48 protein-coding genes are annotated in these 52,017 nt (G+C 73.0%); 17 read left to right on the top strand and 31 right to left on the bottom strand.

What is annotated here, in order from left to right; translation table 11 throughout:
• Nucleotides 1–104 precede the first annotated feature (104 nt).
• A complete protein-coding gene (locus ACFTWP_RS37315; protein ID WP_380269556.1) occupies nucleotides 105–788 on the top strand; it encodes a winged helix-turn-helix transcriptional regulator in 684 nt (227 codons plus the stop codon).
• A gap of 104 nt (nucleotides 789–892) precedes the next feature.
• Here ACFTWP_RS37315 and ACFTWP_RS37310 read toward each other — a convergent pair whose 3' ends face one another.
• The 6 genes from ACFTWP_RS37310 to ACFTWP_RS37285 all read right to left on the bottom strand — a co-directional run bounded on the left by ACFTWP_RS37310 (nucleotide 893) and on the right by ACFTWP_RS37285 (nucleotide 7,213).
• On the bottom strand, nucleotides 893–2,077 hold the full coding sequence (locus tag ACFTWP_RS37310) for a hypothetical protein (protein ID WP_380269555.1): 1,185 nt from the start codon (nucleotides 2,075–2,077) through the stop codon (nucleotides 893–895).
• Between the two features lie 325 nt (nucleotides 2,078–2,402).
• Complete coding sequence (locus ACFTWP_RS37305; RefSeq protein ID WP_380269554.1) at nucleotides 2,403–3,482, bottom strand: SDR family oxidoreductase; 1,080 nt, start codon at nucleotides 3,480–3,482, stop codon at nucleotides 2,403–2,405.
• Between the two features lie 121 nt (nucleotides 3,483–3,603).
• Nucleotides 3,604–4,197 carry a TetR/AcrR family transcriptional regulator gene (locus ACFTWP_RS37300; RefSeq protein WP_380269553.1) on the bottom strand — a complete coding sequence of 198 codons (594 nt, stop codon included), beginning with the start codon at nucleotides 4,195–4,197 and terminating at the stop codon, nucleotides 3,604–3,606.
• Nucleotides 4,198–4,337: 140 nt separating this feature from the next.
• On the bottom strand, nucleotides 4,338–5,549 hold the full coding sequence (locus ACFTWP_RS37295) for a hypothetical protein (protein WP_380269552.1): 1,212 nt from the start codon (nucleotides 5,547–5,549) through the stop codon (nucleotides 4,338–4,340).
• A gap of 322 nt (nucleotides 5,550–5,871) precedes the next feature.
• Nucleotides 5,872–6,723, bottom strand: coding sequence for a MerR family transcriptional regulator (locus ACFTWP_RS37290; protein ID WP_380269551.1), 852 nt, complete (start codon nucleotides 6,721–6,723; stop codon nucleotides 5,872–5,874).
• A gap of 190 nt (nucleotides 6,724–6,913) precedes the next feature.
• Nucleotides 6,914–7,213 (bottom strand): hypothetical protein, encoded by a 300-nt coding sequence (locus ACFTWP_RS37285; RefSeq protein WP_380269550.1) that lies wholly within the window; start codon nucleotides 7,211–7,213, stop codon nucleotides 6,914–6,916.
• Between the two features lie 303 nt (nucleotides 7,214–7,516).
• Between ACFTWP_RS37285 and ACFTWP_RS37280 the strand changes: the two genes are divergently transcribed.
• Nucleotides 7,517–9,247, top strand: coding sequence for an AIPR family protein (locus tag ACFTWP_RS37280; protein WP_380269549.1), 1,731 nt, complete (start codon nucleotides 7,517–7,519; stop codon nucleotides 9,245–9,247).
• Nucleotides 9,248–9,403: 156 nt separating this feature from the next.
• A complete protein-coding gene (locus ACFTWP_RS37275) occupies nucleotides 9,404–9,916 on the top strand; it encodes a DinB family protein (RefSeq protein WP_380269548.1) in 513 nt (170 codons plus the stop codon).
• A gap of 114 nt (nucleotides 9,917–10,030) precedes the next feature.
• Here the strand turns inward: ACFTWP_RS37275 and ACFTWP_RS37270 are convergent, their stop codons facing one another.
• Nucleotides 10,031–10,231, bottom strand: a complete 201-nt coding sequence (locus tag ACFTWP_RS37270) for a hypothetical protein (RefSeq protein WP_380269546.1) — start codon at nucleotides 10,229–10,231, stop codon at nucleotides 10,031–10,033.
• Nucleotides 10,232–10,378: 147 nt separating this feature from the next.
• Here ACFTWP_RS37270 and ACFTWP_RS37265 point away from each other — a divergent pair, with 147 nt between their 5' ends.
• Nucleotides 10,379–13,135, top strand: a complete 2,757-nt coding sequence (locus ACFTWP_RS37265) for a hypothetical protein (protein ID WP_380269545.1) — start codon at nucleotides 10,379–10,381, stop codon at nucleotides 13,133–13,135.
• 126 nt (nucleotides 13,136–13,261) lie between these two features.
• Here ACFTWP_RS37265 and ACFTWP_RS37260 read toward each other — a convergent pair whose 3' ends face one another.
• Nucleotides 13,262–14,494 (bottom strand): serine hydrolase domain-containing protein, encoded by a 1,233-nt coding sequence (locus ACFTWP_RS37260; protein ID WP_380269544.1) that lies wholly within the window; start codon nucleotides 14,492–14,494, stop codon nucleotides 13,262–13,264.
• 245 nt (nucleotides 14,495–14,739) lie between these two features.
• Complete coding sequence (locus ACFTWP_RS37255; protein ID WP_380269543.1) at nucleotides 14,740–15,687, bottom strand: zinc-binding alcohol dehydrogenase family protein; 948 nt, start codon at nucleotides 15,685–15,687, stop codon at nucleotides 14,740–14,742.
• Between the two features lie 89 nt (nucleotides 15,688–15,776).
• On the opposite strand from ACFTWP_RS37255, the gene ACFTWP_RS37250 reads away from it, so the two are divergent.
• The 5 genes from ACFTWP_RS37250 (at nucleotide 15,777) to ACFTWP_RS37230 (ending at nucleotide 18,910) form a co-directional block, all read left to right on the top strand.
• Nucleotides 15,777–16,232: a MarR family winged helix-turn-helix transcriptional regulator gene (locus ACFTWP_RS37250; protein ID WP_380269541.1), complete on the top strand. Its 456-nt coding sequence runs from the start codon at nucleotides 15,777–15,779 to the stop codon at nucleotides 16,230–16,232.
• Nucleotides 16,233–16,315: 83 nt separating this feature from the next.
• Complete coding sequence (locus tag ACFTWP_RS37245) at nucleotides 16,316–16,543, top strand: hypothetical protein (RefSeq protein ID WP_380269540.1); 228 nt, start codon at nucleotides 16,316–16,318, stop codon at nucleotides 16,541–16,543.
• 270 nt (nucleotides 16,544–16,813) lie between these two features.
• Nucleotides 16,814–17,446: a hypothetical protein gene (locus ACFTWP_RS37240; protein ID WP_380269538.1), complete on the top strand. Its 633-nt coding sequence runs from the start codon at nucleotides 16,814–16,816 to the stop codon at nucleotides 17,444–17,446.
• Between the two features lie 309 nt (nucleotides 17,447–17,755).
• Nucleotides 17,756–18,526: a DUF3152 domain-containing protein gene (locus ACFTWP_RS37235; RefSeq protein WP_380269537.1), complete on the top strand. Its 771-nt coding sequence runs from the start codon at nucleotides 17,756–17,758 to the stop codon at nucleotides 18,524–18,526.
• A gap of 81 nt (nucleotides 18,527–18,607) precedes the next feature.
• A complete protein-coding gene (locus ACFTWP_RS37230; protein ID WP_380269535.1) occupies nucleotides 18,608–18,910 on the top strand; it encodes a putative quinol monooxygenase in 303 nt (100 codons plus the stop codon).
• A gap of 67 nt (nucleotides 18,911–18,977) precedes the next feature.
• Here the strand turns inward: ACFTWP_RS37230 and ACFTWP_RS37225 are convergent, their stop codons facing one another.
• Complete coding sequence (locus ACFTWP_RS37225) at nucleotides 18,978–19,355, bottom strand: winged helix-turn-helix transcriptional regulator (protein ID WP_380269533.1); 378 nt, start codon at nucleotides 19,353–19,355, stop codon at nucleotides 18,978–18,980.
• Between the two features lie 105 nt (nucleotides 19,356–19,460).
• On the opposite strand from ACFTWP_RS37225, the gene ACFTWP_RS37220 reads away from it, so the two are divergent.
• Together ACFTWP_RS37220 and ACFTWP_RS37215 are read left to right on the top strand one after the other, a co-directional pair.
• Nucleotides 19,461–19,823: a DoxX family protein gene (locus ACFTWP_RS37220; RefSeq protein WP_380269532.1), complete on the top strand. Its 363-nt coding sequence runs from the start codon at nucleotides 19,461–19,463 to the stop codon at nucleotides 19,821–19,823.
• Between the two features lie 330 nt (nucleotides 19,824–20,153).
• The gene (locus ACFTWP_RS37215) at nucleotides 20,154–21,356 is read left to right on the top strand and encodes an RICIN domain-containing protein (protein ID WP_380269531.1); all 1,203 of its coding nucleotides are present in this window, start codon (nucleotides 20,154–20,156) and stop codon (nucleotides 21,354–21,356) included.
• Nucleotides 21,357–21,528: 172 nt separating this feature from the next.
• Here ACFTWP_RS37215 and ACFTWP_RS37210 read toward each other — a convergent pair whose 3' ends face one another.
• Entirely contained in the window at nucleotides 21,529–21,915 is a 387-nt protein-coding gene (locus tag ACFTWP_RS37210) for a hypothetical protein (protein WP_380269530.1), read from the bottom strand.
• 178 nt (nucleotides 21,916–22,093) lie between these two features.
• A complete protein-coding gene (locus ACFTWP_RS37205) occupies nucleotides 22,094–22,462 on the bottom strand; it encodes an ester cyclase (RefSeq protein ID WP_380269528.1) in 369 nt (122 codons plus the stop codon).
• Nucleotides 22,463–22,555: 93 nt separating this feature from the next.
• On the opposite strand from ACFTWP_RS37205, the gene ACFTWP_RS37200 reads away from it, so the two are divergent.
• Entirely contained in the window at nucleotides 22,556–23,140 is a 585-nt protein-coding gene (locus tag ACFTWP_RS37200; RefSeq protein WP_380269527.1) for a TetR/AcrR family transcriptional regulator, read from the top strand.
• On the opposite strand, the gene ACFTWP_RS37195 is transcribed toward ACFTWP_RS37200, so the two are convergent.
• From ACFTWP_RS37195 to ACFTWP_RS37160, 8 genes are all read right to left on the bottom strand, one after another.
• On the bottom strand, nucleotides 23,137–23,427 hold the full coding sequence (locus tag ACFTWP_RS37195; RefSeq protein ID WP_380269526.1) for a hypothetical protein: 291 nt from the start codon (nucleotides 23,425–23,427) through the stop codon (nucleotides 23,137–23,139). The genes ACFTWP_RS37200 and ACFTWP_RS37195 overlap by 4 nt on opposite strands.
• Nucleotides 23,428–23,622: 195 nt before the next feature.
• Nucleotides 23,623–24,702: a hypothetical protein gene (locus ACFTWP_RS37190; RefSeq protein ID WP_380269525.1), complete on the bottom strand. Its 1,080-nt coding sequence runs from the start codon at nucleotides 24,700–24,702 to the stop codon at nucleotides 23,623–23,625.
• Nucleotides 24,703–24,719: 17 nt separating this feature from the next.
• The gene (locus ACFTWP_RS37185; RefSeq protein ID WP_380269524.1) at nucleotides 24,720–26,870 is read right to left on the bottom strand and encodes a DUF6571 family protein; all 2,151 of its coding nucleotides are present in this window, start codon (nucleotides 26,868–26,870) and stop codon (nucleotides 24,720–24,722) included.
• Nucleotides 26,871–26,893: 23 nt separating this feature from the next.
• Nucleotides 26,894–27,352, bottom strand: a complete 459-nt coding sequence (locus ACFTWP_RS37180) for a hypothetical protein (RefSeq protein ID WP_380269523.1) — start codon at nucleotides 27,350–27,352, stop codon at nucleotides 26,894–26,896.
• Between the two features lie 393 nt (nucleotides 27,353–27,745).
• Nucleotides 27,746–28,096 carry a VOC family protein gene (locus ACFTWP_RS37175; protein WP_380269522.1) on the bottom strand — a complete coding sequence of 117 codons (351 nt, stop codon included), beginning with the start codon at nucleotides 28,094–28,096 and terminating at the stop codon, nucleotides 27,746–27,748.
• Between the two features lie 219 nt (nucleotides 28,097–28,315).
• Complete coding sequence (locus ACFTWP_RS37170) at nucleotides 28,316–30,718, bottom strand: glycoside hydrolase family 2 protein (protein WP_380269521.1); 2,403 nt, start codon at nucleotides 30,716–30,718, stop codon at nucleotides 28,316–28,318.
• A 324-nt stretch (nucleotides 30,719–31,042) separates the two neighbouring features.
• Nucleotides 31,043–32,335 (bottom strand): ABC transporter substrate-binding protein, encoded by a 1,293-nt coding sequence (locus ACFTWP_RS37165; protein WP_380269520.1) that lies wholly within the window; start codon nucleotides 32,333–32,335, stop codon nucleotides 31,043–31,045.
• A 312-nt stretch (nucleotides 32,336–32,647) separates the two neighbouring features.
• Nucleotides 32,648–34,321 carry a cellulose binding domain-containing protein gene (locus ACFTWP_RS37160; protein ID WP_380269518.1) on the bottom strand — a complete coding sequence of 558 codons (1,674 nt, stop codon included), beginning with the start codon at nucleotides 34,319–34,321 and terminating at the stop codon, nucleotides 32,648–32,650.
• A gap of 538 nt (nucleotides 34,322–34,859) precedes the next feature.
• On the opposite strand from ACFTWP_RS37160, the gene ACFTWP_RS37155 reads away from it, so the two are divergent.
• Entirely contained in the window at nucleotides 34,860–35,900 is a 1,041-nt protein-coding gene (locus ACFTWP_RS37155; RefSeq protein ID WP_380269557.1) for a LacI family DNA-binding transcriptional regulator, read from the top strand.
• A gap of 21 nt (nucleotides 35,901–35,921) precedes the next feature.
• Here ACFTWP_RS37155 and ACFTWP_RS37150 read toward each other — a convergent pair whose 3' ends face one another.
• From ACFTWP_RS37150 to ACFTWP_RS37110, 9 genes are all read right to left on the bottom strand, one after another.
• On the bottom strand, nucleotides 35,922–36,950 hold the full coding sequence (locus ACFTWP_RS37150; protein WP_380269517.1) for a LacI family DNA-binding transcriptional regulator: 1,029 nt from the start codon (nucleotides 36,948–36,950) through the stop codon (nucleotides 35,922–35,924).
• A gap of 147 nt (nucleotides 36,951–37,097) precedes the next feature.
• Entirely contained in the window at nucleotides 37,098–38,117 is a 1,020-nt protein-coding gene (locus tag ACFTWP_RS37145; RefSeq protein ID WP_380269516.1) for a LacI family DNA-binding transcriptional regulator, read from the bottom strand.
• 31 nt (nucleotides 38,118–38,148) lie between these two features.
• Nucleotides 38,149–38,778: an SGNH/GDSL hydrolase family protein gene (locus tag ACFTWP_RS37140; RefSeq protein ID WP_380269515.1), complete on the bottom strand. Its 630-nt coding sequence runs from the start codon at nucleotides 38,776–38,778 to the stop codon at nucleotides 38,149–38,151.
• A gap of 161 nt (nucleotides 38,779–38,939) precedes the next feature.
• On the bottom strand, nucleotides 38,940–40,247 hold the full coding sequence (locus tag ACFTWP_RS37135) for a cellulase family glycosylhydrolase (RefSeq protein ID WP_380269514.1): 1,308 nt from the start codon (nucleotides 40,245–40,247) through the stop codon (nucleotides 38,940–38,942).
• A gap of 141 nt (nucleotides 40,248–40,388) precedes the next feature.
• Complete coding sequence (gene manA, locus ACFTWP_RS37130; protein ID WP_380269513.1) at nucleotides 40,389–41,615, bottom strand: mannose-6-phosphate isomerase, class I; 1,227 nt, start codon at nucleotides 41,613–41,615, stop codon at nucleotides 40,389–40,391.
• 151 nt (nucleotides 41,616–41,766) lie between these two features.
• Complete coding sequence (locus ACFTWP_RS37125) at nucleotides 41,767–42,801, bottom strand: LacI family DNA-binding transcriptional regulator (protein ID WP_380269512.1); 1,035 nt, start codon at nucleotides 42,799–42,801, stop codon at nucleotides 41,767–41,769.
• Nucleotides 42,802–42,922: 121 nt separating this feature from the next.
• Complete coding sequence (locus ACFTWP_RS37120; RefSeq protein ID WP_380269511.1) at nucleotides 42,923–43,798, bottom strand: carbohydrate ABC transporter permease; 876 nt, start codon at nucleotides 43,796–43,798, stop codon at nucleotides 42,923–42,925.
• Nucleotides 43,795–44,766, bottom strand: coding sequence for a carbohydrate ABC transporter permease (locus ACFTWP_RS37115; RefSeq protein WP_380269509.1), 972 nt, complete (start codon nucleotides 44,764–44,766; stop codon nucleotides 43,795–43,797). The genes ACFTWP_RS37120 and ACFTWP_RS37115 overlap by 4 nt, the downstream gene beginning before the upstream one ends.
• A 97-nt stretch (nucleotides 44,767–44,863) precedes the next feature.
• Entirely contained in the window at nucleotides 44,864–46,180 is a 1,317-nt protein-coding gene (locus tag ACFTWP_RS37110; protein WP_380269508.1) for an ABC transporter substrate-binding protein, read from the bottom strand.
• Nucleotides 46,181–46,515: 335 nt separating this feature from the next.
• Between ACFTWP_RS37110 and ACFTWP_RS37105 the strand changes: the two genes are divergently transcribed.
• The gene (locus ACFTWP_RS37105) at nucleotides 46,516–47,526 is read left to right on the top strand and encodes an ROK family protein (RefSeq protein ID WP_380269507.1); all 1,011 of its coding nucleotides are present in this window, start codon (nucleotides 46,516–46,518) and stop codon (nucleotides 47,524–47,526) included.
• A 268-nt stretch (nucleotides 47,527–47,794) separates the two neighbouring features.
• Here the strand turns inward: ACFTWP_RS37105 and ACFTWP_RS37100 are convergent, their stop codons facing one another.
• Nucleotides 47,795–48,235: a nuclear transport factor 2 family protein gene (locus ACFTWP_RS37100; protein WP_380269506.1), complete on the bottom strand. Its 441-nt coding sequence runs from the start codon at nucleotides 48,233–48,235 to the stop codon at nucleotides 47,795–47,797.
• A 118-nt stretch (nucleotides 48,236–48,353) separates the two neighbouring features.
• Between ACFTWP_RS37100 and ACFTWP_RS37095 the strand changes: the two genes are divergently transcribed.
• The 3 genes from ACFTWP_RS37095 to ACFTWP_RS37085 all read left to right on the top strand — a co-directional run bounded on the left by ACFTWP_RS37095 (nucleotide 48,354) and on the right by ACFTWP_RS37085 (nucleotide 49,694).
• Nucleotides 48,354–48,926, top strand: coding sequence for a TetR/AcrR family transcriptional regulator (locus tag ACFTWP_RS37095; RefSeq protein WP_380269505.1), 573 nt, complete (start codon nucleotides 48,354–48,356; stop codon nucleotides 48,924–48,926).
• Between the two features lie 272 nt (nucleotides 48,927–49,198).
• On the top strand, nucleotides 49,199–49,474 hold the full coding sequence (locus ACFTWP_RS37090) for a DUF6400 family protein (protein ID WP_380269504.1): 276 nt from the start codon (nucleotides 49,199–49,201) through the stop codon (nucleotides 49,472–49,474).
• Nucleotides 49,461–49,694: a hypothetical protein gene (locus ACFTWP_RS37085; RefSeq protein WP_380269503.1), complete on the top strand. Its 234-nt coding sequence runs from the start codon at nucleotides 49,461–49,463 to the stop codon at nucleotides 49,692–49,694. Before ACFTWP_RS37090 ends, ACFTWP_RS37085 begins: the two co-directional genes overlap by 14 nt.
• Before the next feature lie 103 nt (nucleotides 49,695–49,797).
• Here ACFTWP_RS37085 and ACFTWP_RS37080 read toward each other — a convergent pair whose 3' ends face one another.
• Complete coding sequence (locus ACFTWP_RS37080) at nucleotides 49,798–51,765, bottom strand: DUF5107 domain-containing protein (RefSeq protein ID WP_380269502.1); 1,968 nt, start codon at nucleotides 51,763–51,765, stop codon at nucleotides 49,798–49,800.
• Between the last annotated feature and the right edge of the window lie 252 nt (nucleotides 51,766–52,017).

Genomic DNA, 52,017 nt, shown 5'->3' with positions numbered 1-52,017 from the left:
CGTCAGACAGCGCGATCGACACAGCGGAGGGCCCAGGATGCGACACCATAAAAGGGTATCAACTTACCCTCGTGATTTGTGGCGCGTCACACTAGGATGGTGAAGTGGACCAGCGAACGTACAACCAGTACTGCGCGACCGCGCGCACCCTCGACCTCGTCGGCGAGCGCTGGACGCTGCTCCTGATCCGCGAACTCCTGACCGGCCCCAAGCGGTACGGCGACCTCCAGGCCAGCCTGCGCGGCCTCGGCACCGGACTGCTCGCCGCCCGCCTGAAGCACCTCGAACGCGAGGGGCTCGCGCACCGGGTCGTGCTGCCCCCGCCCGCCCGAACCCCCGCCTACGCCCTCACCGAGGCGGGCCGGGAACTCGGACCGGCGATCCTGCAGCTCGCCCGCTGGGGCCTGAAGTGGGCCCTGGGCGAACGACGCCAGGACGAGACGTTCCACCCCGGCTGGGCCGTGCTCGGCCTACAGGCCTGCTTCGACCCCGAGGCCGCCGCCGGACTCCGCGCGGTCTACGAGTTCCGCGTCGACGACGAGGTGTTCCACGCCCGAATCGACGGCGGGGCCGTCGAGGCACTGCACGGACCGGCACAGCAACCGGACGCGACCGTCACCATCGGTCAGGAGGCGTTCCTCCGACTGACCGACCAGAGCCTCACCCTCGCGCAGGCGATCGAGACCGGTACCGCATCCGCATCCGGCGACCCGGAGGCCCTCCGCCGACTGAGCGGCCTGTTCCGCCTTCCGTCCCCGCACAACCGTACGGCGCACCAGACGAGTTGAACCGAGAGCGGGGTGCCCGCGCGGACACCCCGCCACGGCGCACGGGAGAAGCCATGCTCCCCCGGCGTCGTTCGCGCGGGACCGGCCGGCAGCCGACGAGCCCGCTACACCAAGGTGCCGGGCGCGACCACCTGGAAGGCCCGGGCCCGCACCGCGAAGTCCGACGGGTCGCCGTCCGCGCCGCCCTCGTCCGCCCAGGCGAGGAGGACTCCCGCGCCGTCGCCACCGCCGAACGCCGCCGCGCCGGCCAGCTGGAACCGGTCCGTCGCCGTGGAGTTGCTCGCCTCCGCCTCCGCCCCGACCGAGCCCTGGAGCGTGGAGAAGACCTTGGCCCGCACGCTCGTGACCGTGTGGACGGTCTCGGCGCTCCGCTGGAGCCAGGCCAGCAGGAAGCGCCGGCCGGGCAGCCCCACCAGCACCGGGGCCGAGGACTGGATCCCGTCGGCGTCCGTCGCGGAGACGATGACGTTCGCGTCGGCGCCCTCGGCGGTGAACACCCGGGCCTCCACGACGCTCCTGGTGACCCCGATCGGGGACTCGCCGACATTGCGGGAGTGGGCGAGGACGAACCGGCCGTCGTCGAGCACCGCCATCGCCTTCGGGCCGTGGAAGCCGGAGATGTCCGCCCTGATCTCGTCGGTCACCGGCGCTCCCTCGAAGTCGAGGATCCGGAACGTGAGGGCGCCGCCGCCGGGCGGTGACGGGTCGCTGCGCCAGGCCACCACCTGGTTCCCGGAGATCCGGGTGGCGATCGGGCTCTCGTGGAACCCCTCGGTGGTGTTGACGGTGAACTCGGCGCCCTTCCTCACCCCGTCCGGCCCGAAGCGCTGGGCGCGGATGCGGCTGTCCCGCCGCTGGTCCGCCCAGACGACCACGCAGCCACCGTCGATCGAGCCGATGACGTCGGGCTGCTGGTCCGCGGCGACATCATCGGTGCTGACCTGGATCTCGGGGCCCGCCTTGTGCCCGTCCAGGTCGAATCGCTGCATCTTCACCTGCGGGCGCGGGCCGGGCGGGTTGACGGCCGCCTCGATCCACACCACGACCGGACCGCTGCCGGTACCGGTGGCCGCCGGTCGCAGGCGGTCCGTGTTCGCCTGGGCAGGCTGGGGCGAGTTGACCACGAACTCGGCACCGCTGCGCTGGCCGTCCGCCTGGAGGACCTGCCCCTTGACCGTGAGGTCGCGTCGGTCGGCCCAGGCGACCAGGTAGTGCGTGCCGCGGAAGTCGGCCACGGCGGGCTGGTGTTGGATACCCGCGGTCGTCGTGTTGACCAGGATGTCGCTCATGAACCCTCGCACTCGGTCGCGGCGGGAAGTCCTTCGTGCACGGTAGCAATCGCCGGCTCCGGCCGCGGACATTGGCGGCGCGGCGGGCCCGATGTCGGCACGGAGTCCCACCGAAATCCCACCGGAGGTGAACCCCGATGCGCGCGACCCGCCCTGTCCGAACGACCCCGACCCCGACCCCGGCCCTCGATGCGGCGGGCACCCGAGGCGAGTCCGGCTCGCCGGAGCCCCCGCCACCCCGGGGGAGCCACAATGGAAATGACGGGCCGACGCCCCGAGCGGTCCCGCACCTCACGCGTCGCCCGGCGAGGTGGCAGCGCGGGCCTCAGTCCCCGGACGGTCGCGGGCCGCCGAAACCGTCCGCGACGAGACGGGTGGCCCAGTGCCGGAGGGCGGGCGCGAGCGGGGGGCGGACGAGGCCGGCGGCGGTGGCGAGGCGGTCGGCGGACGCCGTGTCGTAGCGGTCCTCGGAGAGGAAGGTGAGCGTCTCCGGATCGGCGCCGGTCAGGGCGCGGGGCAGGCGCCGGACGAACCCGACCGGAATCAGGGCGCGCGGGGGGCGGACACCGAGGTGGTCGGCGAGCAGCGCGATGAGCTCGGGGAGCAGCGGCGTGTCCGGGTCGAGGACGGTGTGCACCTGGACGGGCGCGTCGTCGTGGGCGGGCACGGCCGCGAGGAAGCGGGCGAGGTGGTCGACGGTGACGACGGGCAGGAAGGTGCTGCGGGTGCCGGGGAGCAGGGGGAGGCGCCCGCGGTGGAGCTGACGGACCAACTCCGCGAGGCCGAGGTACTGACCGGCCTCGCCGGTCTGCGAGTGGCCGATGACGCTGCTGGGGTTGACGGTCGTCAGCGGGACGCCGAGGCCGGGCGCCGTCACCCGGACGGCGGCGTCGCCGAGCTGCTTCGAGGCCTCGTACCCGCCGAGGCGGCCGTAGAGCTCGTCGGTGGCTCGGGGGGTGAGCGGGTAGCGGGGTTCGGGGTCGCTGCCGACGCGGTAGCCGGAGAGGTGGACGAGGCGACGCAGGTGGGGGCGGGTGGCGCACCACTGGAGGGCGTTCAGGGCGCCGTCCACGTTGGCGGGGTGGGCCTGGGCGCGGGTCAGGCCGAACCGGTAGCGGGCGGCGAGGTTGTGGACGTCGCGGATTGCGCCGAGGCGGTCGTCGTCGGTGGCGGAGAGGCCAAGCCCGGGCCGGGTGAGGTCGGCGGTGACGGTGGCGAGGGCGGCCTCGTCGGCGCCGTGTGCGCGCAGCCAGTGGCGGAGCTCGGTGTCGTTGCCGCCGCGGACGGCGGCGGCCACGGGCTCGCCGCGGGTGAGGAGTTCCAGGACCAGCCAGCGGCCGAGGAAGCCGGTGGCGCCCAGGACGAGCGTGCGGGGCGCGGGCGGTGTGGACTGCGTACCGTTCACGGAGGTTCATCCAATTCTGTAGACCGGTCTGTATATTTTTTGCCCAGGCGAAGGGCTTTGGCTGTGCAGGATCGGGCGCGGTTCGCACTGCACCACTGCACCACCCCGCCGAACCTCGGACCTACGAGGTACGGGAGGGCTTCCGGCTGCCGATCAGGTGGAGGACGGCGTACTCGGCGTGCTCCAACGGCTCGCGGCTGCGCCGGACCGACGCGAGCAGGACTGCACCCTCCAGCAGGGCGAGCGCCTGCCCGGCGGCGACCACCGCCTCGGCGGGGCGGAAACCCTCCGCCTCGAACCGCCCGGCCAGGACGCGCTGCCAGCTCTCGTACACCCCGGCACAGACGGCCCGCAGTGGCTCGTTGGTGCCGGCGACCTCCAGGGCGACGGTCGCGATCGGGCAGCCCTTGGCGTAGTCGGAGCCCTGCAGCCGGTCGGCGAAGACCCGGACCAGTCGGTGGGTGATCGCCCCGCTGTCGGCCCCCTCGGCGACCAGGGACGTGAGCAGGTCCTCGACCTCCCGACCGGCGTCGACCAGGGCGGCGGCGACCAACTGGTCCTTGCCTTCGGGGAAGTGGAAGTAGAGCGAACCGCGCGGGGCACCGCTCTCGGCCACGATCTGGTTGAGTCCGGTGCCGAAGTACCCGTGTGCCTCGATCAGCACCCGAGTGCCGGCGATCAGCCGGGCCCGGGTCTCCTCACCCTTGACTCCCATACGGAAACAATAGACCGGTCTGCATATTCCTGTCGAGCGCCCGCACCCGCACACCCCGCACCCGCCCACGCCCCCGCCCGAGTCGGCCCGTGCCGTACGGCACCCTCCCCGCGCCGCCGGGCACGGGCCGACGGAGCACGTCAGAGACGGGTGGTCAGCAGCATCGGCTGCGGAAACGACTGCCTCGGGTAGCGGAGCGTGCCGCTGACCGCCACCTCACGCCCGGCCGTGGAGACCTTCCACGGCGAGTACGTCGTCCCCTCCGCCGCCGGGAAGTCCAGCGACGTGACCCGCCCGCCGGACACCCGCAGCGCGTAGCCACCCTCGCCGCGAACCGTCCGCCCGACGGCGACGATGCCGTCCGCGGTGACCGCCGCGCCCGTCAGCGCGCCGGCGTCGGCGGGCCCGTCCGTGCGGGTCCACGTCCGCCCGTTCCAGTGCATGATCAGCGCGTGACCGCGGTCCTTCTCGTCCAGGAGCGTGCGTCCCACCGCCCACACGTCCCGCGGTCCGTTGGCGACGACCTCGTTGAACTCGCCGTACAAACCGCCGTACGGCGGCGTCGGCAGCACGGTCCAGGAACGGCCGTCGTAGTGCAGGACGACCGGCTGGTCGTCGTCCCCGAACCCGCTGCCGACCGCCCAGACGTCCTTCGGGCCGGACGCCGAGATCCCGTTGAGGGCCCAGTTCGCGTACGGCTCCGGCAGGTCGACGCGGTGCCAGGCGTGTCCGTCCCAGTGCTGGACCAGCCCCTCCTGGTGGTCGACGATCTGGGACGGCCCGCCGTCCGGATCGGGGATCCGCTCGTCCAGGACCTGCGCCCAGCCCACCGCCCACGCGTCGTCCGGTGCGAGGGCGGCGATGCCCAACAGGCCGCCGCCGATCGAGTTCGCCGGCATGGCCGCCGGCTTGACCCGCCACGAACGCCCGTCCCAGTGCTCCGTCATGACCGGCTCGCCCTCGCCGCCGGCGTCACCGACCAGCCAGGCGTCGCGGGCCGAGGTCGCCGCGAGGGCGTTGATCCGACCGACCGCCCCGGGCGCGGTCGGCACCTCGGTCCACGGCCCGTCGCGGCGGTCGTCGTGGGTGTAGAGGACGGGCAGGAAGGAGATCCCGTCACCCTCGTCGACGATCCGGAAACCGGCCGTCCACGTGGTGTGCGCGTCGGGCCGCACCGAACCGCTCAGCACGGTGTCGCCGCCGGGCAGCTTGGCGGCGCTCCAACGCGGCGCGGACGCGTCGGCCCCGGAGGCCGCGGAGGCCGCCGAGGCGGTTGCGGGCAGGCCCCCGCCGATCACCAGCGCGGACACCGTGCCTAACAGCAACAACCGGGTGCGTACTGCGACAGCCATGTCGCATCTCCAGTCTCGGGGCGGGGCCGCCCCGTCCCCCCGTACGACGCCTGACTGCTCGCTCGGGGTTGCCTCCTCCGCCGACTCGGGGAATCGGGTGACGTCTTGGCGAGGCGACGAGGGGGCCGGCGACGGGACGGACGAGAACGGGGGCCTCGTCGCGCGCACCACGACCGCCGAGGAGGCCGTCGCCCTCGTCTTGGCCGCCCTGCCGGCGGACATCGGCCCGGCCTACCGAACCCGGACCCCCGGCCGGCGCGGGACGGCCGGCGGTCGGGCCGGCCTCCGGAGGGGCTGGGGCCGGCCGGCCTGTTCGGGACGGTCACCAGAAGCGCGGCTGGGCGGGGACGGCCTCCAGGTCGACGAGAACCAGTTCGCGGTCCTCGTCCTGGGCGATGTCCTCGCAGGCGGCGAGGGCCTGTTCGGTCCAACTGCGGGCCTGTTCCCGGTCCCCGGCCACCGCGTGGGCACGGGCCAGGGACTCGTAGGCGTAGGCCAGGTCCCAGTCCCCCATTCCGTGGGCCCGGCAGATCTCCAGGCCGCGCCGGGCGTGGTAGAGCGCGGGCTCGGCCCGGCCGAGCACGGAGTAGACGCGGGAGCACTGCCACTCGCCGCGGCTCAGGTTCACCGGGGCGCCGACCTGGCCCCAGTGGTAGCGCGAGGCGTGCGCCATGTGCAGCATCCGGTCGTCGTCCTCCGCACTGCGGTCCTCCTTCTCCAGCAGCCGCCAGACGCCGTTGAACAGGTCGACGGCCGTTCTGCGCTCGCCCCCCTCCGTCCCGGGGGCGGGCTTCTCGGTGTCCTGGTCCGTCATCGCCGTCGTGGCTCCGTCCTCGATGAGATGGTCGGTCCGGTGCAGGTCCGCGCGGACCCGGTCCAGACGTGCCTGGAGCCGGCGCCGGTGCCGGATCAGGACCTGCTGGATCGCGTCCCGGTCCGCCGGCTCGACCAGGCAGGCACGAACCTGTTCCAGCGGGACGTCGACCGAACGCAGCAGGTGCACCAGCCGCGCGAGCGCGACCTGGTCCCGGCCGTAGCGCCGGTAGCCCGTGCCGGGGTCGACCACGGCGGGGACCAGCAGGCCCACCCGGTCGTAGTGCCGAAGGGCCTTGGCCGTCAGGCCGACACGACGTGCCAGCTGACCGACCGTGATCAGCTCAGGTCCGTCCTCCATGCCCCGACCCTAGAACCTTGCCCCGCGGGAACCTCAAGCGCGGTACCCGGAGCCGATGCCGAGCCGGCTGGCACGCCCGTCAATGTGCGCCCGACACGGCCATCCGCCGGCGAGCGGCCTTTGCCGACCGCCCCCGGGTTTCACGGACCGCCCCGCCCGGTTTCGGAGGTCCGTCGGGTGGTGCGGCCGATCACGGTCCTGGGTCCGGCCCGGGCTGCTGCTGGCGGTGCAGAGCGTCCAACTCCATCTGCTCCAGGCGCTCCAGGGCCGCCAGGCGCCCGCCCGCGAGGCCTGCCGCGAGCTCGACCAGATGGGTGGTCAGCAGGCGCAGTCCCCGCTCGCCGACCCGCTCCTCGAAGCGGTCGAGGAGCTCGGAGCACGGCCTGGCCGCCGCCGTCGCCGAACCGGCCACGAGGCGGGCCTTCAGCAGCGCGACGGCGAACAGCTCGGCGTCGTCGCTCGACCGCTTGGGCCCGTCGTCCGTGGTCACCGGGCCATCATCGGTCACCGCGCCGGCATCCGCCGGGACTTCGGCGACTCCGGCCGCCCCGGACTCCGCGATCGTCCCGGCGCGGCAGCGTGGTGGCGTGCCGGAGCGGTCGAGGAACAGTGCGACCACACCGGTGCGCCCCGGCGCACGTCGGCGCGCCCCCGGCGCACCTTCACTCCACAACGCAGATCAAATCAGCTGGAAGAGAAGGAAGTTATCCCGATTCGGCGGGCACCCGGGGGTCCGCACTGGAAGGATGGCGCTTCTCGCGCGTGTACTGACCAGGGGGACACATTGGCACCCGTGCAGAGCAACGACCAGCGCCTGTTGGACCGCATCCTCGACGACCAGCACCGGCGGCTGGCACCGGACAAGAGCCGGGAGGACTTCTTCACCTTCTTCACCGCCGACAAGGCCCTGCAGGAATGGGACCTCGACAACGACGAGATCTCGGACGGGATCGTCGACGGCGCCCACGACTGCGGTGTCGACGGCATCTGGTCGTTCGTCGACGGCCGTTACGTGACGGCCGACGCCTACCAGTACCTCACCAGCCGTGCGAGCAGGATCGATCTCGTCGTGCTGCAGTCGAAGACCTCCCCCGGCTACCAGGAGACGGTGTTCGAGAAGCTGCACTTCCACCTGCCGACCCTGCTGGACATGGGCCGTGTCGAGGAGGAACTGACGGCCCACACCAACGCCAAGCTGCTCGACCGAACCCGCCGGTTCCTGCACGTGCTGGAGGAGTCGGCGTCGTCCTTCCCTGAGCTGTCGGTCCGGGTGATCTACGCCTGCACGGCACCCGAGGGTCCGCATCCGAACGTGAAGTCCAAGGGCGACCGGCTCCGCCGCGAGCTGGCGACCATCACCTCGGGAGCGAAAGCGACGATCGAGTACCTGAACGCCGCCGACCTGCGCGAGCGCACCGCGCGCGGCGCGAAGGCGGTGGCCGAGCTCGTCTTCTCGGAGGCCCCGATGGGCACATCACTGGGCGAGGGCTACGTGTGCCTGGCCCGGCTGGACGAGTACTACCGCTTCATCACCACCAAGAACCAGGCCCTGCGCCTGGAGCTGTTCGAGTCGAACGTACGGGACTATGCGGGCTCCACCACGGTCAACACGGCGATCGCCGAGACACTCAAGTCCGGTACCGGCGAGGACTTCTGGTGGTTCAACAACGGCGTCACAGTGGTCGCCGACGCAGCCCAGATCGTGGGCAAGAAGATCGTCGTCAGGGAACCGCAGATCGTCAACGGCCTGCAGACGAGCCACGAGGTCTACAGCTACGTCGAGGCCGGCGGGCAGCACCGTGACCGCTCCCTGCTCGTCAAGATCGTCGTGGCGCCGGGGTCCGGCACCGCACGCGACCGCATCATCCGGGCCACCAACAGCCAGACCCAGCTGCCGGCCGGAGCACTGCGCGCGACCGAGCCCATCCAGAAGGACATCGAGGAGAGCCTGAGCAACGCTGGCGGCTACTACTACGAACGCCGCGCCGGCTACTACCGCAACCTGGGCTTCCCGCTCGACCAGGTAGTCAGCATGGCCCGCCTCGCACGCGAGTTCACCGCCTTCGCCCTGCGCGAGCCCCACACCGCCCTCAAGCACTCCGAGGCGCTGCTCCTCGACGACGCCCACTACAGCAAGATCTTCTCCGCGCGGCTCGACCTCGACCTGTACCGGCTGAGCCTGGACGTCCACACCACGCTGCGCCGGTTCCTCACCGACTACGCCAAGGACCGGCCGCTGCTGGGCGAGACGGTCGAGAACTGGCTCTACCCGATGGCCTGCATGTCCGCCCACACCCTGACCCGCCTGCGCCAGCCCACCCACCGCGACCTGCTCAACGTCGACCTGGCCCACCTCGACGACGAGCTGATGGAACGCATGGCGGCCACCCTCGACACCTCCTTCAAGTCGGCTCTGCGGCAGAACAAGGCCGGCGGTGTCGACCGCATCGCGCGCACCCCCGACTTCACCACCCGCCTGCGCCAGGCCGTCATCACCCAGAGCCGGTATCACATCACCCACTGAGCCCCATGAACCCGCTGAACCAGCTGAACCCACGGACCCACCGGGCCGGCCCAGGGGCGTCGCCTGCGACCGGTCAACCCGTACGGGGGCGAGGCGCGGCCCGGGTGGGCGCAAACCGGGTGCGAGCGGTGTCCGATCGGGCTAGCGTCCACTGCCATGCCACGTCCTCGCACCCGCCCCGACTTCACGGCCGACGAACGCACCCAGATCATCGGGTGGCTCGACCTCCAGCGATCGATCGTCCAGTGGAAGTGCGAGGGGGTCTCCGAGGAGGACGCCCACCGGTCGGTCCTCCCGTCCTCCCCGCTGATGACCGTGGCGGGGATCGTCTCCCATCTGCGCTGGACGGAACACTGCTGGTTCCAGGTGCTGTTCCTGGACCACCCCGCTTCCGCCAACCCGCAGTTCGGCGAGGAGGAGGACGCCGACTTCAAGGCCGAGGGCGTGCCGCTCGCCCGGCTGCTCCTGGAGTACGACCGCGAGTGCGCGAGCTCCAACGAGGTCGCCGCCGCCCACGAGTTGGAGCAGCCGGGGGCGAACCGGGAGTTCAGGTCCGGCTCCGCGTCGCTGCGCTGGATGCTGCTCCACATGATCGAGGAGACCGCCCGCCATGCCGGGCAGCTCGACACCATCCGCGAGCTCCTGGACGGGGAGACCGGCTACTACTGAGCCGGGGGATGCGGAGGACTCACCGGCGGCCGACACCCCGTCCGCCGACCCGGACGAGCCGGCCCGGACGAGTCGGCCCAGGCTGCCGGAACGGGCCCGCCCCCGGCGGCGGGTTCACGACAGGAGCTGCGCGAGTACGCCGGTGAAGGCGGCGGCGAGGGTGAGGACGGCGGCGAAGGTGGTGGCCGCCCGCGTCAACGCGGCGGGGTAGCCGGCGCCGTCGAGCCGCGCCAGGGCGCCCGCGGCGACGGCGGCCAGGAGGGCGAAGACGACGACCAGGGCGGTGGCGAGCAGAACGACGGCGAGACGGTTCACGGTGGTCTCCCTGGGCAGTGGTGGGCTGTTGACGTGACCCAAGGTCGCGGAACCGGTGTCCGCCGAGGTCCGACCGGACGATGATGAACATCGGCGGACACACGGCCGGGCGGACGTACGGCTGCGCGGAACGACGGCTGGGGACACGTGGGCGAGGAACGCGGCGAACGTGAGGCGGCGCTCGCCAGCCTGCGCGCGAAGCTGGCCGACGGGCTCGCCCGGGCCCGCCTGACGAAGACCCAGCTCGCCGGCGCGGCAGGCCTGAGCCGCACCACCGTCCAGGAGGCCTTCCGCACCGACGCACCCGCGCCGTCGGCGGAGACGGTCGCGGCCATCGCCCGCGGAGTCGGCCTACGGGCGGACCTGGAGGGCCTGCTGGACCTTCGACGAACCGCCGCGGGCGAGGCCGGCCCCGCCACCGCCCGGGACTCGGGACCGGGCCGGCCGATCGCGCAGTGGGACCCGCACGACCTGGAGGTCCATCCCGCCGGCGCCGGCTCCCCCCACTCCCCCCACTCCCCGGACTCCCCGAACTCCCCGAACTCCCCGAACGAACCGGGCGCGACCGGCCAGCCGGTGCTGCCCGGCTACGTCCCGCGCGGCCACGACCGGGTGCTCGCCGACACCGTGCGCCAGGCCGCGCACGGCGCCGGCCGCATGCTCGTCCTGGTCGGCTCGTCCTCGACCGGCAAGACCCGGGCCTGCTGGGAGGCCGTTCAGCCGCTCGCGGCCCAGGGGTGGCGACTGTGGCACCCCTTCGAACCGACCCGGGCCGAAGCGGCGCTCGCCGACCTCGAACGCGTCGGCCCCCGCACGGTGGTGTGGCTCAACGAGGCGCAGCACTACCTCGGCCACCCCCAGGCCGGCGAGCGCATCGCCGCCGCCCTGCACGCCCTGCTCACCGGCCCCGACCACCGCCCGGTCCTCGTCCTGGGCACGCTGTGGCCCGAGTACGTCGACCGGTTCACGGCCCTGCCGAGCTCTGCCGCCCCCGACCCGCACAGCCGGGTCCGCGAACTGCTCTCCGGACGCACCCTCACCGTCCCCGACGCCTTCGACCGGGAGGCGCTGCGCGCCGCGCAGGTACTCGCCGAAGGCGGCGACCGGCTGCTGGCCGACGCGCTCGCCCGGGTCGGCGCCCACGGACGGATCGCCCAGGACCTCGCCGGCGCCCCCGAACTCCTGCGCCGCTACGAGCAGGGCGGCCCCGCCGTCCGAGCGCTGCTCCAGGCCGCCATGGACGCCCGCCGCCTCGGCGTCGGCCTGCACCTCCCGCAGGCCTTCCTGATCGATGCCGCCACCGACTACCTCACCGACGACGACTGGGACCACCTCACCGACGACTGGGCGGAAGCCGCGTTCACCGACCTCGCCCACCCCGTCCCCGGCCGGCAGGCCCCGCTGCGCCGCGTCAGCGCCCGACCCGCGCGCCGGCCCCCCGGCGGGCCGGCGCCCACTGCCGTCCCCGCCGCGGGGCCGGTGTTCCGGCTCGTCGACTACCTCGAACACCACGGCCGCACCACCCGGCGCCGGCTCTGCCCGCCCGCCTCCTTCTGGGCCGCCGCCCACGCCCACCTCACCCGGCCCGACGACCTCGACGGCCTCGCCCGGGCCGCCGAGGACCGGCACCGCCTCCAGTGGGCCCACCACCTTCGCCGCCGGGCCGCCGAGGCCGGTCACCCCGGCGCCCTGACCGACCTGGCGGAGCGGCAGGAGACGGCCGGCGACCGGGAGGGCGCAGCCGCCCTCTACCGGCGGGCCGCCGACAGCGGCCACGGTGTCGCCCTGGTCCGGCTGGCACGGATGCGGGAGACGGCCGGCGACCGGGAGGGCGCAGCCGCCCTCTACCGGCGGGCCGCCGACGGCGGCCACCGCACCGCGCTCACCCTGCTGACGGAGATGCGGGAGAGGGCCGGGGAGCACGAGGCCGCCGAGAGCCTCGCCCGGCGGGCCGCCGAGACCGGAAACGCCCACGTCCTGGCCCGGCTCGCGGAGCTGCGCGAGGAGGCCGGAGAGCACGGGAGCGCCGAGACCCTGGCCCGGCTCGCCGCCGCGACCGGCAACCCGCACGTCCTGGCCCGCCTCGCGGAGCTGCGCGAGGCGGCCGGGGACCACGACAGCGCCGAGACCCTGGCCCGACAGGCCGCGGCCGGCGGCCACCAGGCCGCCCTGGGTCGGCTGGCGAGGATTCGGAGAAGGACGGGGAACCGCGAGGGCGCCGAGACCCTCCTGTGGCAGGCCGCCCACGGCGGCTACCTCACGGCCCTGATCCACCTGGGGAGGATGCGGGAGGAGGCCGGCGACCGGGCGGGCGCAGCCGCCCTCTACCGGCGGGCCGCCGACGGCGGCCACCTGGTGGCCCTGGGCCGCCTGGCGGAGATGCGCGAGGAGACGGGGGACCGCGAGGGCGCCGAGGCCCTGGCCCGGCAGGCGGCCGAAGCCGGGAACCCGTCCGCGCTGGCCCACCTGGCGGAGAACCGGGAGTGGGCGGGAGACCGTGCGGGCGCCGAGCTCCTGGCCCGGCAGGCCGCCGAAGCAGGGAACCCCTCCGCCCTGGCCCGGCTGGCTCAGATCCGGGAGGAGGCCGGACGCCGGGAGAGCGCCGAGCTCCTGGCCCGGCAGGCCGCCGAGGCCGGCGACCCCTCCGCGCTGGCCCACCTGGCGGAGCGGCGGGAGTGGGCGGGAGACCGTGCGGGCGCCGAGGCCCTGGCCCGGCAGGCCTCCGAGGCAGGCGAGCCGTCCGTGCCGGCCCGCCTGGCAAGGGCGCGGGAGGCGGCGGGGGACGGCGAGGGCGCCGAGGCCCTCTACCGGCAGGCCGCCGACGAGGGCCGACGTACGTTCCCCCTGACGCGGTGGCCGTACGGGCTGGATCCGGACGGGTCCCCCACTCCTCCCTGGTCGTGACCGGACCGCCCCACCCCGTCGGGGGCGCCTCGCACCCGGGCTCACCGGCCGGACCGCGCCTCGCCACCCGGTCGGGGCGAGGCGCCCGGGGACGGGCCGTACCGACTCCCCGGGCGGGGCCGCCGCTCAGCCGAAGTCGGGAATCGGCTGGTCCGGGGCGAGCGCGGCGGCGATGCGCTGGGTGATCGCCTGCGCGGTGTGGCCGTCCGGCGTGTCGCGGTTCTTGGTGGTCGAGACCGCGATGGCCAGGCGCCGGCAGGGGAGGTAGGCCTGGGACGCGGTGTAGCCGAAGAACAGCGGGTGCTGCGAGATCCAGCCGTTCAGGACGAGCAGACCCATCCCGTAGTGGGTGGCCTCGGTGTTGGGGATGCAGACCGTGTCCGGGCAGGTGGCGGTCGGCCCGCCGAGGCCCACCGTTCCCGGGTTCAGCAGCTCCTGGTAGGCGGACGGGGAGAGCAGTTCGCCCGAGCCGATGGCGGCGGCCGAGCGGGCCAGGTCGCAGATGTCGGTGGTCTGCACCGCGCCGGGTGCGGTGGTCCACGAGGGGTTCCAGAAGGAGGACTCCTCGTACGTCCCGCGTTCGGCGGTGAAGGCGTGCAGGACGGGGGTCGGGATGTCGGGCGTGAAGCTGTTGCGCGTCTCGCCCAGTCCGAGCGGGCCCATGATTGTCTGCTGGAGCAGGACGTCCAGCCTGGTCCCGGTGATCCGCTCCAGGGCGGCCCCGAGCAGGACGAAGTTGGCGTGCGAGTAGCTCCAGTTGGTGCCCGGCTCGTACCACTGCGGCTCGCCGGTCGAGATGGCCACGAGTTCGTCGGCCGACCACTGGCGGAACGGGTCCGCGTACACCGCCTCGCCGAAGCCGGGGGTGGTGACGTAGTCGACGAGGCCGGAGGTGGAGTCGGCGAGCATCCGCAGGGTGATCCGGTCGCCGTGGCGGAGGTCGGGCAGCCAGCGGGCGACGGGGTCGTCCAGGGCGACCACGCCCTCGTCGACCAGCCGCAGGAGCGCCGTGCCCAGGTAGCTGATCGCCACGTTGCCGTTCCGGAAGTGCATGGCGGGATCGGCCGGGACTCCCGTCATCGACTCGCCGAGCGCGCTGGTGACCACCTCGCGACCGTCGACGGTGACGCGGACGATCACGGACTTCAGGTCCAGCTCAGCCTTGGCCTGCTCGGCGATCCGCAGGACGTCGAGGGCCGGGCCGCTCTCGGGGCGCGGGGAACCGACGCAGGGTCGGCGGTGGCCGCCGTCGCCCGTCGCACCGCCGGCGGTGGTGACCGGGGTGACCAGGGCGAGGAGGGCGGTGAGCACGGTGAGGGCGGCGGTCCGGGACCGCGACGTGGGGCGAGTGGGTTCCATGCCCGCAGTATCGGCCGGGGGTGCCGGGGCACCGCCGCGACGGCCGGCGACCCGCTGCGAACATCACCCGTCGGGCCCGCCCGGGCGGTCCGGCACCGCCGCCGGCACCCGAACGGCACAGCCGCCCGCCCGGCACCTCCCGAACCACGGCGCTTCCCGAACCGTGCCACCGGCGTGCCACGGCGCCGGCGCCCCCGTCACCGGACCCGTCACCGGACCTGTGACCGGACCTGTGACCGGACCTGTCACCGGACCCGGACGACGGTCTTTCCAGCGGTGGCACCGGCCGCCAGGTTCGCGATCGCGGTCGCCACGTCCGCGAGCTCGTGCTCGGCGGTGATGTCGAGGCGGACCAGGCCGTCGGACAGCAGGTCCAGTGCGCGGACGGCGCTGGCGGCCAGCCGGGCCGGGGCGGTGCGGCTCAGCAGGTTGCTGTTGTAGGTCATCAGCGACTGCCCGTTGGCCAGCAGGTCGTTCGCCGAGACGTCGACCGGTTCGAAGGAGGCGATGTTGCCGTAGACGGCGAGCCGGCCGTGCGGCGCCAGGTGGGCGAGGTTCGCGATCCGGGTCGGGCCGCCGACCGGGTCGAGGATCGCGTCGAAGGTCTCCTCGCCGAGGGCCCGGGGGAACTCGTCGCGGGTCAGCACCCGGTGGTAGCCGAACCGGCGGGCGTGGTCGGCCCGGTCGGCGCTGCCGACGACGCCCACGATGCGCCGGGCTCCCGCCAGGGCGGCGAACTGCGCAGCCAGGGTGCCGACCCCGCCCGATGCCGCGTGGATCAGCACGCTGTCGCCGGGGCCGATCCCCGCGACGGTGTTGATCAGGTCGTAGGCGGTGGGGGCGACCCAGCCGGCGCCGGCCGCCGTCCGTGCGTCGACGCCCTCGGCCCGGATCGCGAGAGCGGCCGGGGCGAGCACGACCTGCGCGAAGCCGCCTCCGGCGACCAGCGCGCTGACCTGCTCCCCGATCCGGCCGTCGTCGACGCCCTCGCCGACCGCGGTGATCCGGCCGGCCGCCTCGAAACCGGGTACGAAGGGTCGCGGGACCGGGAAGTGCCCGTCCCGCACCAGTACGTCGCCCCACTGGACGCCCGCGTAGGCGACCCGGACGGCGACCTCTCCCGGGCCGGGCACCGGCTCCGGTGCCTCTACAAGGCGGAAGCGGTCATCGGTGTCCAGGACAACAGCCCTCATGAGTTTCAACTTTCTGTGTCGACTCAGTAACCTGACACTGATGAAGCTAATAAGTCTCAGGTAGTTGAGTCAAGCAAGGGAGTTGAGACATGTCCGAGGTGCCCGTCGAGGAGTACCTGTGCACCCGCATCCGGCGTGCCGAGCAAGCACTGATGGGACACCACGAGGCGGTGCTGCGCGCCTACGGGCTGACCATGACCCAGTACACGGCGATGCTCACCCTCTCCCGGTCCGACGGCCGGTCCGGCGCCCAGCTCGCCCGCGCCTGCGGCGTCTCGCAACAGAGCATGGCGACCGTCCTGAACGGCATGCAGGCCAAGGACCTGATCACCCGCAACCCCTCCCCCACCCACGCGAAGGTCATGATCGCGACCCTCACCGACGGCGGGCGGGGCCTGCTCGACCGGGCGTACCAGGAGGTCATCGTGCTGGAACGGGCCCTGACCGACCGCTTCAGCAGCGACGAGCACCGCCAACTCTGCGAGCTCCTCGACCGTGCCACCGCCACCCTCGTCGAGCAGACGCCCACGCCCCCGGCACGCTGACGGGACCGGCGCCCGGGCTGTCGGCGGGAACCCGACCCCCCGGGCGTTCCCACCGGAGCGATTTCCGGCCCATACTGGAGGCAATGTCGAATTCAGCAGCACCCCGCCGCCCCCTGCCCACCAGCCCCTTCAAAGTCCGTGCCGAGGCACCACTCAAGCGGTTCGCCGTGGGTGACCGGGTCACCCACGACCAGTACGGCCTCGGCCAGGCCATCGGCGTCGAAGGGGACGGTGACATTGCGGTGCTCGTCGACTTCGGCACCCGCCAGGAACGGATCACCAGGCCCTTCGCCGCGATGTTCAAACTCTGACCCGGACGCTCGACCGGCGCCGGGGGCGGACTGCGGCAGACCGCAAGCCGCCGGCGCCGGACCCGCCGCGCCCGGCGACGCCGTCGGACCACCGCGGATGCGGTCAGGTCGCGGCAACCCCCGGTGACGCGACCCTCGCGGAGCACCACGACCTCCCACGACCGGCTGCCGTCGACGATCCGCCGGCCGGCGCGACCGCCGCTCCCCACCGCCCGCTTGACGGGTCGTCAGGCTTGCCTGCCGCGGCCCTGGTGACCCATTCTGGCTGACATGGAGCAGCGGGGGGTGGGCCGGCAGCGCCGGCCGGCGCGCGGGGCGCCGTTACTGGTCATGATCCTGCTGGCCGAACTCGTACCGACGGTCGGCCTGGTCTGGCTGACCGTGTTCACGACGGAGCGGACCGGGGACAGGTCCGTGCCCACCACGCTCTGCTACGTCGTGTTCGCCCTGATGGCGGTCGGCGCCCTGTGGCTCGGCATCGCGATCGTGGACGAGGCGGGACACCCGGTGGCCTTCCTGGCGGCCGTACTGGCCGGCGCGGGCTGGCTGCTGCTGGGCTGGACCTGGCTGGCGGGTACCCAGCAGCAGGCGATGCACGACCGCGGTGTGCCGCAGCACGCGGTGGTCGTCCGGTGCTGGACCGATCCGCCCGACCTGCGGACCGCGGACGAGATGATGCAGGTGCGGCTCCCCGACGGATCGACACTCGACCTGGGCACCCACGGCCGGTGCGAGCAGCCCGGAACCACGGTCGTGATCACCCGCGACCCCACGGGCACCTTCTCACCCGTGTCCGGACCACCCCCGATGCCGCCGGACCACACCTGGCGGACGGTCGGGCTGATCGCGCTCTGCGTGGGTGCGGTCGCCCTGGCCCCGTTCCTCCGGGACCTCTTGGAGTGACCCGCACGTCCGCGCGCCCGCTCCACGCGCCCACTCCACCGGTCCGCTGAATCCGCCCACGCAACCGGCCTGCTCCACCCGCCCGCTCCACCGGCCCGCTGAACCGGATGCCCGCTACGGCGCGTCATCTCCTACAGAACCGTGCGAAAGCCCGAAACCGTACAGGAGACCTCGCGCCGTCATGTCCATCCAGCTCCCGACCCACCCCCGACCGGCCGCCGCGGTCCTCCCGACATCCCGGAGGTCACCCTCCGCCCACCACTGGCGCGCCCGTCGGCCGGGCGGCCGCCCCGCGACGGGGAGCCGCCCGTGAGGGCCCTCACCGAACGCCGGCCGGTCCGGGCCGACCGACCGGGTCGCGGCGGTGGCGGCGCCCGCCGGCGCAGGGCCTGGACGGGCGGGTCCGCCCTCCTGCTGACGGGCGCCGCCACCGCCGGGCTGCTGTGGTGGCACCCGTGGACCCCGGCCGTCGGCCGCGGGCCGAAGCCGATGGAGTTCACGACGGCCGCCGGCGGCTCCCCGCGCTTCGGCACCGGTGAGCACCTCTACCGCTACAAGGTCCGGGTCGAGAACGGGATCAAGGAGAGCCCGGAGCGGTTCGCCGCCGAGGTGGACGCCGTCCTCGGCGACGTCCGGCGCGGATGGGCCGCCGACGCCTCCCTGTCCTTCCAGCGCGTGGCCGCCGATCCGGTGGACTTCACCGTCTACCTGGCCACGCCGGAGACCACCGACCGGATCTGCGGCCAGTACGGGCTGGACACCGGCGGCTGGGTGAACTGCGGCGTCGGCCACCAGGTGGTCGTCAACCTCAAGCGCTGGAACGAGTTGACGGAGTACTACGCCGGGCAGCCCGAGCTCTACCACGCGCTCGCCGTCAACCACGAGGTCGGCCACATCCTCGGTTTCGGGCACGTCGACTGCCCCGGCCCGGGGCTGCCCGCACCGGTGATGATGCAGCAGATCAAGGGCCTGCACGGCTGCGTGCCGAACGGCCGGCCCTACTCCGAGACCGGCGCCCTGCTCACCGGTCCCCCCGTCGAGGCCCCCGCGCCCACTGCCACTCCGACTCCCGCCCCGTGACCCGCCCTCGGGGCTCGCAGCTCGGCGAGGTGGTCGGAAAGCGATCGCCCGTCGATCAGTGCACCGGGTAGCCTTCGGCGCATGTCACAGCCGGTGCAACTCGTCATCCTGATCGCCACTCTTCCCGGCCGCGGCCGGGACCAGATCGCCGCCTTCGAGCGCCTCGCACCGCTCGTGCGGGCCGAACCCGGCTGCCTGCAGTACGACCTGCACCAGGTCGGCGGCGATCCCGACCGCTTCGTGCTGATCGAGCGGTGGTCGTCGCAGGCCGCACTGGCCGCGCACGACGCGACGCCCCACATGGTCGAGGCGGACGCGGCCAGCCCGTCGTTCCGAGCCGGACCCGCGGAGGTCATCCACCTCGTCGCCCAGCCCGTGGCCTGACCGGATCCGCAGTGCGGCGCACCGCACTCCGGGTCGCCGCCGGCGACGGGCAACGGCGGCCCGGAGGTCAGGGGTGCGCCGAGTCGTAGGCCGCCTGACTCAGTTCGATGCCCGCGTTGTTGTCCACGGCCCATTCGGCCAGCGCCACGGCGGGTTCGATCAGGGTGCGGCCCCTCGCCGTGAGCTCGTACTCGACCCGGGGCGGGACCTCGGGGAACACCGTGCGGGCCACCAGCCCGTCCCGTTCCAGGTGCCGAACCGTGCGGGTGAGCATCCGCTGCGAGATCCCGGGAACGCGGTGCTGGAGCTCGGTGAAGCGCAGGCGCTCGCCGTCGAGGGTGGCCACCACCAGCAGGGTCCACTTGTCGCCGATGCGGTCCAGGATGCCTCGGATCGCCCGGCCGCCGTCGCCACGGATGAGACAGGTGGTGCGGTACTTCGACATGGGCGCCCCCTGTTCGCAAGGCACACCGGTGTGCCTTTTGTAAGCCTCCCGATAGTCACCGATCATGTGCCTGCTTACAAGTCGTAACCATGACGAAGGACGCAGATGGAGCTCACCTACTGGATCGTCGCCGGGCTCCTGGGGGCCTTCTACCTGTACGCGGGCGGCAAGAAGGTCACGCAGCGCAAGGAGCAGCTGGCGCCCATGATGGGCTGGGTGGACACGGTTCCGATGGGGCTGGTGCGGGCCGTCGGCGCCGTCGAGATCCTGGGCGCGGCCGGCCTGCTGCTGCCGCCCCTCACGGGGACGGCGCCCGCCCTCGCCGTCCTCGCCGCGCTCGGCCTGCTCCTGCTCCAGGTGCTGGCGGCCGGCCTGCACCTGTCCCGGGGCGAGACCCGGGAGACCGGTCTCAACGTCGCCCTGATCGCGCTCGCCGCGGTGGCGGCCTGGCTCGCCACGAGCCGGTGAGGTACCGGGAATGAGCCCCGCTCCCGGGCCGGCGGTGGATTCACGGGCAGGCGTCGGGGCCGACTCCGACGCCTGCGGGCCTTCGAGGGCACAGCCCTCGAAGGCCCGCCCGCAGGGGCGGATGTGGGAGCGCTCCCACATGTTTCGAAGAATCACCCCAGTCCACCTGCATGAATGGGAACGCTCCCGAATCTTCCGTCCGACGGGTTCCCTCCACCCGAGCGCGCCTTCTAGCGTTCTCCGGGTACGGACGGCCCCGCCCCGACCGGTCGACCGGGGCTCCGCCGAGCCCCTTTCCACCCACCCACGCCCGCACCTCACGGAGGACCCATGACCTCGTTACTGTCCCGGCTCCGATCCGCGGTCACCGCCCTCGCACTGCTCGCCGCGGCGGCCGTGCTGCCCGTGGCGGTGGCACCCGGCGCCCACGCCGTCACCCAACTGTGCGACACCTTCGGCTCGGTGCGCATCGCGGGCGGGAAGTACATCGTGCAGAACAACAACTGGGGCGACAGCACTCAGCAGTGCCTGTCCGTCACGGACACCGGCTTCACCATCGCCTCCGAGAGCCACAACCGGCCCACGAACGGCGCCCCGGCCTCCTACCCGTCGGTGTACGCCGGCTGCCACTACACCAACTGCACTTCCGGCAGCGGCCTCCCGCTGCAGGTCAGCGCGTTCGGCACACCGCAGACCAGCGTGTCCTACCGCACCGTCAACGGCGGCGAGTGGGACGCGGCGTACGACATCTGGTTCGACTCCTCGGCCAACCCCGCAGGCCAGAACAACGGCGCCGAGCTGATGATCTGGGGCAACCACCGCGGCGCACCGCAACCCGCCGGGCAGAAGATCGGCACCGCGAACCTGGCCGGCGCCGGCTGGGACGTCTGGGAGGGCCGGCTCACCAACGGCGGCATCGGCTGGAACGTCGTCTCCTACGTGCGCCAGCAGGGCACCGACTCCCTGCAGGTGAACGTCAAGGACTTCACCGAGGACTCCGCCAACCGCGGCTACCTCGACCGCAACTGGTACCTGACCAGCGTGCAGTTCGGCTTCGAGCCGTGGATCGGCGGCACCGGCCTCGGGGTGGACTCGTTCTCCTTCACTCCCAACGGCACCGGCGGCGGGGGCGGCGGCCCCGAGAACACCGTCGTCGGACAGGGCAGCGGCCGGTGCCTGGACGTCCAGGCGGCGGGCACCGCCGACGGGACGCCCGTCCAGCTGTACGACTGCAACGGCAGTGTCGCCCAGAAGTGGAAGCGCACCGGGAACACCCTGGTGAACCCCAACTCCGGCAGGTGCCTGGACGTCGCGGGTCAGGGCACCGCGAACGGCACCCAGGTCCGCCTGTGGACCTGCCTCGACAACGGCGCGCAGCAGTGGCAGGTCAACGCCAACGGCACCTTCGTCAATCCCAACTCGGGCAAGTGCCTGGACGCCGTCGGCCAGGGCACGGCGAACGGCACCAGGGTGCAGATATGGGACTGCTACGGCAGCGGCACCCAGCCCAACCAGGTGTGGTCGCTGCGCTGACCGACCGCGTCCACCGGACCCGGCAGGTCGCCGGTCGCCGCAGCGGCGCGACGAAGCCCGCCGACGAGGCGTCAGGGGGCACCGGGCCGGCGGCGTGGAGCGGGACGACGAGTGGCGCCGCCTTCGCCCGGTACGGGAGGAGGGCGGCGCCGGGCGGATCAGGTCGCCGCGCTCACTGGTCGGAGTAGCTGAGGTCCCCCACCGTCCAGCTGCTCACGCTGTCGATGGCGATGCGGTACATGCCGCCGGTGTGCGGGAGGCCGTAGCTCCCCTGCAGGATCCGTGCGACGTGCAGGTGGAGATGGGTGGGCCTGGCGCCTGCCGCGAGGGGCGGGGCTCCGGTGCCGTCCGCCGCGGCGGCGGCGAACAGGGAGGCGAACGGCTTCAGGTGGTCGGAGGCCTCAAGGACTTCGGCCACCCGTTGGCGCCACAGGCTTTCCGGCGCGAGCCGGCCGGTGATCACCGCGCCCGGCACGACGACGGTGAGGGGCATCTGGTTGCTGTGCTCGGACTCCACCGTCGCGGCGATGTCGACGAGCAGCCCGTCGGGGTTCGACATGCCGACAGCCTAGCGCGCAACCCGGGGGCCGCACAGGAAGTCCACCCCCGAACGCGCCCGCGAAGGCCCGGCGGGCGCCCGGCGCAGGGTCGGGCCGGCAGGGTCCGACCGGAAGGGCCCGACCGGAAGGGCCCGACCCTTGGGGCCCGACCGGAAGGGCCCGACCGGTCGGGCCCGGCTAGAAGGGTTCGGCGACGACCCAGTGTTCGACCAGCTGCCCGGAGACGACGCGCACCATGTCCATACCCGTCACGTCGAACCGCTGCCCGGTCGGAGGCCGGCCGAAGAACTCTCCGGTGTGAGTCCCGGTGATCCGGTACCGGTTGGACACCCACTCGCCGCTCTCGACACTCTGCAGCACGGTGACGGCGAAGTCGGGAACCCCGGCGACGATCGCCTCCCACTTGCGCCGCCACTGCTCCCGGTCGCACTCGACCCCCTGGTCGAGGGAGCGCGGTGCGATGTGCCGCAGAGCGGCGTCGAAATCGCCGTCGGCACGCAGCGCGTTGATCGCGTGCACCACGTCTGCAGGACTCGAAGTCGTCATGTCTGATCCCCACCCCCACTAAACGGGGAGATTCCCCGGAACGCTGTGCGTGCCACAATACGGGGAGATTCCCCGGATGGACAAGGAGGTGCCGTGGCAGGCCGACCGCCCCGGCAGGACGCGCAACGCAACCGGGCGCGGCTGCTCGACACCGCCGCCCAGGTCTTCCAGGAGGCCGGCACCGACGCCCCCCTCGATCTGATCGCGGACCGGGCCGGGGTCGCCAACGCGACGTTGTACCGGCACTTCCCGACCCGTCGGCTGCTGGTGAGCGCGGTCTACGCCCTAGGCATCGACACGCTCTGCACCGACGCCCGGACCCGGGTCGAGGACGGCCGCGCGGACGCCCTGTTCGACTGGTTCGGTGCCGTCGTGGCCCACATGCAGGCCAGCCGGGGCCTGCGCGAGACCCTCGTCGCGGCCTACGCCCTGGCCCCCGAGGAGTCGACCGCCGAGGTCGACGAGTGGCACGAGCGCGTCAGCGCCGCCGCCCTCCCCCTCTTCACCCGGGCCCACCGGGACGGCCTCGTCGACCCGTCGCAGCGCTGGCCCGAAGTCCTGGCGCTGGTGACCGCCGTCGCCGGCGCCGCCGGCCCGGACCGCGAGGCCGCGCACCGGATGCTCGCCGTCGTCATCGGCGGCCTGCGCGCCCCGGCCCTGCCCGGCACCGCACGCTAGATCGGCTGGGTCTCGATGTGGCGGTCGATCGTCCGTCGATCGCCCGCCGCCCGGGTGTCGGGGTGGTCGTCGCCCAGCCGGCGCGCCAGGCCCTCGACGGCGAAGGCGTGGAGTTCGGCGGCCTGCCGGGTGCGGCCGAGCCGCTCCAGGGCGGCCTCCTCCGCGTCCTGCCGCCCGCGCCCGAGCAGCCGGGCGACCCGGGCCCGCAGCGTCGTCCAGGCGTCGGTGCCCGCGGCCTGGACGACACCCGCGCCGCCGGCCGCCGCCATCGCGGTCAATCCCTCCACCAGCATTCCCCAACCCCCCGAGCCACTGCGGTTCCCCTGTCGGTGACGACGGCCGTTCAACTCCATCGGTTCCCGGACGAGAAGACCCCCGGGCCCGCCCCGGCGGCGAGCGCGAGGGGTGTCCGGCACGCGCCGGTGCCCCGGCCCGCGCGGCGGAGGACCGGGGCACCGGCGTGCGCGGCGCGGCGGAGTCGGCTACCCGGTGACGGGCTCGCAGCCGATCGCGGTGCCGGCCGCGCCGAGGAACCGGTGCCAGAGGTCGTCCCGGTCCGGGAAGAGCCTGCCCGCCGCCGAGGACAGGGGTCGCTGCTTCACGAGGAAGTAGACCGGTCGGCCGTGGCAGGTCGCGACCACGGCGTCCTCGGTACCGGCGACCCAGCGCCCTCTGCCCAGCGCGGCGGGGGCGTCGGCGGTGAGGTCGGTGGCGGCTCCGACGATGCGGGGGTCGGCGGAGACCGCGAAGGAGACGACCTGCGCCCCGTCGACCTCGTCGGTGATCTCGCACGACCACAGCGGTGCGAAGGCGGTGGTCGCCTGTTCCCGGTAGCGGACGTCGGTGGACGGGTTCCGACGGGGAGCCAGGCCCGGCAACCCGCACAGGCCGGTGAAGTCCGCCGGTCCCGGCGTCCCGGCGGCGGAGAGTTCCTTCGGTGCGGGCGTCGACGCCGAGCAGGCGCTTCGGGCCGCCACGACGTCCGCGGCCGCGACGGCCAGTCGGGCCAGGCCGGTCGCACGGTCGGCGTCCCGGTCGGCGGAGCCGGCCACCGTCACCTCGACGCGCTCGTTGCCGGCACAGTGCTCGGGCAGCAACGCCCAGCTCGTCCTCGGCGAGGCGCCACCGGTGGCGGCGCCGGTGAACAGTCGGGCGTCCGCCGCGGCCAGCGCCTCCACGGCCGGCGTCTGGCGCCGGACGCGGATCGAGGCCGAGGTCTCGCTGCTCACGAACAGTCCGTGGCGGACCGCGACCGAGCACCGCCCGGAGGCGTCGGGACGGCTCGGGGTCCGGACGTCCAGCAGGGTCTCGCTGACCCGCCCGGGGCCGAGGGCGGCTTGGACGGCGTCCGTGCTGATGCCGCCGCAGACGGTGCCGGGGCCGAACGCGTTGCTCTGCCGGTACACGGCGAAGCCGGCGCAGGTCGCGAGGACGAGCAGGAGGACCGTGACTGCGCGCAGGCGTCCGGGGGCGCGGCTCCGCGGGCCGGGAGCCCGGTCGGATCGTCCCTCCTCGGGGCCGCCCGGGCTGGGGACGGCGGTTCGGGATTCGTTGGGGTCCATCGTGTGCTCCTCCTCTCCTAGCTGCGGCCGAGGGCTGACCGGTAGGTGCGGTCGATGGCGGTGCTGTAGTTGTTGGTCGCCTCGTCCATGAGACTCTGCGGGACCCCGCCGGTGGCCTTGATCTGCTCCTCGCTCAGACCGCTCTGGGTGGCCTTGAGTCGGATCATGGCGTCGAGTTGCTGCTCGCCGGCGGAGAAGGTGTCGCTCAGCTTGCCGGTCGCCACGCTGGAGGCCTCGTCGTTGAGCCTGTTCGCGTAGTCGGCCGTGCCGACGTCGACGAGGCGCTGGGCGAGGTCGCCCGCCGGGCCGAAGACGATGTTCGCGGGCGTTCCGATGATGTGATAGTTGATCTTCGAGTTCCAGTTGTTGCGGAAGATCTCGTCGTCGCGGTGGTCGGTGACGACATCGGAGCGGACCCCGTCGAGGGAGCCCAGGGCCTGACCGGACTCCTGGACGAAACCGGCGAACTTCGGGTCGGGCCGGCCGGTCGCGTCGGGCTGCATCGCCTCCGGGCCGAAGGCGTCCATCCGCCGGGCGATCTCCCGGGTCTCGGCGTAGTGGATCGTCTGGAACGCGGCCGGGTCCTCGGACACTCCGCGGATCGTGCGCAGCAGCTGGTCCCGGGTGATGGTGAGCTTGTCGGTCTCGGACTGGCCGCCGACCTCCTTGCCGAGGATCTCGTGGGTGTCGGGCGCGTAGTCGGCGATCATGTTGCCGAGGGGTTGGCGCAGCCCGGCCGGCAGCTTGTTCTCGTCGCCGGCCCGGTCGCCGCCGAGGGTGGCGACGGTGTCGGACATGATGCGGGCCATCGCCTGGTCGTGGGGGCGGGCGGGCGGCTGGCCGCCGTGCGGGTCGCGGCCGGTGGTGGCGGCCTCCAGGGCGTCGCCGAACGCGCCGCGGGAGGTGTCGCGGGCGATGGAGTCGAGCTGCTTCTCCTCGTAACCCTTGTTGGGCCACTCCCGGTCCTTCAGGAGGTAGTCGAGGTTCTTGGTCGCGCCGGGGTCCAGGAACTCCTTGGAGGCCTCGGGATTGCGGCTCATGGCCTTCATCAGCCCGCCCATCGGGTCACCCTGCCGGCTGCCGACGGCGCCGTAGTCGTGGCCCCAGAGGTCCTCGCCCCTGGCCTTGCTGTGCGCCTCGTAGTCGATCAGGTCGGTGCCGACCTTGTTGAGGAACGCCTTGTCGTAGGTCCCCTTGGCACCCATCAGGTCGGTGAGGACGTCGTAGCTGGTGTTGTACGGGTCGGCGGGTCCGTGGTCGCCCTCGCGGGCCGCCCTCAGGAGGCCGTCCTCGTAGTCCTTGCCCATGCCGCCGCCGTTGGTGGCGCCGGCGAGCACCTGGGAGAGGTTGCCGTAGACGTCCTGGTACTGCTTGGCGTTGTGGTCACCGCGCCCGAGGTCCGCGTAGATCCTGGAGTACTCCAACAGGGCTTCGGGGCCGTTCCTGCCGCCGGCGTTGAGGCTGTTGAGGAGAGTGGTCGAGAACTCCTTGGAGCCGGAGCCGGCGGCCATCAGGTTCTGCAGGCGCTTCAGTTCCTCGTCCGAGAGGCTGCCGCCCTTGCTCATCAGGTCGGCCGCGCGCCTGGCGTCGGCCGCGTCACCGCCGCCGTAGGTGGTGGCGTTGAAGGCGCTGGTGCTGGTACCGATGTCGATCTGCAGGGCGCTCACCGCCCGCTGGTCGGCGGCGGCGGCCTGGTCGACGGCGCGGGTGAGGCGGGCCGATATGGCGTCCGCCTTGGCGCGCATGTCCCTCTGGTAGTCGTCGGTGACCTGCCTGGCGTCGGGGTCGTTGTGCGGCAGGCCCTCCAGCGGTGGCCAGCTGACGGCGCCGACTGCGGAGACGGTCAGCTTCTGGGAGTCGGCGTCGTGCAGGGCGTCGTCGAGGGCCTTGCGGGCGGCCTTCAGGTCCTCGGCGGCGTCGGCCATGACGGCGGCCGCGCTCCGGGCGACCCCGCTGGCCTGGGTGAAGTCCGTGTCGATGCGCTTGAGGGCGTTCGCCGCGTCGTCGGCGGCGGGGCCCTGCCAGCCGGCCCGCTGGGGCGTGTTGGTCAGTTCGTTGGCCACCCGGGTGTCGAGGGATTCGAGGGCCTTGGCAAGGCCGCTCCATGCCTCAGCGGTGTCGCTGATGCCGGAGAAGTTCGCTTCGCGCAGTTCCTGGAAGGAGACCATGGGGTCGTCAGCTCCTGTCTCTCTCAGATCGGGCGGTTGAAGCGGCCGGCGTTGGCGGACTCGGTGTGGGTGTAGTTGCGCTGGGTGTCCTCCAGCTTTCCGGCGGTGTCGGTCAGCTTGTCGTGCAGCGCGGTGACCTGCTGCTGCCAGCGCTCGGTCGCTCCGGTAAGGGCCGCGCCGAAGCCGAAGCCGCGCAGCTGGCCCGCGGTCGTGGCCGCGTACTCGCCCAGGCTGTGCCGGGACGGCCCGGCCTTGGCGCCCGCGTCGCCCAGGTCGGTGGCGATCTGACGGGCGATGCCGGCCGAGGCGGACAGTTCGTGGGGACTGTCCAGGCGGGTCGTGGCCGGCGACGGCGCGGTACCCGCCGACGGCGCGGGCGTGGGCTCCGCGCTCAGCAGCCTGGTCGACGCGGCCGGCTCGGCCGGGGCCTGCGGGCGTGGTGCCACCGGCCCGGTGGTGAAGCCCGGATCGGACGTGCTCATGGTTCTCCCCCGTGTTGGACAGTCAGAAGTGCGCGCCCGACGACGTCGGACTCGGCCGCGGTCGTAGGGCGGCCGGGCGGCCGGGCGGCCGGTCTCGGATCGGACCTGGCGTCAGCGCTGGTCCGGACGTCGGCGATCGCGCCGGATGCGTCGATGGACGCATGGGTCGTCGCCGGTTCGGTCCTCCCCCAGGGCAGCGAAGATCATGTCGCCGCCGGACTCCCGGCACACCGTCGGTGATCCTACTCCCCGCCTCCGACGTGCGCGGGGAAGGAGACCGTGCGCCCGCTGACCGACGATCAGGACGCCGGTACGGGACCTGACGGCATGGTCGACCGGGGCTGGTCCGCCGTCAGGGCGGAGCTTCTCCCGACTCCCCCGGAGCCGGACGCCTCACAGGTCGGTGGCCCGCTCGTGGCGGGGCTCGTACAGGCCGACCTCGCCGCCGCCCGGCAGGCGGAACCCGGTGAGCCGGCCCCAGCGCTCGTCGGTGACCGGCCGGGTGAACTCCACGCCCCTCGCGGCCAGCTCCCGCACGGTGGTCGCGACGTCGTCGCACATCAGGTAGAGCTGCTGCGCCGGCGGGCCGTCCGTGGGGTGCACGGCGATCTCGGCGGGCGGAAGCCTGAAGATCAGCCAGCCGCCGCCCGCGTCGACGTGCGGATACTCCAGCACGTCCCGGAGGAAGGCCCGGTCCGCCTCCGCGTCACGGCTGTGGATGATGACGTGTGCACCGTTGATCACGCGGCCAGGTTAGGGCCTGGCGGCGACGAAACGCGGTGCCAGGACGTCCGCGGGAGTGTCGCCTCGACCGCCCGGGCCGAGCAGCGGGGTCGGACCACCCGGGGCACACCCCCGGTACTGACCTGCGGCGACGCCCCGGGACCGGGGGTCTCGGGGCGTCGCCGCAGGTCGGTCAGAGCGCGCGGCCGGGTCGGACGGCTCCCGCCCGAGCAGGTCTGCTCACGCGGGTTCCACGCAGTACAGGGCCGCGCGGACGGCGTCGGCATCGACCCGGCCGGCCCCGGAGACCCGGATCCGGACCTGCTCGCCCGCCAGCAGCGTGACCAGGCCCCGGTCGGCGACGGCGTCGGGGGCGATCCGGTCGGCCTGCAGCAGGAGGTCGCGGACCAGGGTGCGGGCGGTCACGACGACCTCGACGCCGCCCCGGCCGTCGTCGGCCGGCTGCACGCTCACGTCGAACTCGGGCTGCTGGTAGGCGAACACCTTGTCGGGCACCGGGAAGTGCACCGCGCGCAGCCCGTCGGCGTCGACGGCCAGGAACTCCTTCGCCGAGCCGTCCACCGGGGCCAGCGCCTGCGGCACGGCCAGCCGCAGCACCGAGCGGCCCTCGACGGTGACCGGCACCTCGCAGGTGCCGTTCACGGTGCCGTCGGCGGAGACCCGGCGCAGCGTGACGACGGTCTGCCAGGGCTCCGCCGCCTGGTTGACCAGGGCGACCTCGGGCGCTCCGGTCACACCGGGCGGCTGGAGGGTCAGCAGGCGGTCGGCGTAGAGGCGGCGCAGCTCGTGGTAGAGCGGCTTGAGGCGGCCGTCGCCGTCGATCGCGGCCCAGGAGGAGACCGGCCAGCAGTCGTTCAGCTGCCAGACGACGGTGCCGGCGCAGCGCGGCCAGTTGGAGCGCCAGTGCTCGATGCCGGTCGCGATGGCCCGGGCCTGGACGACCTGGGTGAGGTAGTGCCAGCGGTCGAAGTCGGCGGGGAGGGCGAAGTGGCGCTCGACGCCGCGGTTCAGCTTGCCGTTGCCGTCGTCGGCCTTCTGGTGGTGGAGCATGCCGGGCGAGTCGGCGGCGAGGTCCTCGCCGGGCAGGGCGCGCAGCAGGGTGGCGTGGGCGGGGGGTGCCTGCCAGCCGAACTCGGCGACGAAGCGCGGCACGGAGGCGCGGTACTCGGCGTAGTCCTGGCGGTTCCAGACCTCCCAGGAGTGGTGGGTGCCGTGGTCGGTGTCGTTGGGGTGGTGGTCCCAGGAGCCGGACCAGGGGCTGCCGGCGGCGTAGGGGCGGGTCGGGTCGAGCTCGGCGACGATGCGGGGCAGGACGCCGAGGTAGTAGCCCTCGCCCCAGGAGTCGCCGGCCAGCTCGGGCTCCCACTCCCAGTCGCGGAAGCCCCACAGGTTCTCGTTGTTGCCGTTCCACAGTACGAGGGCGGCGTGCGGCATCAGCCGGACGACGTTCTCGCGGGCCTCGGCCTCGACCTCGCCGCGCAGCGGCTGCTCCTCGGGGTAGGCGGAGCAGGCGAAGAGGAAGTCCTGCCAGACCATCAGGCCGAGTTCGTCGCAGACGTCGTAGAAGGCCTCGTTCTCGTAGATGCCGCCGCCCCAGATGCGCACCAGGTCGATGTTGGCCTCGGCGGCCTGGGTGAGGCGGGTGCGGTAGCGCTCGGGGGTGACCCGGGTGATCAGGGTGTCGTCGGGGATCCAGTTCACGCCCCGGGCGAAGATCCGCACGCCGTTGACGACCAGAGTGAAGCCGCTGCCGTGCTCGTCCGCGGACCGGTCGAGTTCGACGGTGCGGAAGCCGATCCGGCGGTGCCAGGTGTCGAGCGGCGCGCCGTCGTGCGCGAGGGTGACGTCGAGGTCGTACAGCGGCTGGTCGCCGTAGCCGCGCGGCCACCACAGGCCGGCGTCGGGCACCTCGACGACCAGGACCGTCTCGTCGCCGTCGAGGACGGTGTCGGCCGAGACGCCGGCCACGGTGGCGCGGAGGGTCAGCGGTCGGCCGGTGGCGGTGGCGGTGCGCTCGGCGGTCACCCGCAGCTCGACGCGGCCGGTGCCGTTCTCGACGGTCACCAGCGGGCGGACCTGGGCGATCCGGGCGGTGGACCAGTGCTCCAGGCGGGCCGGGCGCCAGATGCCGGCGGTGGGCAGCGTCGGGCCCCAGTCCCAGCCGAAGCTGCTGGCCATCTTGCGGATGTACTGGAACGGCTCGGGGTAGACGTTGGGGCGCGCCCCGGTGACGGCCCGGACTTCGGCGGCCTCCTGGTAGGCGTTGGTGAAGTGGACGGCGAGCTCGCCCGCGAGGCCGGTCACGTCGAACCGGTGGCTGCGGTGCATGTTGCGGGTGCGGCCCAGTTCGGTGCCTGCCAGGGTGATCCGGGCCGCGGTGTCGAGGCCGTCGAAGACGAGGTCGGTGCGCTCGTGCGGGCCGGTCGCGTCGACCTGCGTGGTGTAGGTCCAGTCCTGGCGGCCGACCCAGGCCACCTCGTGCTCGTCGGCGCCGACGTACGGGTCGGGGATCAGTCCGGCGTTCAGCAGGTCGACGTGGACGCAGCCCGGGACCCGGGCGGGCAGCAGCGATCCCTCGTGGTGCAGGTTCCAGCCCTCGTCGAGTGGGGTGGCGTCCTTCATGGTGCGGCTCCTGTCGCTGGCCGTGGTGGGTGGGCGCGAGCAACCGTAACCCGCGACGGCGCGACTGTCTATAAACCGGTTATGCGATGGGTTCACCCGCATCTGGAGGCAAGAAATGCACTGTCAGCCGCCACTTGGCGGGCGTCCGGCTCGGCCGATCGAGGCTTATCAAGATCGACTTCCAAACTTTTACTTTACCGGTTCGGTTACTGTCGGGCATAGTTGCGGGAGGACGGCGCGGACCCCTGGCCGGCTCGCTGCGCGCAGGCGGCGAGCCGGGTGCCGCCAGGGGTCGGCCGGGCCTCGCCGGGCACCGGCCGGGCGTCAGCCGCCGAGCTTCTTCAGGGACTGGGACCACTTCCGGTTGAGCTCCGCGAAGTAGCCGTTCTGGTCGCCGGGGGCGGCGCCGCGGGCGATGTCGACGAGCCTGCGCCGGTAGTCGGGGGCGTCCAGGCCGATCTCCGCGGCCTTGTCGATCCTGCTGACGGCGGCGGCCCGGTCCTCGGTCTGCGTCATGATGCGCACCCCCCGTTCGTCGAAGGCCTTGAGGGCGGGCGGCAGCGGGGTGCCCTTGACCGTGGAGATGGCCTCCTCGGCCCGGGCGGCGCCGGACCGGGTCAGGTACCAGTCGATCCAGGCCCGCGCCGCGTCCTTGTTCGCGGAGTGCGTGTTGACGGCGTACTTGTAGTCGGGTTGCACGACCGTGCACAGGTGGCCGTTGTGCTGGGCGGGGAAGGGCAGGTAGCCGATGTCGTCGGGGTCGTGCCCGGCCGCCTTCGCGGCGCGCCGGATCTGCGGGATCGCCCAGGACCCGAGGAACATCGCGCCGATCCTGCCGCTGCCCATCAGGGTCTTGGAACTCTCCCAGTCGGTGGTGGTCGGGTCCGCCTCGGTCAGTCGCTCGTGGACGGCGCTGTAGAGCAGGCCGTCGATCGCGTACAGGTCCTTGCCCGCCGTCCACGGCTCGGCGGTCGAGGCCAGCGCGTCCCTGGCCGTGTTGTCGCAGTTCGGGCCGCCGATGTGGTCGGTCCACTGCCGCAGCGGCCAGCCGTCGTGGTAGTTCGTGTAGTACGGGACGGCCGACGTCCGGGACTTGACCGCCTTCAGGTCGTCGATGAACTCCTGCTGCGTCCTCGGCCATTCGCTGATGCCGGCCTGCTGCCAGACCGCCTTGTTGTAGACGAAGCCGGTGGCGATGCCGATGTTGGCGAGGCCGTAGACGCGGTTCCCGACCGATCCGTACTCGGTGAAGTCGAACCTCTGCGAGAGTTCGTCGGCGGCTCCCAGCGGCGCGAAGTAGGTCGGGTACTGGTTGACCGGAAGGCTGTTGGGGATCAGCAGGACGTCGCCGTAGCCGTCGGTCCTCATCCGGATCCCGACCTCGCCCTCGTAGTCGGTGAGCCCCTCGAAGGTGACCTTGACGTTCGGGTAGAGCTTCCTGAACCGGGCCGCGTACTTCTTCAGCGTGCCGTCCTGGATCTGGTCGGTGCGGTTGGTCAGCACCGTGATGGACCCCGACACCGTACTGTTCCCGGACGAGGCTCCGCCGCTCGCACAGCCGCAGGTTGTGAACAGCATCGTGGTCGCGGCCGTGGCGGCCATCCATCCTTTACGCATCTTCGCTCATCCTTCTGCGCTGATCGTCCTGAAGATCGGAAAGCGGTCGCCGGGCTCCCGGCCGTACGGGGCGGGCCGGCCGGTGCGGCGGCGCGGGGCGGGGTCCGGAACTCGCGGTACGGGGCACGGGGCACGAGCACCGAGGCCTGCCGGCCCGCGCGCCGGAACGCGGGCCCGCAGGGGGGTCGTCGGATCGCGGGGGCCTGCACCCGGAGGCGGTGCGGTCGGTGGTGCGACCAGGGGTGCGGTACGGGTGCCGGGGGCTCCGGCCCGCGGCGCCGGTGGCGACCGCGGCCCGGAGCCGACGGAGTGTCAGTATGTGCTGCAGGTCTGGCCGTTGAGGGCGAAGGACGCCGGAACGCCGTTGGTGCCCGGCACGGAGGTGGCGCTGAAACCGAAGTTGACGGTGGCGCCGGCCGCGATGGTGGTGTTGTAGGAGGACGGGTTGGTCGCGGTGACCTGCTTGCCGCTCTGGGCGTAGCCGGCGTTCCACATCTGGGTGACGCGCTGGCTCCCGGGGAAGGAGAAGACCAGCTGCCAGCCGTTGACGGGGGTGCCGCCGGTGTTCCTGACGGTCACGTCCCCGTTGAAGCTGGTGCCCCAGTCGGAGAGGACGTAGTGGACGGAGCACGGCCCGGCCGCGGTGGGGCTCGCGGTGGCGGTCGGGGTGACGGTCGGGGTGACGGTCGCCGTCGCGGTGGGGCTGGAGGTCGCGGTGGGGCTCGCCGTGGCGGTCGGGGTGACGGTCGCGGTCGGGCTCGGGAAGGACGTCGGCACGGTCAGCCCGCTCTTGGCGGCCATCCGGGCCGAGTGGGCGCGGAACACGGCGAGTTCGGGCGCTCCGACGGAGACGCCGAACTTCCCGTCCACGTTGTGGTCCTGGTACCACCAGAACGCGCTGCCGTCACCGCCGGCGGCCTCGAAGTCGGCGTAGAGGGCGGTCCACCAGGCCGGGCGGTCGACGTTGTGGACGTTGAACTCGCCCATGAAGAAGGGCTTTCCGACGACGTTGTGGGAATCGTTGATCCAGGCCCGGACCAGCGCCTTGGTCTGGTCGATCGTCAGGTTCGCCCAGGCCTCGGTCGGGTACGGGTGGGCGGAGGTGTAGTCGAGGTACGGGGACTGCTGCACGTGGACGAAGGGGTTGCCCTCGTCGCCGCCGAAGCCGTAGCCGGTGCCGTGGCCCTCGAGTCCGGCGCCCAGCAGGTGGTTGGAGTCGATGCCCTTGACGAAGGCGCCCATCTCGTCGACCCAGGCCCGCAGGGTGGCGCCGGAGACGTTCTCCGCGGCGCTCTGGTTCTCGTAGCGGGGCTCGTTCATGAGGTCCCACGCGAAGATGGTCGGGTCGTCCTTGTACTTGACGCCGGTGTAGGTGTTGGTGCGGTTCAGCGCGTAGCTCACGTAGTTCTTGTAGGAGGTGAAGCAGCCGGCGCAGCGGGTCCTGTCGAAGAACGCGGCACGCCCGGGCTGACCGCCCGACAGGCCCTCCCACTGGAGCCGGCTGTCGATGCCGCCGTAGGCCTCCCAGTAGTTCTCGAACACCGGGACGAGCCTCAGGTTGTGGGCCTTGGCCGAGGCAATGATGTAGTCGAACTCGGCGAACTCGCGCTCGTTGTAGACGCCCTTGGCCTTCTCGAAGCCGTGCCAGTCGTCGTGGCTGAACATCCACAGCCGCACGACGTCGACCTTGTCGGCCGCCAGGTTGGCGAAGTGGGCGTCGATGCGGGCCTTGTCCATGAAGTCGGCGTCGGTCGTGCCGGACCCGGGGCCGTAGTTGAACACGTCGTACGTGTTGGTGCCCGCGAAGTAGTACTCCTTGCCGTTCAGGCAGAAGTGGATGCCGCAGCGGGTGGCGAAGGCGTCGGCGGTGGTGGCGGCCGAGGCGGTGGTCCGGGTGGTGGCCAGGCAGGCCATCGCCAGGGCGGTGGCGAGCAGGATCGCCAGCGGCCAGAGCCGTCCGGCGGCGGGCTGGAACTTGGGAGGCACGCGCGTCCCTTTCCCGAGATGGGTGGGTGATGGGTGGAGGACCCCGACGAGCGCCCGCGCGGGGCGGGGTCGGGGGCGGTGCGAGCCCTCGGCCGTGAGGGACGGCGGCCGGTGCCGTGGCGGCGCCGGCGGTGGGGGCGGCGGTACGGACGGAGGGTGTCGGAGCGGTCGTCCGCATCGGGTCCGGGGTCGGACCGGGAGAGCGGCTCGTGCGGTGGCCTGCCCCGCGGGGGCGCCGCGGCGCCGGGTCGGCGCTCGGTGCCGGTCGGTGCGGGGGCGTCCGGTGTGGCCGGCGGAGCGGGGGTGGGGGCGCGCCGGGATCGGCCGACGTCGGCGGCAATCGTCCCGCTGCCGACCCGGTCCAGCACTTAACCGATTAATTCGGTAGCACGCTATTGGTGCCGTGCTGCCGTGTCAACAGTTGGTTAACCGGTTGTTTCACAGCGTTCAGGGTCCGGTGAGGCCGGCGGTGCGGCGCGTAGTAGCTTGGGGGGACGAACGTGCGCCTCAACGGTTCAGAAGGGTCCTCGTGGATCAGGTGTCCCAGCAGAAGAGTCCTGCCGCGCGACGGCCCACGATCGCGGACATCGCCAAGATCGTCGGGGTGTCCAAGGTGTCGGTGTCCAACGCGCTGAACGGCCAGCCCGGGGTCTCGGACGCGACCCGGGCCAGGATCACCGCCGTCGCCGAGGAGCTCGGCTTCGTCCGCAACAGCGCCGCACGGGCCCTGAGCGGGGCGAAGTCCTCCGCCGTGGGGCTGGCGCTGGCCCGCCCGGCGCGGATGCTGGGTACCGAGCCGTTCTTCATGGAGCTGATCGGCGGCATCGAGAGCGTCCTGTCCGACGCCTCGTACTCGCTGGCGCTCCAGGTGGTCTCCGACCACGAGCGGGGCCTGGAGGCGTACCGGCGGTGGTGGGGCGAGCGGCACATCGACGGCGCGATCCTGGTCGACCTGCGCGAGGACGACGCCCGGGTGCCGGCGCTGGAGGAGATGGGACTTCCCACCGTCGTCATCGGCGACCCCTCGGGGGCGGGCAGCCTGACGCCCGTCTGGTCGGACGACGCCGCGGCCGTCCGGGAGACGCTGGAGTACCTCGCGGCGCTCGGGCACCGCCGGGTGGGCCGGGTCGCAGGACTCACCGGGCTGGTCCACACCTCACTGCGCGACCGGGCGTTCACCGCCGTCTGCGCCGACCTCGGCCTGGAGGCGCAGCCCGTCGTCCACACCGACTACACCGGCGAGCAGGGGGCCCGTGCCACCCGCCGCCTGCTGCTCTCCCCCGGACGCCCCACCGCGATCCTGTACGACAACGACATCACCGCGGTCGCCGGGCTGTCGGTCGCCCAGGAGATGGGGCTGGAGGTTCCGGGTGACCTGTCGATCGTGGCGTGGGACGACTCGGCGCTCGTCCAGGTCGTCCGGCCGCCGCTGACCGCGCTGACCCGCGACATCCACACCTACGGTGCGAACGCCGCCCGGACCCTGCTGTCGCTGATCTCCGGCCACGAGGTCGGCGGCTTCGAGGCACCGGCCCCCCAGTTGACGCCCCGGGGCAGCACGGCGCCGCCGCCGGCCTGACGACGGCCCGGCCGCGGGCCGTTACACCGGGCGTGGCGCCCGGCCGGTGGTGCCGCGCGGGACCAGCACCGGCGTGCCGTAGTCCCGCGACTCGGCGCGCCCGGTGTCCAGGAGCTGGAGCAGGCAGTGCGCGACCTGGGCGCCGAAGGCGAACGGGTCGTGGCTGAGTGCGGACAGCGCGGGCCAGGTGATCCGGCACAGGTCGGAGTCGTCCCAGGCGACCAGCGACAGGTCCGCCGGGACGCGCAGGCCCATCTCCCCGGCCGCCGCGAGGCCGGCCACGGCCATGATGTCGTTGTCGTAGAGGATCGCGGTCGGCCGGTCCGCTCCGGCGAGCAGCGTACGGGTCGCACGGGCGCCCTGGTGGGCGGACAGGTCGGTGGACGCGCTCCGGGCGACGTCCAGTGACAACTCGGCCGCCACGGCCGCGAACGCCCGCGAACGCACCAGCGAGCTGCCGAGCGTGGCCGGTCCGGCGACGTGGGCGATCCGGCGGTGGCCGAGCAGCGCGAGGTAGCGCACCGCCTCGGTGATGGCCGCCTCGTCGTCGCTCCACACGGACGGGAACGGGCCGCTGAGCTCGGCGGGCGCGACGGCGACGACGGGCATGCCGAGGTGGTGGAGCGGCGGGATGCGGGGATCGTCCGCCGACACCCCGATCAGGATCGCGCCGTTGACCTGCCCGGACTGCCACCACTGCTTGTGCAGCGCGATCTCGGACTCGCGGTCGTCGGCGAGGTGCAGCAGCAGCGAGCAGGGCCGCTCCGTCAGAACGCTCTCGATGCCGCCGATCAGGGCCATGTGGACGGCGTCCAGGCCCGCGCCCACCGTGCCCCGGCTGATCGCCATGCCGATCGTGTGGACGTGGGGACCGCGGGCCAGTGAGCGGGCCGCGAGGTTGGGCGCCCAACCGAGGGCGGCGGCGGCCTCGACGATCCGGCGGCGGGTGTCCTCCGAGACGCCCGGCCGGTCGTTCAGCGCGAGCGAGACCGCGCCCGCCGAGACGCCGGCGCGGGCGGCGACGTCCCGGATCGTCACCCGGTGCTGCATGGTGGTTCCTCTCCGGCGGGCTCACAGGTCGGCGGCGCGCACCGGTACGGCGCGCGGCAACCATCCTGCCAGGTCACCGAAGCCCCCGACCCCGCCGTCCGCAGCCCGGCGCCGGGCCGGTCAGGCGGGGGTGGCGGACGGACCCGCTCACCCGCCGGGCGGCGGGAGCTCGCCGGACCCCCGCACGATCAGGCGGGTGGGGATCTCGATCCGGCGGGCCGCGGCGGTGTCGCCGCCCAGCCGGTCGAACAGCACCCGCGCGGCGGTGGCGCCCAGGGCCGCCGGGTCCTGGGCGACGACGGTGAGGCCGGGGGTGAGCAGGTCCGCCAGTTCGAGGTCGTCGAAACCGACCAGGGCGGGCCGGGCACCGAGCCGGGCGAGGTGGTGCAGGGCGCCGAGGGTGACCCGGTTGTTCGCGGTGAACAGCGCCGTGACCGGCTCGGGCCCCCGGGTCAGCCGGGTGACCGCCTGTGCGACGCGGACCCGGTCGGTGGACCCGCTGGCGATCCACCCCTCGTCCACCGGCAGGTGCGCCGCCGCCATCGCCTCCCGGTAGCCGCGCAGCCGCTCGGCACTGGTGTGGATGTGCGGCAGGTCGCCGACGAAGCCGATCCGGCGGTGCCCGTGCCGGATCAGGTGGGCCACGCCCTCACGGGCGCCGGCGGCGTTCTCGCTGAGGATCGCGTCGGCGGCGATCCCGGGGGCGGGGCGGTCGAGGAACACCGCGGGGGTGCCGGAGGCGATCTCGGGCAGCAGGTAGCCGTGGTCGGCGCCGGCCGGGACGATCAGCAGGCCGTCCACCCGGCGGGCGCAGAACGCCAGGGCCAGTTCGCGCTCCCGGTCCGGGTCCTCGGCGCTGGAGCCGGTGAACAGCAGACAGCCCTGCTCGGCGGCCACGCCCTCGACCGCCCGGGAGAGGGCGGAGGAGAACGGGTCGCCGATGTCCTCCAGCAGCAGGGCGATGCTCGCGGTGCGGCCGGTGCGCAGCAGGCGGGCGCTGTCGTTGCGGCGGAAGCCGAGCTCGGCGATGGCCGCCCTGACCCGCTCGGCCATCGCCGCGCTGACACCGCTCTCGCCGTTGACGACCCGGGACACCGTCTTCAGGCCCACCCCGGCCGCGGCCGCGACGTCGTTCATGGTGGGCCGGCTGCCGTGTCTGCTGCTCATGACCGGGAGCATACGGCGCCGGCGCCGGGCATCACCCGGTCAGCACGAGGTCGGCCCAGGCCTCGGCCAGGATCCGGTGGCCCAGCGCGGTGGGGTGGACGCCGTCGTCGGCGATGAGCTCGGGCCGGCCGTGGCTGCGGGCGGCCTGGTTGAGGAGGCCGTCGGCGGCGAGCAGCCGGGCGTCGAACTCGGCGGCGAGCCGGCGGACGGCCTGGATCCTGGGGTCGAGGTTCTCCCGCCAGGCCCACTGCTCGCGGCTGACCGGGACGATGAACGGTTCGACCAGGACGAGGTGGGCGCCCAGCCGGTCGCGGGTCTCGGTGAGCAGGTGGCGGTAGTCCTCCTCCCAGGCCCGGATCGTGCTCCGCTCGCCCGCGTCGTAGCGGCGCAGGGTGTCGTTCACCCCGACCAGGACCGACACCAGTCGGGGGCGGTGGGCGAGGGTGTCGCGCTCCCAGCGGGCGCGCAGGTCGGCGACGCGGTCGCCGGACACCCCCCGGTTGAGCACCGTCGCGCCCGGGTGGCGGGTGCGCAGCCGGTCGGCGAGCAGGCTCGGGTAGCCCTCGCCCAGGTCGGTGTGCAGGGCGCGCAGGCGGCCGGCGTCGGTGATGCTGTCGCCTTGGAAGAGCACGGTCGCGTCGGGAGGCAGGGTCAGCGGCATGGGGCTTCCTCGCTGGTCGTGGTCGTGATCGCGGTCGTCGAGGCCGCGCCGGTGGGGGTGGCGGGCGGGTACTGGTCGGGCCGCCGCCGCGCCGGTCGACAGGGCGTCGGCCGGCGCGGCGGGTGGGGGGCGGGCGGTGGTCGCTCCGGGGGCGGTCCGGGTCAGCGGGCTGCGGTCATGGCCTTGGCGTGGGCGCTGAAGAGCTGGGCGGCGGCGCGACTCGGGTTCGACGGGTCGTTGTTCCACATGATGCGGTGTCCGTCGTAATCGGGGTAGAAGGACCCGTCGTCGACGCGGGAGGTCAGGATCCAGAACTGGTCGCCCGCGCCGCCGCCGGCCAGCACGGCGTCCGTCCAGGCGGTGTAGGCGCGGTCGCGGGCGGCGGCGTCCGGGATGTCCTTGGCCGCGTCGACCTGCAGGCCGAACTCCTCGACGACGACGGGCTTGCCGAGCGCCCTGCCGTCGGCGAGGTGGTCCCCGATCCACCGGGTGCCCCAGGCCGTGGCGTCGGTGCCGGGCTTGGAGCCGCTGGTCTCGCCCCAGTTCTGCGGGTAGACGTGGACGGTGCCGTAGTCGACGGCGGGCAGCGCGACGAGCTTCTTCCAGAGCACGCCCTCGTAGTCGGAGTACGGGTAGTCGGCGTGCCCGGCCTGGCCGTAGAAGCCCTCGTCGCCGACGGCCACCAGCTGGCGCGGGGCGAGGGCCTTGAGGTGGGTGCTCATCTCGCGGGCCCAGCCGAGGAGGGTGGCGCCGCTCTTGTCGCTGCGGCAGCGCGGCTCGTTGGCGAGTTCGAAGGTCATGATCGTGGGGTCGTCGCAGTAGCGCAGGCCGGTGTAGGGGTTGCGGCGCTGGGTGACCGTCCGGGCGTACGCCTTGAAGCAGCTCTTGATGGCCGGCTCGGTGTAGAAGCGGTCGTGGTTGGTGCCGTCGCCGTAGGAGTCGTCCGGCAGGTTGAGGAACCACTTCACGTAGGCCTGCATGCCACCGTAGTCCGGCCAGTTGTTGACGAGCGGCAGCACCAGGCGCAGCCCGAGGCGGCCGGCCTTGTGGACGGCGTAGTCGAGGGAGTCGAAGGCCGCCTCGTTGTAGGAGTACGGCCTGGGCTGGAGGGCGGACTCACCCGTGCCGTCGGCGAACGCCCAGGCCCGGACGACGGACAGGCCCATGGCGGCGGCGTCGTCGAGCACCGCGTCGATCATGTAGTGGGACCGCTGGTGGAGATAGTAGCAGTTGGTCCCGGCGAAGCGGAACGGCTCGCCGTCCAGGCGCAGTTCGCCGCCCCGGCTGGTGACGAAGCCCCTGCCGCCGCGGCGCTGCCCGCGGTCCTCGCCCCGGTCGGCGGTGTCGGCCGCCGCCGGGGTGCCGAGGGCCGGGACGGTGGCCAGGGCGAGGCTCGCGGTGGCGGCGCCCAGCAGGGCGCGCCGGCTGGGTCGCGGAGCGGGTTCGGTGGTGCCGGGCAGAGCAGTCACTGGATCGACCTCCGGGGGCGGGCGCGCGGCGGCGCCGGGTGGGTGGGGTGGTGCGGTCGGTGAGTGGTGCGGTGCGGTGCGGTGTGCAGTGCGGCGCGGCGCGGTGCGGTCGGTGAGTGACGGACGGGCCGCGCGGTGCGGTCAGTGACCGGTCGGGCCGGGCACCCGGACGCGGTAGAGGCCGGCGGTGCCGGTCAGTTCGGCCGGTGCGCCCGCGGCCGGGAGGAAGGCGCTGTCGCCCTGCCGCAACTCCAGCTGGACCCTCAGGCCCTGACGGAGCGTCAGGCCGCCCTCGGTGCAGAGCAGAATCTGCGGGCCGTCGTCGTCCAGGACGAGGCTCCCGGAGACGTCAAGGCGGGAGAGGGCGAACTCGGCGGCCGGGGTCCGGTAGTGGAGTTCGCCGCCGGAGCCGGCGGTGGCCGGCACCGGGGCGGGCGTGCCGGGGCGGAAGTCGACGACCGCCGCCAGCGCCTCGACGTCCACGTGCTTGGGGGTCAGCCCGCAGCGCAGCACGTTGTCCGAGTTCGCCATGACCTCGACTCCGGTGCCGTGCAGGTAGGCGTGCGGTACCCGGGCGTCGAGGTAGAGCGCCTCGCCGGGCCGCAGCTGCACGTGGTTGAGCAGCAGCGCGGCGACCAGCCCGGGGTCGGCGGGGTAGTCGCGGGCGGCGGCGGCGTACGCGCCGTACGTGCGGGCGTGCGGTCCGCCGGTGCGGGCGGCGTCCTCCAGGGCGGTGGCCAGCGCGACGGCGGCGGCCGTTCCGCGGGCCCGGTCGCCGCCCAGCGCCTCGGTCAGCACGGTGCGCACGGCGGTCTCGGGGTCGGCGGTGCGCAGGGTGTGGATCCATGGGTCGAGCACCGGCAGTCGCAGGGCGGCCAGCAGCTCGGCGGTGGCCGTGGGCTCGCGGAAGCCGCACAGGGCGTCGAACTCGTCGAGCGCGCAGAGCATCTCGGGCTTGTGGTGCGGGTCCTTGTAGATGCGGTGCGGCGCGTCGAGGGGGACGCCGGCGGCCTGCTCGGCGGCGAAGCCGGCCTCGGCCTGCGCGGTCGTCGGGTGGACCTGCACGGACAGGGCGTGTTCGGCGGCGAGGATCTTCAACAGGAACGGCAGACGCGGGCCGAACCGTTCGGTGACGCGCCCGCCGATCTCCCGGGCCGGGTCGCGGGCGATGATCGCGTCGAGCGGTTCGGGGCCGCTGCCGCGATCCGTCCGGGAGGGGGCCGCCGGGTGGGCGCCCATCCACAGCTCCGCCTCCGGCGAGTCGGTGGGCGTGCGGCCGGTCAGCCGGGCGATGGCGGTGCGGGACCCCCATGCGTACGGGCGGATCCGGTTGGTCAGCAGGCCGGCGGCGGGCTGGGGCTGGCTCATGGCGGGGCTCCGGGTCGGGGTGGGCCGGCCCGCCCCCGTGGCTCCTCACCCTCAGGAGGAGTCGGGGGCGGACCGGGGTCTGGGGGGCCTGTCCGGCGGTTCGTGGCGCCGGGGGCGCCGGGTCAGGAGATGCCGGATCAGGGGCGCCGGGTCACTGGGCGCGGGCGGGCGCGGTGCTGCCGCGGGGCACGAGGACCGGGGTCGCGGCGGGCCCGGAGGAGGTCGGCCGGCGGTCGACGAGGTCGAACAGGCGGCGGGCCACCTGGGCGCCGAACCCGTGCACGTCGTGGCTCATCGCCGACAGGGTCGGGTGGGTGAGCCGGCACAGCTGGGAGTCGTCCCAGGCGATGAGGCTGAGGTCCCGCGGCACCAGCAGGCCGAACTCGGCGGCCACCGCGAGGCTCGCGACGGCCATGATGTCGTTGTCGTAGATGATGGCGGTGGGCCTGCGGTCGCCGGAGGCGAGGAGCATCCGGGTGGCGCGGGCGCCGGCCTGTCCGGAGAAGTCGGTGGCCAGGCTGCGCGGCTCCTCAAGCCCGAGTTCGGCCGCGATGCGCTCCAGGGCGCGGGCGCGGATCCGGGTGTGGCCGAGGGCCGGGTCCCCGCCGACCCGGGCGATCCGCCGGTGGCCGAGGAGTGCCAGGTAGCGGACCGCCTCCTCGATCGCGGCGCCGTCGTCGGTCCACACCGCGGTGACCTCGTGGCCGGCGAGCCCGGAGTGTCCGGCGGCGATGACGGGCATGCCCTGCTGGGCGAGGGCGGGGACGCGGGGGTCGGCCTCGGTGAGGTCGACCAGCACGCAGCCGCTGACCCTGCGGGCCTTCCACCACTGCCGGTGGACGGTGATCTCCTCCTCCCGGTCGCGCACCAGCCGCAGCAGCAGGGTCGCCGCCCGTTCCTCCAGCGTGCTCTCGATGCCCGAGATGAACTCCATGAAGAAGGGTTCCAGGCCGAGTTGCCGGGCGGGGCGGGCGATGACCAGGCCGACGGTGTCCGTCCGCTCGGCCCGGCCGCCGAGGCTGCGGGCGGCCTGGCTGGGGATCCAGCCGAGGTCGGCGGCCGCGGCGCGGATCCGCTCCCTGGTGGCGGCCGACAGCCCGGGCCGGTCGTTCAGGGCCAGCGACACCGCTCCGGCGGACACTCCCGCCCTGGCGGCGACGTCCCTGATGGTGACGCGCGCGCTCACGTCTCCTCCTGTCGCCGGACGGTCCGGGCTGTCGGGGCCGGCCGGGTGGCCGTCGCCGTCGGGGCCGGCCGGGTGGTTCGCGGTACCGCGACGCAGGTGCGGTACCGCGGACGGGGCCCGGTCACTTCGTGGAACCGGCCGAGAAGCCGCTGTAGATGAACCGCTGGAGGGCGAGGAAGACGATGAAGGTGGGCAGGATGACGAGGATCGTGCCGGCCGAGATGGTCTCCCAGTGCGCTCCGAACGGGCCCTTGAACCGGAACAGGGAGGTGGAGATCGTCCCGAGGTCGGAGGCCGGCATGTAGAGGAACGGGATGTAGAAGTCGTTGTAGACGGTGATGCCCTTGACGATGACCACGGTGGCGATCGCCGGCTTGAGCATCGGCAGGATGATCCGCCAGTAGATGGTGAAGGAGTTCGCGCCGTCCAGCCGGGCCGCCTCGTCGAGGGAGACCGGGATGGAGCGGATGAACTGCAGGAAGACGTAGATGGAGACGATGTCCGTGCCGAGGTAGAGCAGGATCGGCGCCCAGCGGGTGTTGAACGCGCCCAGGTCGTTGACGATCTGGAAGGTGGCGACCTGCGTGGTGACGCCCGGGACGAGCGTCGCGACCAGGAACAGCCCGACGATCATCTTCTTCATCCGGAACTCGAACCGGTCGATCGCGTACGCGGTCATCGACCCGATCAGCACGGTGCCGGCGGTCGAGACGACCAGGATGATCGTGGTGTTGACGAACGCCTGCAGCATGTTGCCCTGCCGGAAGGCGTTGAGGTAGTTGTCGAGGTTGAACCAGTGTTCGGGCAGCGTCAGCGGTCCGCCGGAGCCGACCTCCCCACTGGTCTTCAGCGAGGTGAACAGGATCACCACGAGCGGGATCACGACGACGGCGCTCGCGAGGACGAGCGACAGGTACTTCGCCGCGCCGGCCAGGGCCGCGCGGGGGGCGGGCGTCCGGCGGGGGGAGCGGGTGCCGGGGGTGGCGGTGGTGGTCACGACAGTTCAACCCTCTCCTCCGGCACGAGCCGGCGCTGGATCCACGTCACGATCAGGATCAGGACCAGGAGGACGACGGCGGACGCGGATGCCAGGCCGACCTTGTCGAACTTGAAGGCCAGGTTGACGGTCTGGATGACGAACGTCTGGCTGCCGTTCGCGCCGCCGGTCATGATGTACGGGATCTCGAAGACCGCCAGCGACCCGGAGATCGCCAGGATCACGCTCAGGCTGATGATCGGCTTGATGCTGGGCGCGATGATGTGCCGGAACTGCTGCCAGCTGTTCGCGCCGTCCAGCGAGGCGGCCTCGTACAGGTGCGGCGGGATCGACTGGATCGCCCCCAGGAACAGCACCATGTTCAGGCCGGTGTAGCGCCAGACCGACACCCCGGCCAGGGACTTGTTGACCAGGTCGGGGTCGCCCAGCCACAGGTGCTGGCCGTCCGTCCCGAGCACCCGCAGCACCGAGTCGAGGGTGCCGCCGGGCTGGAAGAAGTACAGGAACACGAAGCCGATGGCGACCCCGTTGATCAGGTACGGGAAGAACAGGATGCCCTTGAAGAGGTTGCGGAAGCGGGTGTTGAAGCTCAGCACGGTGGCGAAGTACAGCGCGGCGGCGATCTGCACGAAGGACGCGGCCAGGTAGACGCCGCTGACCAGGAAGACCTTGAACAGGTCCGGGCGGGTGACCAGGTCGGAGTAGTTCTCCGCCCCGACGTTCTCCCGGGTGGGGCTGATGCCGTCCCAGTCGGTGAAGCTGTAGCCGAGCATGTCCGCGATCGGCAGGTAGGTGAACGTCACCAGCAGTACCAGCGGCACCAGCAGGTAGAGCCAGGGTGTGAACCACCAGTACCGGCGGGTGCCCCGGCGCCGTGGTGTGCGGCTCCGGGCGGCGGGCTCGGGCGGTGCGGCGGGGCCGGGTGCCACGGGCGATCCCGGTCCGCTGTCCTTCTGCAGTGCAGTCATCTCGTTCCTTCGTCGTGCAGGACACCTGGGTGAGCGGCGCGGCCGGGCGGCCGGGGCAGCCGGCGGTGTCTCGGCCCGCGCCGCTCGTCGGGGGGTGTCAGCCTGCGACCGTCTTCTGCGACTGGGACCACTTCTTGTTCAGGTCCGCGAAGTAGCTGTTCTGGTCGCCGGGGGCCGCGCCGCGGGCGATGTCGACGAGCTTCTGGCGGTAGTCGGGGGTGTCCAGGCCGATCTCGGCGCCCTTGTCGATCTTGCTGACGGTGGCGGACTTCTCCTGCGCCTGCGGGATCATCTTCACGCCCTTGTCCTCGAAGGGCTTGAGGGTGGCCGGCAGCGGCGTGCCCTTGACCGAGGAGATGGCCTCCTCCGCCTGGGCGCTCCCGGACTTGGTGATGAACCAGTCGACCCAGGCCCGGGCCGCTTCCTTGCTCTTGGAGTGCGTGTTGACGGCGTACTTGTAGTCCGGCTGCACGATGGTGCACAGCTTCCCGTCGGCGGACGCCTGCGGGAACGGCATGTAGCCGATGTCGTCGGGGTTCTGCCCGGCGGCCTTGGCCGCGGCCCGCATCTGCGGGATCGCCCACGAGCCGAGGGCCATCGCGCCGACCTTGCCGGACCCGAGCAGGCTCTTGGAGTTCTCCCAGTTGGTCGTCGTGGGGTCGGCCTCGCTGAGCTTCTCGTGGACGGTGCTGTAGAGCAGACCGTCGATCGCGTTGAGGTCCTTGCCGGCCGCCCACGGCTCTGCGGTGGTGGCCAGCGAGTCCTTGGTCTTGACGTCGCAGCTGGGCACGCCGATGGAGTCCGTCCACTGCCGCAGCGGCCAGCCGTCGTGGTAGTTCGTGTAGTACGGGGTGGCCTGCGTCTTGGCCTTGACGGCCTTCAGGTCGTCGATGAACTCCTGCTGCGACTTCGGCCACTCGGTGATGCCGGCCTGCTGCCAGACCGCCTTGTTGTAGACCAGGCCGGTGGCGACGCCGACGTTGGCCAGGCCGTAGACCTTGCCGCCGACGTTCGCGTAGTCGGTCCAGTCGAAGGTCTTCGACAGGTCGGCGGCGTCGCCCAGCGAGGAGAAGAAGGTGGGGTACTGACTGACCGACATGCTGTTCGGGATGAGCAGGACGTCACCGTAGTTCTCGGTGTTCATCCGGATCTTGACTTCGCCCTCGTAGTCGGTGATCCCCTCGAACTTCACCTTGACGTTCGGGTAGACCTTGTTGAACTCGTCGGCGTACTTCTTCAGCGTGCCGTCCGTGACCTGGTCGGTCCGGTTGGTCAGGACCGTGATGTCGCCGGCGACCTTCGCCGGGTCGGCGGCCGCGGTCGCGGCGGAGGACGAGTTCCCGCCGCCCCCACTGCTACAGGCAGTGAGCACAACCATGGTTGCGGCCGCCACGGCCATCCATCCTCTGCGCATCTTCGCTCATCCTTCGCGCTGGTCGTCTTCGGGGTCGGGTAGCGGTTCCCGGGATGCGGTCTCGGCTCCCTGGGCTGCTGGACGCTTAACGTAGACGTCACATCCCGGCCATGTCCATAGATCGGTCAACATTGATATCCAGGCCATTTGTTGCGGATCATCGCCTAATTTACTAAACGTTTGCCTAACTCAATGACGATTTTGTCTCGTTACCGCACTGCGATCGACCCGGGCTCGACAACGTTGTCCAAGGACACGACAATCGACAGGACCGACCGGTGGCGCGCCATCCGGACCCAGGGCCCCACCCCGTCACACTCCGCGGAGACGTCACATTGAGTTACCAAACTGCCGTTGCCGTCGAAGCCCGGCGCGCCCTCTCGCTTCCGCTCCTGGCAGCTGTCGACGTCGGCGGAACCAAGATCGCCGGCGGCCTGGTGGACTCGGCCGGCACCCTGGTGCACCAGGTCCGACTGCCCACCCCCGCCCGCGGCAGCGCCCGCGAACTGATGGGAACGGTCGACCACGTCCTCGACCAGCTCTCCCAGCACCCGCTGTGGGCCTCCGTACGCGCCGTCGGCATCGGCAGCGCCGGCCCGGTCGACATCGAGGCCGGCACCGTCAGCCCAGTGAACATCCCCGCCTGGCGGGCCTTCCCGCTGCGCTCCGAGGTCGCCGCGTACCCCGCGGTCAGGGACCTGCCGGTCGTCCTCGGCGGCGACGCGGTGGCGATGACCGCGGCCGAACACTGGCGGGGCGCCGCCCGCCACTACCGCAACGTGCTGTGCCTGGTGGTCTCGACCGGCGTCGGCGCCGGCCTGATCATCGACGGCCGCCTGCACACCGGTGCCACCGGCAACGCCGGCCACCTCGGCCACATCAGCGTCGACTTCGCCGGACGGCCCTGCGCCTGCGGCTCACAGGGCTGCCTCGAAGGCATCGCCAGCGGCACCGCCATCGCCCGCGACGCGGCCGAACGGGGCTGGCGACCGCTGGACGGCGACACCTCGGCCACCGCCGTGGCCGCCGCCGCCCGGGCCGGGGACCCGCTCGCCCTGCACGCCTACGACCGCGCCGCCCGGGCGCTCGCGGCCGGCATCGCCGCCACCGCCGCCCTCGTCGAGATCGAGGCCGCGGTCATCGGCGGCGGCGTCGCCCAGGCCGGCGGCGTCTTCTTCGACCCGCTGCGGAGCCACCTCGCCCGCTACGCCACCCTGCCGTTCACCGCCGGCATCGAACTCATCCCCGCCCAGCTCGGCACCGACGCGGGCCTGGTGGGCGCGGCGGCGCTCGCCCGGCCGGCCATCGGCTCCCCGCCGTCCGCCGCCGCCCACCACCCGGGCTGAACACTCGTCCGCTCCGGGCGCACGACGGCGTCCACGGCCGGGCGGCGAGCCCGCCCGCCATCCGTTGCGGAACGTCGAAGGACCGGCCCCCGGGATCTCTCCCGGGGGCCGGTCCTTTCGCAGTCAGCCGGTCGCCCGCCCTCCCGGGCCGTCGGCCGGCGCAGCGTCGGCTCCCGGCCGACGCCCGCGCGTTCGTGCCACCTGCCCGTCCGTACCGCCCGGCCTGTTCGTGCCAGCTGCGCCGTTCGTGCCAGCTGGCCTGTTCGTGCTAGCCGCCCTGCAGGGCCGCCATCAGCTGGGGCAGGTTGCCGCCGGCCACGCTGAGGGCCAGGTGGTCGTGGAAGTCCCGACTGCTGACGATCAGGCCGTCGCGGACCCGCAGCACCTGGAGGTTGGCGACCTCGAAGTCCCGCCCGGTCTCGCGGTGGTGCACCTGGTAGTCGAACTCGGCGACCACCACCTCCGGGTCGTCGGTCTCCCGAACGACCACGTTCTTCGCGGTCAGCTCCAGCGGCGAGAGGGCGGCGACCTCTTCGAACCGCTCCTTCAGTACGGCCCGCCCCTCGAACCGGCGCGGCCCGACCGGCTGGAAGACCGTCTCCACCACGGCGTCCTCCGCGTAGAGCTCGGCCAGCTCCGAGTACCGCCCCGCGGTGATGCCCTCGCAGAGCTTCCGGAAGACCTCGCGCGGCGACAGCGTTTCGGACATGATCAACCCCCATAGTGATCCGTCGCTGGAATCGGACCAGCGACTCCGTTTACGACGATACGGACCAGCCACTCCGGTTGTCCAGTGCGTCGTCGCCGTCGAGAGGGAAGGAACGGGGATGAGTGGCGCTCAGGAGCGCCCGCTGCGCGCGGACGCGGCCCGCAACAGGGCCAGGCTGCTGGACGTCGCCACGGAGGTGTTCACCACCCGCGGCGTCGGTGTGCCGACCGAGGAGATCGCCCGGGCCGCCGGGGTCGGGGTCGGCACGCTCTTCCGCCACTTCCCCACCAAGGAGGCACTGCTGGAGGCGGTGATGGTGCGACGACTGGAGACGATCGCGGCCCGGACCACGCGGCTGGCCGCCGAAGCCGAGCCCGCGGAAGCCTTCTTCGCCTGCTTCCGCCTGGTGATCGACCAGTCCGCCGGCAAGAACGAGTTCGCCCGGGCGCTCGCCGCGGCCGGGGTGGACGCCCACGCGTCCCTGCGGGAGTCCAGCGCCGTGATCCACGCACAGCTGGGCGGCCTGCTGGCCGGCGCCCAGCAGGCCGGGGCGGTCCGACCCGAGCTGCGCCTGCCGGAGCTGATCGCCCTGCTGGTCGGCACCAGCGCGACGATGGAGCAGCTCGGAGCCGACCCGGCCGCCCGGGAGCGCGTCTTCCAGGTGCTCTTCGACGGGCTGCGACCGCGCTGACCCCGGGTCCGCCCAGCGCCCGGCGCCCGGGAGTCCCGCCGCGGCGGGCACCGGCCCGGCGGGCCGTTCGGGCATCCCCTGGGGGCCGTCGGTGAGGACCGCCCGTGAGGACCGTCGGTGGCGACCGGCCGTACGCACCCGGGCCGCCCGAGGCCGTACGGCGCCGAGGGGTGAGACGCTCGGTGACGGCGTGGTCGGGCGGCCGTGCGGTCCGTGACGACGTGGCCGGGAACACATTGACGATCCCGTGAGCCGTGACCAACCCTGGCGGCATGTCATCGAACACCTCCCCCTCGGACGCTCCCGGGCCCGAGCTCACGGCCTTCGACCTCGACCTGACCGTGGAGGAGATCCGCCGCCGCACCGAGGTCATGGCCGCGCTGGGGCCGGACTGGGATCCGGTGGCGGTCCTGCGGGGCGAGGAGGAGGCGTACGCCCTGCTGTACTCCGGACTCGACGCGGAGCAGCAGCAGATCTACTCGGCGCTGGTGGCCGCCGGCGTGCTTCCCCCGCCGCCGGGATCGGGACCCGACCGTGCTGCCCCTTGACCCGCAGGCGGACATCGGCCGCCGCGCCTGGGTGGCCTGTCCCGGCTGCGACGACGCCCGCGACTGCCTCCCCTGTCTGGAGCGGCGCACCTGCGGCGACCACTGGCGGTACCTGATCACCAACACCGGCAGCGTGCTGCACCTCCAGTGCCCGAGCTGCACGCACGTCTGGGACCACGAGACGGGCTTCGGCGCCACCCGCGGCGGCCGGGCGGACTGAGCCCGTCGGGATCCCCACCGGCCGCCCCGGCCCTCTTCCCCGGCCCCGGTCGCCACGACGAGTTCGCACGACCGGTTCGCACGACCGTCAGCCGGCGCGACCGTCAGCCGGTCGCGTCTGCGGCGAGCATCCGGAAGTCGTAGGCGCGGGGCAGTGGGAGAGCCGGATCGGCGGTGGCGGTGGCGCGTTGGTGGGCGAACCAGAGTTCGTGCAGGGAGCCTTCGCCCTCGCGTACGTCGGCGAGTTCGATGCCCTCGTGCAGGAGTCGGCCGCAGCGCTCCACGTCCCCGGCGTCGAGGGCGGCGCGGGCTTCGGCCCAGCGGGCGCGGCCCAGGGAGCGCCGGGCGGCGGGGAGGGCGGCGAGCAGCGACAGGACCTCGTGCGGGTGCCCGGCGCGGATCAGCACGGTGGCGGCTTCCAGGGCCAGCGGCAGGAGGTCGGGGGCGAGGCGGAGGGCTTGGCGGTAGGCGTGGGTTGCCTCGGTGGGGTTGCCGGTGTGGTCGGCGAGGGCGGCGAGGTTGCGCCAGGCCCAGGCGGTGGGCCGGTTCTCGATCGAGCGCTGCCAGGCCTTGCGGGCGTCTTCGTGGTCGCCGGCGTGGGCGTGCAGGACGCCGAGGTGGAGTTGGGGGAGCCAGCCGTCGGCTGCTCGGAGTGGTTCCTGCCAGGCGGGGTCGGTCTGGTAGGAGGTGGGTGCCTGATGCGGGTCGGCGGGGATGAGGTGCCCGTGGTCGAGGAGGTCGAGCCAGGGTTGCTGGTCGGGGCCGAGGGTGCTGTCGGGGAAGGGTGTGCCGGGGGTGCTCGGCGGCGCCTCGCCGGTCTTGGTGCGGCGGCGCTGTTCGAGGGCTCCCCAGCCGGATCCGGCCTGCAGGATCTCGACGGGTTCGAGGTCCACCCAGTCTGCGGCGTCGGCGAGTTCGGCGTCGAGGACGCTCTGCGGGACGAGGGTGTCGAGGCTGTGGCGGGCTGCTTCGCGTGCTGTGGTCCAGTCGTCGCCGTGGACGGCGGTGGGGTCGGCTTCCAGGAGGCCGTAGGCCTCGATCCAGGACCAGTGGGCGCCGGCGGGCATCGGGAGGTGTTCGAGTTGGGTGCGGGCCAGGCCGGCCTGGATCTCCAGGTAGCCGTGGCCGGGCTCGGAGAGCCAGTCCTGCCAGTGCCGGCCGCCTTCGCCCTGCCCCCAGAGGAAGAGTTTGCGGCCGCGCAGGCGTTGGGTGGAGGCCTGGGCCAGGCCGCGGCCGCTCGCGTCGAGGGCGGTGATCCAGCGCCGTCGGTCGTCGGGGATGTCGAAGAAGTAGTCGGCGGCGTCGCGGGCGTGGGTGGTGCGGGTGAGGTCGGTGCCGTCGGGTTGGGGCAGGTCGATGTGGCGCACGCGGCGGTCGTAGGAGAACTGCCAGGCCGCGTCCGCGGGGGCCAGCACGCGGACGTCCGGTGCTTCGGGGACGGCGATGTTGGACCACCAGTACATGGGTACGGTGGTGTCGCGAGGGTTGGTGATGCGGACGTGGACGAGCAGGACCTGGGACTCGTCGGGGAGGTAGGCGTCGATCTGGAAGACCACGCCGCGGATCCGTTCGTACTCCCACATCCGCAGGACCGGGGTGCCGTCCGGGCGGATGACGCGGGCGGCGTGCAGGGGCTCGCAGGTGGTGGGGGCGTGGCCGATGGTGGCGATGTTCCATTCCACGCCGCCGGCCAGCCAGGCGCCGCGCAGGGCGAGGTTGGCGGGCTGGAACACCGGGTTGCGGAAGAGGAGTTCGCGTCCGGTGGGCTTGTGGATCAGTGACCAGAGTCGGCCGCCGGCGCCGAGCAGGAAGGTGGCCCGCAGGGTGGCGTTCTCCAGCACCGCCACGGGGTGTTCGGCGGGTGCGCGTTCGCGGGTGTAGCCGTCCTGCATGAGGTAGGGCATGACGGAGGGCACCCGGCCGTAGCCGATGTTGTGCCGCATCTCCTCGTCGGCCTCGCTCGCGTCGGCGACCTGGTGCAGGTCGGCGCCGGAGAACAGCGGCGGGAGGGGGTTGGCGGGGCCGACCGCAGCGGTCGGCAGGGTCAGCGCGGTCAGCCGCAGCTCACTCATCTGTGCTCTGTCTCTTCGGAGTTGTGGGCCGGTCCGATGTCCCGGCCGGTGGGCCAGGAGGCCTGTTCGGTGGGGCTACTTGACGCTGCCGGAGGTGAGTCCGGCCTTCCAGTACCGCTGGAGGAGGAGGAACATCACGATGATGGGGACGACGGACAGCAGTGAGCCGGTGATGATGAGGTTGTAGGGGACGGTCTGGCCGCGTTGTTCCTTCCAGGCGACGAGGCCGACGGTGACCGGTTGCAGGCGGTC

Origin of the sequence: Kitasatospora sp. NPDC057015, from assembly GCF_042673745.1 — a bacterium.
Lineage (GTDB): Bacteria > Actinomycetota > Actinomycetes > Streptomycetales > Streptomycetaceae > Kitasatospora.
This window is presented reverse-complemented; position numbering and strand designations above follow the sequence as displayed.

What these genes read in the sequence shown, in the direction of transcription:
- ACFTWP_RS37150 (WP_380269517.1), bottom strand. Translation starts at nt 36,950, where the DNA reads ATGCAGCACCGGGTGACGATCCGGGACGTCGCCGCCCGCGCCGGCGTC.
- ACFTWP_RS37110 (WP_380269508.1), bottom strand. Translation starts at nt 46,180, where the DNA reads ATGCGCAGAGGATGGATGGCCGTGGCGGCCGCAACCATGGTTGTGCTC.
- ACFTWP_RS37275 (WP_380269548.1), top strand. Translation starts at nt 9,404, where the DNA reads ATGCCACGTCCTCGCACCCGCCCCGACTTCACGGCCGACGAACGCACC.
- ACFTWP_RS37290 (WP_380269551.1), bottom strand. Translation starts at nt 6,723, where the DNA reads ATGGAGGACGGACCTGAGCTGATCACGGTCGGTCAGCTGGCACGTCGT.
- ACFTWP_RS37095 (WP_380269505.1), top strand. Translation starts at nt 48,354, where the DNA reads ATGAGTGGCGCTCAGGAGCGCCCGCTGCGCGCGGACGCGGCCCGCAAC.
- ACFTWP_RS37250 (WP_380269541.1), top strand. Translation starts at nt 15,777, where the DNA reads ATGTCCGAGGTGCCCGTCGAGGAGTACCTGTGCACCCGCATCCGGCGT.
- ACFTWP_RS37115 (WP_380269509.1), bottom strand. Translation starts at nt 44,766, where the DNA reads ATGACTGCACTGCAGAAGGACAGCGGACCGGGATCGCCCGTGGCACCC.
- ACFTWP_RS37225 (WP_380269533.1), bottom strand. Translation starts at nt 19,355, where the DNA reads ATGTCGAAGTACCGCACCACCTGTCTCATCCGTGGCGACGGCGGCCGG.
- ACFTWP_RS37140 (WP_380269515.1), bottom strand. Translation starts at nt 38,778, where the DNA reads ATGCCGCTGACCCTGCCTCCCGACGCGACCGTGCTCTTCCAAGGCGAC.
- ACFTWP_RS37090 (WP_380269504.1), top strand. Translation starts at nt 49,199, where the DNA reads ATGTCATCGAACACCTCCCCCTCGGACGCTCCCGGGCCCGAGCTCACG.
- ACFTWP_RS37185 (WP_380269524.1), bottom strand. Translation starts at nt 26,870, where the DNA reads ATGGTCTCCTTCCAGGAACTGCGCGAAGCGAACTTCTCCGGCATCAGC.
- ACFTWP_RS37100 (WP_380269506.1), bottom strand. Translation starts at nt 48,235, where the DNA reads ATGTCCGAAACGCTGTCGCCGCGCGAGGTCTTCCGGAAGCTCTGCGAG.
- ACFTWP_RS37190 (WP_380269525.1), bottom strand. Translation starts at nt 24,702, where the DNA reads ATGGACCCCAACGAATCCCGAACCGCCGTCCCCAGCCCGGGCGGCCCC.
- ACFTWP_RS37205 (WP_380269528.1), bottom strand. Translation starts at nt 22,462, where the DNA reads ATGACGACTTCGAGTCCTGCAGACGTGGTGCACGCGATCAACGCGCTG.
- ACFTWP_RS37230 (WP_380269535.1), top strand. Translation starts at nt 18,608, where the DNA reads ATGTCACAGCCGGTGCAACTCGTCATCCTGATCGCCACTCTTCCCGGC.
- ACFTWP_RS37260 (WP_380269544.1), bottom strand. Translation starts at nt 14,494, where the DNA reads ATGGAACCCACTCGCCCCACGTCGCGGTCCCGGACCGCCGCCCTCACC.
- ACFTWP_RS37310 (WP_380269555.1), bottom strand. Translation starts at nt 2,077, where the DNA reads ATGAGCGACATCCTGGTCAACACGACGACCGCGGGTATCCAACACCAG.
- ACFTWP_RS37180 (WP_380269523.1), bottom strand. Translation starts at nt 27,352, where the DNA reads ATGAGCACGTCCGATCCGGGCTTCACCACCGGGCCGGTGGCACCACGC.
- ACFTWP_RS37240 (WP_380269538.1), top strand. Translation starts at nt 16,814, where the DNA reads ATGGAGCAGCGGGGGGTGGGCCGGCAGCGCCGGCCGGCGCGCGGGGCG.
- ACFTWP_RS37080 (WP_380269502.1), bottom strand. Translation starts at nt 51,765, where the DNA reads ATGAGTGAGCTGCGGCTGACCGCGCTGACCCTGCCGACCGCTGCGGTC.
- ACFTWP_RS37165 (WP_380269520.1), bottom strand. Translation starts at nt 32,335, where the DNA reads ATGCGTAAAGGATGGATGGCCGCCACGGCCGCGACCACGATGCTGTTC.
- ACFTWP_RS37145 (WP_380269516.1), bottom strand. Translation starts at nt 38,117, where the DNA reads ATGAGCAGCAGACACGGCAGCCGGCCCACCATGAACGACGTCGCGGCC.
- ACFTWP_RS37255 (WP_380269543.1), bottom strand. Translation starts at nt 15,687, where the DNA reads ATGAGGGCTGTTGTCCTGGACACCGATGACCGCTTCCGCCTTGTAGAG.
- ACFTWP_RS37220 (WP_380269532.1), top strand. Translation starts at nt 19,461, where the DNA reads ATGGAGCTCACCTACTGGATCGTCGCCGGGCTCCTGGGGGCCTTCTAC.
- ACFTWP_RS37295 (WP_380269552.1), bottom strand. Translation starts at nt 5,549, where the DNA reads ATGGCTGTCGCAGTACGCACCCGGTTGTTGCTGTTAGGCACGGTGTCC.
- ACFTWP_RS37170 (WP_380269521.1), bottom strand. Translation starts at nt 30,718, where the DNA reads ATGAAGGACGCCACCCCACTCGACGAGGGCTGGAACCTGCACCACGAG.
- ACFTWP_RS37245 (WP_380269540.1), top strand. Translation starts at nt 16,316, where the DNA reads ATGTCGAATTCAGCAGCACCCCGCCGCCCCCTGCCCACCAGCCCCTTC.
- ACFTWP_RS37300 (WP_380269553.1), bottom strand. Translation starts at nt 4,197, where the DNA reads ATGGGAGTCAAGGGTGAGGAGACCCGGGCCCGGCTGATCGCCGGCACT.
- manA (WP_380269513.1), bottom strand. Translation starts at nt 41,615, where the DNA reads ATGAGCCAGCCCCAGCCCGCCGCCGGCCTGCTGACCAACCGGATCCGC.
- ACFTWP_RS37215 (WP_380269531.1), top strand. Translation starts at nt 20,154, where the DNA reads ATGACCTCGTTACTGTCCCGGCTCCGATCCGCGGTCACCGCCCTCGCA.
- ACFTWP_RS37210 (WP_380269530.1), bottom strand. Translation starts at nt 21,915, where the DNA reads ATGTCGAACCCCGACGGGCTGCTCGTCGACATCGCCGCGACGGTGGAG.